Genomic DNA, 57671 nt, shown 5'->3' on the forward strand with positions numbered 1-57671 from the left:
GCCGGCGCTGCGCTTGGCCGGTTCGGCCACCGTCAGCGTCGTCAGGCGCGGCGTCACATCGACGCCCAGCGCGTCCGGCGTGACGGTTTCCAGCGGCTTCTTCTTCGCCTTCATGATGTTGGGAAGGCTGGCGTAGCGCGGCTCGTTCAGGCGCAAATCGGCGGTGACGATGGCGGGCAAGGCCAGCTCCACCGTTTCCAGACCGCCGTCGATCTCGCGCGTCACCGCGACGGTGCCAGCGCCCGGAACCACCTTCGACGCGAAGGTCCCCTGGCCCCAGCCCAGCAGCGCGGCCAGCATCTGGCCGGTCTGGTTGCAATCGTCGTCGATCGCCTGCTTGCCCAGGATGACCAGCGACGGGCCTTCCTTCTCCACCAGCGCCTTCAGCACCTTGGCCACGCCCAGCGGCTGGGTTTCCGCGTCCGTCTGCACCAGGATGGCGCGGTCCGCCCCCATCGCCAGCGCCGTCCGCAGCGTCTCCTGTGCGGCCGTCGGCCCCACCGACACGGCGATGATCTCCGCCGCCGTGCCCGCTTCCTTCAACCGAACGGCCTCTTCAACGGCGATCTCGTCGAAGGGGTTCATGCTCATCTTCACGTTCGCGGTCTCAACGCCGCTGCCATCCGCCTTCACGCGGATCTTCACGTTGTAATCGACCACTCGTTTGACGGGGACGAGAACTTTCATAACCCACCCTGACCGGTTGTGCGCGCGCCTTTGGGGGCGAACACCGCGAAAAATTGCTGTGGTTGCGAACGGACCATAGGATTTGCCGTTTCCACTGTCAATGTCGCCCAAGCTGTGGGCGGTTGTGGCCTCATCGGTTGGCCCCCGGGACCCACAGCACGTCTTGCGCCCCGTTGCCGTTGACCACGCGGCTCAGCACGAACAGATGGTCGGACAGGCGGTTGATGTATTTCAGCGCGGCGGCTGTGACCGGTTCGCGCTGGGCCAGATCGGTCATCAGCCGTTCGGCCCGGCGGGTGACGGTGCGGGCGAGGTGGAGGTGGGCCGCCGCCGGGGTCCCGCCCGGCAGGATGAAGGATTTCAGCGGAGCCAGATCGGCGTTCATCGCGTCGATCTCCGCCTCCAACCGGTCCACCTGCGACGGAAGGACGCGCAACGGCGGGTGTTTCGGGTTCGGCTCCTCCGGGGTGCAGAGGTCGGCCCCCAGGTCGAACAGGTCGTTTTGGATGCGGCCCAGCATGGCGTCGATGGCGGGCTGGTCGGCGGTGTGCAGCCGGGCCAGCCCGATGGCGGCGTTCGCCTCGTCCACCGTGCCATAGGCGGCGACGCGCAGGTTGTGCTTTGGCACGCGCGCGCCGTCGCCGAGCGAGGTTTCCCCGGCGTCGCCGCCGCGCGTGTAGATGCGGGTCAGACTCACCATGGCCGGGTCATCCTTGGGTCAGCAGGGCAATGACGAAGAGCAGAAGCGCCAGCCCCTGCAGGATCACGCGCAGCCGCATGATCTTGTTGGAGCGCTGGGGATCGCCCCCGCCACCGCGCGCCATGAAGAAGAGACCGACGAAGAGCGAGCCGACCACCGCCAGCATCGCCACGATCATGAGAATGGGGAAAAGTCCGTTCATGGCGGCGACTATAGCGCAGCCGACGCACGCCGCCTATGGCAAGCGCGCGCCTGCGGTGACAGCGATCCCAGGGGTGCCGCAACCCAATTTTGGCGCACCGACGATCCTGACCGTTGCCAAAGCCGTTGCGCGGCTTACAGTGCGTGCACGTACAGGCGCGCGGGGGGCTGCGCGCCGGGCTTGAGGCGGAGTGACGGTGTGATGCGGCGGCGGACCTTCCTGAAAGCGGCGGCGGCAACGGCGACCCTGGCGTCGATGGGGGGCGGCGTGCAGGCTCTGGCCGCGCCCAAAGGATCGCTGCGCGGCTTTCCCGATGGGTTCCTGTGGGGTTGCTCCACCTCGGCCTATCAGATCGAAGGGGCGGTGGCGGAGGACGGGCGCGGCCCCAGCGTGTGGGACCGGTTCAGCCACGCTTACGGCCGTGTTGCCAACGGCGACACCGGCGACATGGCCTGCGACCACTACCACCGCTATCAGGAGGATGTGGATCTGATGGCGAAGGCGGGGATGCGGGCCTACCGCTTTTCCGTCGCCTGGCCGCGCGTGCTGCCGGAGGGGACCGGGGCGGTCAACGCCAAGGGGCTGGATTTTTACGACCGTCTGACCGACGCGCTGCTGGCGCGCAACATCGAACCCTGGCCCTGCCTGTTCCATTGGGATTTGCCGCAGGCTTTGCAGGACAAGGGCGGCTGGCTGAATCGCGACATCGCCGGGTGGTTCAGCGATTACGCCCTGACCGTTGCCGCCCGGCTGGGCGACCGCGCCAAAAGCTGGGCCATGCTGAACGAACCGTCGGTGGTCGCCATCTTCGGCTATGGCATGGGGCTGCACGCGCCGGGCGTGACCGGGCGGACCCATTGCCTGAAGGCGATTCACACCCAGAATCTGGCGCAGGGCCGGGCGCTGGCGGCGCTGCGGGCGGCGGGCGGCGGCAAGGGGTGGAAGCTGGGCACGGTGCTGTCGCTGCAACCCTCCTGGCCGGTCGGCGGTCTGGACGCCAATTACCCGGCCTCGCAGATGTGGGACGCGGTGTGGAACCGCGCCTGTCTTGATCCGCTGATCAAGGGCGTGTACCCGGAGGAGCTGGCCGCCGATTTCGCCGCCCTGACCAAGCCGGGCGATCTGGAGACGATCCGCCAGCCCATTGATTTCCTTGGCGTCAATTACTACAGCCGGATGCACCAGCAGCCCGACCCGCAGGGGCTGTTCGGCACCGGTTACGGCTCTCCCCCCGAAGGGACGCGGCGCACCGCGATGGACTGGCCGGTCGAGCCGGACGGGCTGGCGGAAATCCTCGCCGAATTGCAGGAAAGCTACGGCAACCCGCCGGTCTACATCACCGAGAACGGGGCCGATTACGTCGATGAGGTCGGCCCCTCCGGCCGGGTTGAGGACCGCGACCGCATCGCCTATCTGCGCGACCACATGCTCGCCGCCCGCAAGGCGATGGACGACGGGGCGAATGTGCGGGGCTGGCTGGTCTGGACGCTGCTGGACAATTTCGAATGGGCGGAGGGCTACCGCCGCCATTTCGGTCTGGTCCAGGTGGACCGCAAGACCATGGCCCGCACGCCCAAGGCCAGCTACGATTGGTACGCCAAGGTCATCCGGAAGAACGGCGTGCCGACGGTCTGACCGGCCCGTCTGCTTGACCGCCCTGTCTGGTTGATCGACCCGTCGGCGCGGACGGGCGGTTCTACAGCCGCGCCATCAGCGCCGCCACCCGTTCCAGATGGCGGGCGCGGGCGGTGTCGGTGGCCCGGTCCATGTCGTAGAGGGCGCAATAGCGCAGGCGGGCTTGCGGGGCGCAAGCGGTCAGCACCCCTTTGGTCAGGATGCGGCGCGCGGGGTTGCGCATGTAAAGTTCGGTCAACCACCAGGGCGATCCGAAGCTGGTCAGCACGCTGACGCTGCGCAGCCCGGTCAGCAGCGGCAGGATGCGCCCGCCCGCCCGGTCGTGGCGGAAGGCGACGCCCGGCACCCACACCCGATCGAAATAGCCCTTCAAAATCGCCGGTTGGTCGAACCACCAATGGGGGTAGACCAGAACCAGCGCCTCGGCCCAGCGCAGCCGCTCCACCAGCGGGGCGACGGCGGAGGAGTCATACTCGGCGTCGAAATAGCCCGCCCGCTCCGCCGGGGTCAGAGCGGGGGCGAAGCCCTCGGCGTACAGGTCGGCCGTCGCCACCTCGTGGCCGCAGGCGCGCAGCCGGTCGGCGGCGGTGCGGTGGACGGCGGCGGCAAAGCTGTCGGGCAGCGGGTGGGCGAGGATGGTGTGCACGCGCATGGTGCGGCGATCCTACCACGTGGCGCGCGCTGTGCTAGAGTGCCGACGCTTCCGCCCACCCCTCTTGGATGCCCCCGTTCCGATCATGATCGCCGCGCCCCCGTCCCATCCCACGCGCTACGCCATCCAGAAGGCGCGCGGCAAAGGGTGGAAGACCCTGGAGGTGGGGGAGGAACTGCCCCACGCCAAGGCGCGGTTCGAGACGATGATCGGCGTCAACCCGCGCGCCTATTTCCGGCTGATCCAGTTGGAGTACAACGCCGAGGCCGATTACGAGGGCATGGAGTTCAACTGGACGCTGATCGAGCTGTATGACCCGACGCAACCGGGAAACCGCCGTCCGCCGCCGCGCGCGGGGACGGCCAACGCCGCTGCGGCGCGCGGGGCCAAATCCCCCAAAGCGCCCGGCGGCAGGGAGCGGGTGCCGTTGCCGCTGCGCTTTTATCTGTCGGTGATCCTGATCGGCCTGCTGGTTGGCGGGCTGGCCTATCTGCGCTACGCCGCGCCCGGCCGGTGAGATGGCGGGCGGGGCAGGGAACGAGCGGTCACTCCGCCTTGTAGCCCTTGCGCCGCATGCATTGGCCGAAGATTTCCTTGCGGTACTGGTATTGCGGGGTTTCCGGCAAGGGGCGGTTGGGATAGCCGCGCAGCCGCATGGTGACGTCCACCTCCTCCGTGCACTCGTCGAAGGCGACGGCGGGAACCTCCTTGCTGGCGGTCCATTCCCGATAGGTCGGGGCGCTGCCGCATCCCGCCAGCAGCACCGTTCCGGCCAACAGGCCCGCCCATGTCGCAACGCTCATGATTCCGACCTCTGTTCAGCGCCCCCGGTGGGAAGGCTAACACGCCCTGGCCGACTCATCCATTTTCCGGACGCAGTTTTATAGACTGCCCGGAGGATCGTCCGGTCGCGCTGTTTTGGCAACGCCCCGCCACGGACAGGGCCGGGATCCAAAATTCGCAACCGAAAAACCGTCGCAATCTGCTAACACAGTAGACCTGTATCGAACGTGGCCGGGCGGGCCACGGCTGGAAAGGGAGTGTCATGTCTGGGGATCGGTGGCGGACGCTGCGCGGTGTGGCCGCAGCGGCGGCGGTGGCCAGCTTGGCCGGGGTGACGGAACTGCGGGCGCAACAGCCCGCGACCGCCGACATCCAATGGGCGCAGAGCATTTTGAAGGAAAAGGGCTTCGACATCGGCGGCCGGGCCAACGGCCAGATGACGGCGCAGACCCACGCCGCGCTCAGCGCCTATCAGAAGTCGGTCGGCCTTCCCGCCACCGGGCAGCTCGATTCCGCGACCGTGGCCAAGATGATGGGCGACCGCGAGAAAAAGGCGTCCTCCACCATGGGCAGCCTGTCGAAAAGCCAGATCGGCCAGACCCCGCGCGAGAAAGAGGTGGTCCCGCGCGCCGCCCCGACCCAACGGGTGGACAGCGGCAACGAAACCGTCGGCGGCATGGCCCAATTCGGATCGGCACCGCCCTCCTCGTCCAGCAGCGGGGGCAGCGGTCCGGCGCGCTCTGCCCAACCGCAAACAACCAGCGCCGAAGCCCCGCTGAACCGCAGCGCGGCGGACGGACCGGTTCCGACCGCCGCCCCCCGCGCGGCGGTGACGGCGACGTCGGAGGCCGGGCAGCCGGTTCCGCTGGTTGAACCGCCCGCCGGTGCGAACGGACTGCCCGCATGGATGACCAGCGGCCTGCGCTATGGCGTCATGGGCGTGTTGGCGGCCACGGTGGGCGGCATCGGCTTTGCGTGGTGGCGCAGCGGCCGCGCGCCCGCTCCGGTCGCGCCGCTGGGCGGTGGCTCTGGCGACGGCGCGCCGCGCGACACCCGAGTCGAACCCAGCTTCGGCACCCGCCGCCGGGAGGAGTTGACCCCCGGCCCCCGCCTGACCGCCGAGGCGCGGCGGCGCTGACGCGCGCGGGTTTGCGCGGTCCTCCAGGAATCGAGCGTTGCGCAGGGGCGGCCCAACCCGACGCGAGAGAGGGTGCCCTTTGGCAATTCACCCTCTGCGGTCGAAAAAGGCGTGGAAACACCCGCGAATTTGATTGTACCCTTCAATCGTCAGACAAACGAAACGGTGCCGTCACAATTCACGCGTAGGGTTTTCTCTCCTTCGGACGCTTGCCAGCGGGAGTGTCATGCGCCTCACCATCGAAGTTCTGGATCAGAAGACGCTCAATTGGAACGTGCTCGCCTGCCATGACGGGGTCGGGATCGACGCCGCGCCGGGAATTGTGGCGGTTCTGCGCGATGGGCTGCCCGATATGACAAGCCTGCGTTGGAATTGGTCGCGTTTGCAGCCACACTCATCGGCAAGCGCACCCAGCCCGACACCGGTCGGACGCAACCACCGCAAACGGGGCGTCCGTCGCTGACCTTCCTTTGGACCGTGTGACGGTCCGTTCCGGTGGTCGCCGACGGCTTTGGTGCTGTGCGCATCGGGCCTGACGGCCACCGGGAGGGATCGGGATGCTGACCATCTTCGACCGCAGTCTGTTGGCGCGCGCCGTGGCGTTGATCTGCGCCCCGCTTTTGCTGGTGGTTGCGGTCGCCGTGGTGGTGGCGATTGACTATTCCGACCAGGACGCCCGGCGCGCCCTGAGCGAACGCGCGCACCAGACGGTGGCCCTGTTGGCCGGTGGGGCGGGCGATGCCCTGTGGAACATGGACCGCAAGGCGGCCGAGGCGGTGCTGCAGCCGATCCTGTCCGATCCCGATTTCTCCGGCATGCGGGTCTTGGATCAGGACGGATCGCCCTTTGTCGCGGTTGGAGATTTTTCCGCACCGGAGCGCGGGCTGATCGTGGTGCAGCAAACGCTGTCCCACATGGTCGGATCGTCGACGCAGCGAATCGGTGGATTGGAACTGCGGCTGGCGACGGCGCGGGCCGAAACCGAAATTCTGCGACGCGCCCGCAGCATCGCGTTGAGCGGTGTCGCGCTGCTGGTCGCCATTTGCGCGTTGCTGGCCTTGATCCTGCGGGGCGTCACCGCGCCGATTCGGTCCATGACCCGGTGCGTGACGGCGCTGGCCGCCGGGGTGGTCGATGCGCCGATTCCCGTGGTCCGGCGGATGGACGAGGTGGGGCGGATGACCATGGCGCTCGGCGTCTTGAAGGAGCATGAGGTCGAGCGGCTGCGCTTCATCGAACGTCAGGCCCACCAGATGGAAGAGATCGAGCGCACCGTCGCCGAACGGACGCGGGAACTGCGCGAGGCGTTGGAGACTTTGCAGCGCGCCCAATCCGAACTGGTGCGGGCGGAAAACATGGCGGCGTTGGGGGGGATGGTCGCGGCGATGGCGCACGAGATCAACACCCCCTTGGGCAATGGCCTGACCGTAGCCACCACGCTGGGGGACAAGATCACCGAGTTCAGCGCCTTGCTGGAGGGCAAGGAACTGCGCCGCTCGGTGCTGCGCGAGTATTCGGACAGCTTCAACACCGCCAACCGGCTGTTGGTGGGCAACCTGACGCGGGCGGCGGAACTGATCGGCCGTTTCAAACGGGTGGCCGTCGACCAGACCAGCGAATTGCGCCGCAGTTTCGAACTGGATGTCGTGTGCGGCGAGGTTGTTGCCATGCTTGCCCCCAGCCACAAGCACGCTCCGGTGGCGTTTGTGATGGATCTGCCGCCCGGCATCGTCATGGACAGCTACCCCGGCGCGCTGGGGCAAATTCTGACCAATCTGGTTGCCAACGCCGTGCTGCACGGCTTTTCCGAAGCAAGCAAGCCCGGAACCATCCGCGTGACCGCCGAACGGCTGGAGGACACGGGACTTGGCGACCATGTGCGTCTGTGTGTCCATGACGATGGGTGTGGCATTCCCCCGGCCATCCTGCCGCGCATCTTCGATCCGTTTTTCACCACGAAATTCGGGGCGGGCGGCAGTGGTCTGGGGCTGCACATCGTCTACGCCATCGTCACCCGTGTCATGGGGGGATCGGTGGCGGTGGACAGCGAGGTCGGCGTGGGGACGCGCTTCGTCATGGTTCTGCCGCTGGTGGCGCCACTCCACGCGCCGGAGGAAAGCGGGGGCCGTCCGCGCCGTCTAGCCATCCCGTGATCGGTCGGCGATCATGCGCCCGCGCAGCCAAACCTCCAGCGCCTCCGGCGGCAGGGGCTTGGCGTAGAGGTAGCCCTGACCGGAATCGCAGGACAGGTCGCGCAGCACCTTTTCCTGCTGGGGGTTTTCCACCCCTTCGGCCAGCACGCTCATGCCCAGTTCGTGCCCGACCTTGACGATCATCGCGGCGATGGAGCGGTTTTCCGGTCGGCTGTCGATGTCCATGACAAAGGCCCGGTCGATCTTCAGGACCGAGGCGGGCAGCCTCTGCAACCGCGAGAGCGACGAATAGCCGGTGCCGAAATCATCGATCGCGATGCTGAAGCCTTGCTTGCGCAGAATTTGCACCACCGACAGGATGTGATCGTCCTCCATGGCGTTGCTTTCGGTGATCTCCAGCTCGACGTCGGTCGGAGCGACTCCATGGTCCTGCAACACCCGCTCGGCCATCGGCAGGAAGTTGTCGTCGCGCAGTTGGCGAACGGACACGTTGACCGCCATGCGCAACCCCTTGAATCCTTGTGCGTGCCAGCGGGCCAGGGCGCGGCAGGCCTCGCGCAGCACCCATTCGCCCAGCCACACGATGTGACCGGCGTCCTCGGCCACGGGGATGAAGGTGTCGGGGCGCACCCAACTGCCATCGGGGCGGCGCCAGCGCAGCAACGCCTCCACCCCGATCACCGCGCCATCGGACAGGCGCAGTTGCGGTTGGTACATCAGAGAGAATTGGTTGGTCGATTGCGCCTCGGCGATCCGGCTGACCAGGGACAGGCGTCGGTGCAACTCCTCTTCCATCGCCGCGTCGAAATGCAGGATGTGGTCGCGCCCGTCGCGCTTGGCCCGCTTCAGCGCGATTCCAGCCCGGCGGATTTGGCGATGCACATCCATTTCCGAGGAGTCGGCCAGCGCATAGCCGCCCGACACGCGCACGGTGATCGGATGCCCGCCGATCACGAAGGGGTCGAGAAAGCAGCGCTGCACGGTGCGCAGCAGGGGAGCGACGTCCCCAACATGGGACAACCGCGCCTGCACGCCGAACAGATCGCCCGCCAGACGGCTGACCGCGCCCGCGTCGGCGAAGCTGTCCTGCAGGCGTTGGGCGACCGCCTGCAGCAGCGCGTCGCCGGTGCGGTACCCGAGGCCGTCGTTGACGGTTTGAAAATTATCGAGATCGATCAGAAGGATGACAAGCTTTCCGGCCCCGTCAGACCGCATCCGGGTCAAGGACGCGGCGACCTCGTCCTGGAACAGGGTTCGGTTGGGCAGGCGGGTGAGCGGATCGAAATAGGCGAGCGCGCGGACATGGTCCAACAGCGACGCGTTGTCGAATCCCAGCGCGACGTTCGATGAGAACACCTCCAACAACTGCCGACCGACCGGCCCGATTGGGCGGCTGGTGGCCAGATAGATCGCCAGATCGTCGCCGGATCGTCCCCGGATGTGCAGGACGGTGGCGTTGTCCTGAAAGATGCTGGTCCGTTGTTCCAGCGTGTTTTGCAGCAGGAGCCGCAGCGGCGTGTCGGCCAGACTGCTGAGGGGGGAGCCTGACAGGTGGCGGAAGGGACCGGCCGCCGCCAGGATCACCGGCTCTTCCCCGCCCAACCCGTGGCGCAGGCCGCTCAGCGCCGGTTTGGTGCGGGCCAGGACGATGCCGCTGGCCTCGATGTCCAGCAGGCCACCCAGTTGGATGAGGATCCCCTCGCAAAAGGCGGTCAACGAGTTGCGGCGGAACAGCTCCGCCGAGGCCCCGATGATCTGCTCCAATCCCCGGCGGCTGGTTTCCAACGCCTGGATGTGGTTGTAGGCGCGCAGGGCGGCGTAGAGCGAGGTCAGCAGGCGGGTGCGCGTCAATTCCGATTTGGTGCGGTAATCGTTGATGTCGTAATCGCGGATCACCGCCAGTTCCGGGGCGTAGCCGGGTTGGCCGGTGCGCAGGATGATGCGCGGGCTTACCAGCCCCAGATCCTCGCGAATCAGATGGACCAGCCGCAGCCCGGCGTCCGGGGTTTCCATCACCACGTCGAGCAGGATCACCGCGAAATCGGGGTCGCGGCGCAGAATGTCCACCGCCTCCGCCCCGGACCGCGCGTGCGACAGCTCCAGCCGTCGGCCCAGGATTTCCACCCCTTGCAGGGAATAGGCGGTGGTGAGATGCACCTCGTCATCGTCGTCGACCAGCAGCATCCGCCACACACGATCAGACGGTGCGGTGCCGGACGGCGGCTCGCCGTCTTCGATGATGGCGAAAAGGTCGTCTTCGTCGGCTGCGCTCATCAAACAATACCCCGCCCGGCGGTTGCCCCCGTGACTGTGTGATGTGATGCGGACGACCGGAGGTTCCTGACCCTCTTCACACCCCTCACACCAGAAGGGTGACGCAGGAACCGGAGGCTGTCGATAGGGGATAACCGGGATGGCCGCCGCTGCCGCGCACCCGTCCACGGGTGGTCGCGGATGTGCACAGGCTGTGAGCAGGGCTGTGCTCATCAGGGCTGCGGTGAATTTCCGCTTGGATAGCCCGAAGGTTGCCATACTCTGTGGCGCGGTGTGCCGTTGGTGGTCCAACCGCCCGAGGGCAATGACCAGAGGGGCAACGCGTGGGAGCGCAAGGAATGTCAGGATTGGCTGAGGAGGTCGTGGGCGCGCGGGCCACCCCGCCGACTCCCGCCCTGCGCCTGCTCATCGCCGGGCGCGTCTGGACCGTTCCGTGCGCCAGCGTCGTTGCGGTGACGGAGGTGGAGACGCCGACCCCTCTGCCCCTGCCATTGCCCGGTCTGGTGGGGCTTGTCGCCGTCAACGGGGAACCGGTTGTGTGCGTGGACCCCACGGGACCGCCGTCATGTGGCGGTGGTGGGCTTGTGGTTGTGGTGGCCACCGCCGTCGGGCCATTGGCCTTGCGGGTGGACGACGCCCGTTGGGGTCGGGACGCGGAGCTGGACGCCGACGCGCTGGATTCGGCCCTGCGGCTGCCGTGGTGCGGCGGTCTGCGCCGGGCGATTCCGCGCGCCGTCAGGACGCGCGCCACCCGGTCGCCCGGTTGGCCGCTGTTGCGGGTGATGCACGATGGTGGCCTGTTGGCCTTGCGCGCCGAACGGCTTGAGCGGATCGAACGGGCGGAGCCGTTGGCTCCGTTGCCGGACTCGGTGGGCTGGTTGGTGGCGGTGGCGGGTGCGGTGTTGCCAGCCCGTCGTTTGTCCGGTCCGACCATTCGGTCCGGCGACCATGGCGGGTTGCACGCGGTGGTGTTGCGGGGGGATGCGCCGGGGGAACGGGTGGCGCTGCTGGTGGAGCGCGCCGTCAGCGTGGAACATGGCCCGCCGGAATCCCTGCTTTCCGTTCGCCATCCCGATGGCGGGCAATCGCTGTGGTGGCGGGTGACGGAGGGTGTCCCTTTGCGTGTCGTCGATCCGGCCCCGCTGTTCGGCTGGCCTCCGACCGCCGCACCGCTGGCGGAGACGGCTTCCGTCCCGCCGTCGAGCGGGGACCGGAGGCTGGATCCGGCGCGCTGTCTGTTGGTGGAGCGCGCGGGCGCGGTCGTTGCGATTCCGCTCGGGCTGGTGGCCGGTGTGGCCGAGTCCGGTTGGGAGGGGAGTGCGGATCGCCTGCGTCTGGCCGGGCCGGGGCGTTGGCGGCGGCATCCCCTGCGGGTGGATCGGATCCACGCCTTGCCGGACGCGTCGGGACCGGACGCATCGGGGCTGGGATCACCAGGGAATGCTGTTGGCGACCATGCGGCAGAGCCGTGGCGGGCCATCGGCGGCTTGCCCATGCCGTGGGCGGCCCTGTTCGATGCGGCGCGGTGCGATCCGACGACCGGGCGATGGATTCTGCGGGTGCGGACCGCACCAGACGTTGGCACCGCGCCCTTGCCCTGGTCACAGCGCCGGTGTCTTGTGGCGTTCTGGCGGGATTGGATCGCGCCGCCACCGCCCAGCGCTGACGCGCAAGCAGCCCTTCGACCCCTTGCCTCTCCGCCACCCTTGCCCTGAAACCGCCGGTGATCGCTGCATCATGACCATCAAGACCAAGCTTCGACTGGCTTTTCTGCTGGTGATCATTCTGTTCGCCGCCTTTGGGGCCGTGGCCATGCACGCGGTTCGCCTGCTGTCCCACGATGTGACCCGCATCACCGACCAGATCCTGCCCGCGATGGCGGCCATCAACGCGGTCAACACGGCGACCAGTGACCATCGGGCGGCGGAGTTGCGCCACATCCTGTCCACCGACCCGGACGATATGCGCGCCTTGGACGCCGAGATCATCCGACTGCGCGGCCAGATCGAGACGTGGCGCAAACGCTACGAGCCGTTGATCGAGACGGCGGTGGAGCGGGAGCGCTACAACAGCTTCGTTCGCGATTACGCCACCTATCTGGCTGGAAGCGACAAGATTCTGGGGCTGTCGCGCAAAAACGAGAACGCCGACGCCCACGCGATGGTCGCCCAGGCGACCAACCTGTTCCTGAATTTCAGCGACGATCTGACCGAACTGGTGAAACAGTCCCAGTTGGCCGCCGATGAAACCAGCCGCCAGGCCGATCTGGTTTCAACCCGGGCGCGGGTGGTCATCCTCGCCGGTTTGGCGCTGGCGATCATCCTGTCGCTCTTGGGCATGTGGATGGTGGAACGGATGATCTCCCGCCCGGTGGCGCTGCTGACCGAAGGGTTGGGCAAGGTCGGCGTCGGGGATTTGGACGTCAGCGTCGGCATGACCGAGCGGACCGACGACATCGGCGCGATGGCGCGGGCCACCGACGCGACCGTCCAGTCGATCAAGGCGCTGACTCATGATCTGGGGGCGCTTGTGGACGCCGCACAGGCTGGGGCGCTGGCCGCCCGCGCCGAACCGGGGGCGCATCAGGGTGACTACGCCCTGTTGGTCGGCGGCCTGAACACCCTGATCGAAACGCTGACCAAGCCGCTGTTCGAGGTGGTGGCGGTGATGCAGCTTCTGGCCGCCGGGGATTTGAAGGGCCGGATGAGCGGCCATTACGAGGGTGACTTGCGGGCGTTGAAGGCCAACATGAACCGCAGTTTGGATGCGCTGGTCAGCCTGCTGGGCGAGGTTGGGACGCTGGCCGGTCGGATGGCCGACGGCGATCTGTCCGGCACGGTTTCCGGTTCCTATCAGGGTGATTTCGCTGTGCTGAAGGGCAACGTCAATCGGGGATTGGAACGGTTGCGCGACCTGATCGGCAGCGTGGCCGGGGACACCGAACAGATCGCCGTCGCCGCGACGGAGACCTCCGCCGCCGCCCGGCAGGTGGCCGAGGAGTCCGACCGCCAGTTGCGAAGCCTGACCGCCGTGGCGGGTGCGGTGACGGAAACCGCCCAGTCGGTGGAAAGCATCGCCGTCAACGCCGGCCGGGGCCGTGATCTGGCCACCGCCACCGCCACGCTGGCCGACGACGGGCGCGTCAAGTTGGCCCAACTGTCCGACGCGGTGAGCCGCATCGCCGATGCCCATGACCGGATCGAGCGCATCGCCGCGACCATCACCCGCATCGCCGACAAGACGCACATCCTGTCCCTGAACGCCGGGATCGAGGCGGCGCGGGCGGGTGAGCAGGGCATGGGATTCGGCATCGTCGCCCAACAGATCGGGCGTCTGGCGGAGGACGCCGCCCTGGCGGTGCGCGACATCGAAGGCATCGTCGCCGAATCGGCGCGCACGGTGCGCGAGGGCGTGGCGACGGCGGGCGAGGCGCGCGGCTCCATCGACCGCATCGCCGAGGCGGCGCGCGACAGCGGCGAGGCGGTGCAGGCGATTTCGGCGGCCATGGCCCAGCAGACCGCCGCCGTCCAGGAGCTTGCCCACCGCCTGAGCGATCTGCGCGTCAGCAGCGAGGGCAACGCCGCCGCCGCCGAGGAAATCAGCGCAACGATGGAGGAGCTGGCCCGCATGGTCCATCGGGCGCGCGAACAGGTGGGCCGGTTCCGTCTGGCCTGATCCGTCCTCTGACCGCCCTTTGGGAGCCTGATCGCAAGATGGCTGTTCCGATCATCCTGTCCCGGTTGAACAAGCTGCTGCTGCCGTTGGCCGGGTGCCTGCTGTTGGGCGGCGCGCTCTATCTGGAAGGCAGCGCCTATCAGGCGACCGGTGCGGAGGCGTTGGAAAGCGGCTGGCGTGTGCTGGGCTATGCCCTGAGCGTTGGCCTGATCCTGTCGCTGGGCGTGCTGCTGCAACGGGTGGTGCAGTATGTGCTGCTCGACGGGTTGGTCGCGGCGGCGTTGGGGGCACCGGTCCCGCGTCTTCTCAGCCAGATTTCCGGTCTGCTGATCTTCCTGCTGGCCTTTGGGGCCATCGCCGGGTTTGTGTTCAAGCAGGACCTGACGGTGTTGTGGGCGGCGTCGGGCGTGGCGGGCGTCGTGCTGGGCATGGCGCTGCGCGAACTGCTGCTCGACATCTTCACCGGTCTGGCGCTGAACCTCGACCGGCCGGTGAAGATCGGCGACCATGTGGTGCTGCACAAGGCGGGCGACAGCGTGCTGGAAGGGCGGATCGCCGAAATCAGTTGGCGCAGCACCCGGTTGCTGGACGACGCGGGCAATCTGGTGATCGTGCCCAACAGCCGGATCGCCGGGTCCACCATCACCAACCATTCCCAACCCAACCCCTGGTTCGAGACCTTGGTCACTGTGACGCTGGACGCCAGCGTGCCGACGGACCGCGCCCTGCGGATCTTGGAGGCCGCCGCCATCGAGGCCATCCTGCCCTACAGCGTGCCGGGAGTCTCGCCGCCCTACAGCCGGGTGCGGGCGATCACCGGGCAGGGGGTGGAATACGCCGTGTTTTTCAGCCCGCCGCTCGAGCGCCGCTATCGGGTGCGCAGCCTGATGCTGGAGCACATCCTGCGGCATCTGGACCGCGCCGGTTTGCGCCCGGCCTGGCCAAAGGCCGAGCAGGCGGCGGGCGACCCGGCGGCTCCGACCGGGCGGGCGATGGACGCCGACGGACTGGCCCGGCTGCTGGCGACCACCGCCCCGACCGACGCGCTCAACGACGCCGACCGCCGGGTGCTCGCCCAAACCATCCGCCGCCGCCGCCTGCCCGCCGGGTTGACCCTGACCCAGGCCGGAGAGACGGCGACGGCCTTCTATCTGGTCATCGAAGGGTTGATGACCGCCGAGGCCCCGCGCGGGCGCGCCACCCAACCACCGCCGGAACCCTTGGGGCCGGGTCGACTGATCGGGTTGGATGCGCTGCTGTTGGGCACGACCTATGGCGAAACCGTGCGCTGCCGGACGGAGGTTCTGGTCGGGGAAATCACCCTGGACACGCTGGCCACGCTGCTGGCCCACAACCCTGGTGCTGCCGACGCGCTGACCGCCGCCGCCGCCACCCTGCTGGCCCAGGCCAACCCCGGCGATGCCCGCAGCAGCTTCGCCGGAGAAGCCGATCTGGCCGCCGAAATGCGCGCCACGCTGCGGCGGTCGGCCGGTGGTCTCCGTCCGCTGGCAGCGGATTGAGCGGTTCCAGCGTCCGCATTGACAGTCCGCGAGCGCTCCCGGAGTATGATGCAACCAGGGGCGTGAAAGGGGGATTGCATCCCTGTTTCCAGTCCCGTTATGGGTTCATTCGGGTGGGGGCACGCGATGTCTGGCCGTGTCATTCAAGGGCGTTTCCTGTCCTCCGGGCCGCGTTTGGCAGGCGGGGCGCGGCAGACGTCGCCACGGCCCGGCACGGCGCAGCCGATGGCGCAGGGCAACGCCCGACCCTTGCCCGATGGGATTCTGCGCGGTGGAGCGGGCGGTCGCCCGTTGCCCGAGTCGGTGCGTCGGAAGATGGAATCCTTCTTCCAGACCGATTTTTCCGACGTTCGTGTCCATGTGGGCGCGGAAGCGCCGTCGATTGGCGCGCTGGCCTTCACGTTGGGATCGAACCTGTATTTCGCGCCGGGGCAGTACAACCCGGACTCCCCGCAGGGCCAGCAATTGCTGGGGCATGAGCTGACCCACGTGGTGCAGCAGCGCTCGGGCCGGGTGCGCAACCCGTTCGGCAGTGGCATTGCCGTGGTGCAGGACCACGCGCTGGAGGCCGAGGCCGACCGCCTGGGCCAGCGCGCCGCTTCCCATGTTGCCGCGCCGTCGGTTCAGGCGAAGATGGTCTCGAACCGGACCGCTGCGCCTGCTCAACCTCATCACGCCCATCCCCATCACGTTGACCCGGCCGGGCAGGCCAAACCGGCTGGCCCGGCTGGATCGGGCTATCGCCTGATCGTTGGGGCCTATCTCCACACCGATGCGGGCATGCCCGACGCGATGGCCGGGCATGGCTTCGTCGCGGTGGAGCGGCCCGGCGGCAAACGCGAGGCCTGGGGCTTTTCCCCGGCGGGCTTCTCCGGCATGGATCCCAAGCGCGATCTGGGCCGTCTGACCGCTGGCGTGCCGGGGCGGGTCCATCGCGACGAGGCCGCCTTTTCCAAGCCGGGTGTCCGCACTCGCAGCATTCCGATTTCGGCGGAGCAGGCCGACAAGGCGATGGCGAAGATTGCGGAATATCGGGGCGTCAACGTGCAATTCAGCCTCGCCCGCCGTCAATGCACCGCGTTTGCCGGGGATGTCGTCAAGGCCGCCGGGGTGGCGGACGCCTTGGGTGCCGCGCCCAGCCGGGGGCCGCGCGATTTTTACCGGAAGGTGTGACGGGCATGAAACGGAATCCGCCTCCGCCCCGGCCTGCAACAGTGTCGAGACCGGTTGGAACACCGATCCCGCCGACACGCTTCTCATCCGTGGTGCAGCCTGCCGCCGTTGCGCCGCCTCCGGTGCACAAGCCGCCCCCGACCCGCTATGGTACGGTTGTCACGCCAGCGGTTGTGACACAGGCCAAGAGTGTGTGTCGGCCGAGTTCCACGCCCCAAGCGCCGCCCCAACCGCGTGCGTTGGGGAAGCCGGTTGTGTTCATCAATCCGCCCATGCCGCTGCAAGCGACCCCTGTGAATCGCCCCTCGCCGCCGCCGCGCGGCAGCAGGGGAACCGTTCAAGCGATGGACTCGCTGAAGGTGATGGAGGAGTACAAACCCTGGCTCCTTGACAAGGACGACCGCCTGCATGAGCCGTCGGACTTTGGAAGTGACATCGGTGAGTCGGAAGAGGAAGACATCATTGATGTGCGCAAAGAGATGGTTGGATTTTCTGAAAATACCAAGAAAATAAAAAAGCTCAAGCCTCAGCCTCGCGAGACGGTAAAGGGAATGTATGGCGAGAGGGCAGCTTCTCGATATTTCATGAAGAACAATATTGGTTTTTTTGACGCCAATTCTGTTCTTCAAAAAAATGTGGCTGGTATCGACCATATCATCGACATGGGTGGATTTTGTTTTTCTCAATCAAAAGTTTTCATAAGCGGGGAAAGTCCAAAAGACTGTGCTCTTGAATATGAGCGTGCGATTGACTCACGTCTTCAGATGGCATTGAATTTTGTAAATTTTATTTACTCTCAGGCATTTTGTTTTTCTTTTACAAAGAAATATGATCCTTCAGAAAATGAAAAAATCAGCAAATTGAAGAAATGCTCTATAAAGTTAAAAAACAAGAAACTCAACTCGATCGTGATTATGATGATGGATATTAAAAATCCAGAAACGGAATCGTTTGACACGAACCATAATCTTGTGAAGACGGTTGGCGAGTCGATTGTGTTCCCAGTTCCTTCGGATATCTATATTTATTTGTCTAAGAATCACATGAAATTCGCATTTCCACTTCATCGCGAAGCAAAATCATTTCATAAATTGCTCCATAGAAGTTATTTCCAAGAAGACATTCGCCGAATACCGAAAGAAAAAAGGAAAGAAATTGAAGATCCCGAATTTCTCCTAAAAAAGAAAGTGAAAAAATGATCCAATGATTGAGTGATTGCATTTCAATGTCCCCTTTGAAGACGCTTGTCAGTAAGTTAAACCCCACGACCAAGCGCGGTTTGGAAACGGCGGCTCAGCTTTGCCTGACGCAGACCCATTTCGCGGTGGAGGTGCAGCATTTGTTGCACACGCTGTTGGCGCAGGCGGACAGCGATCTGGTGCGGCTGCTGCGTCATTACGGGGTGGATGGCGGCGGGGTGGCCGCCGATCTGGCGCGGTCGATGGAGCGGCTGCCGCGTGGCAATCGGCAAACCCCGGCCTTTTCCGAACTGCTGCTGCGCCTGCTGGAGCGCGCCTGGGTGGTGGCGTCGCTGCGGCTGGGGGGCGGGGCGATCCGCTCCGGCGCGATCCTGGCCGCCTTGCTGGACGATGACGCCCTGCGCGGTCTGGCGCTGGAGGCGGCCCCGACCCTGGCCCGCGTTCCGCGCAGCGGCTTGCTGGAGGAGTTGCCCAACCTGCTGCGCGGCGGGGTGGAGGACCAGGGCGGCCCGGTTGGCGGGTCCGCCGGTGGTGGTTCCATTGCCGCCGCAACCCCATCGGTCGCCCCATCAGCCGCGCCGTCGAACAGCCCGGCGCTGGACGCCTACACCATCGACCTGACCGCGCAGGCGCGTGCGGGCAAGATCGACCCGATCATCGGGCGTGACAACGAAATCCGGCAGGTCATCGACATCCTGATGCGCCGTCGGCAGAACAACCCGATCCTCACCGGCGACCCCGGCGTCGGCAAGACGGCGGTGGTGGAGGGATTCGCCCAGCAGGTGGCGGCGGGCGCGGTTCCGCCGTCGCTGCGCGGGGTGTCGGTGCGGATCCTCGATCTCGGCCTGCTTCAGGCCGGGGCCGGGGTGCGGGGGGAGTTCGAGGACCGCTTGAAACGGGTGATCGCCGAGGTCGCCGCCGCTGCCAACCCGGTCATCCTGTTCATCGACGAGGCGCACACGCTGGTCGGGGCCGGGGGAGCCGCCGGGCAGGGCGACGCCGCCAATCTGCTGAAACCGGCGCTGGCGCGGGGGGAACTGCGCACCATCGCCGCCACCACCTGGGCCGAGTACAAGCGCTATTTCGAAAAGGACCCGGCGCTGACCCGGCGGTTCCAACTGGTCAAGGTGGCCGAGCCGGACGAGGACACCGCCATCGCCATGCTGCGCGGCCTGATCCCGACGCTGGAGGCCCACCACGGCGTGCGCGTGCTGGACGAGGCGGTGGAACAGGCCGTCCGCCTGTCGCACCGCTACATCAGCGACCGGCAATTGCCCGACAAGGCCGTCGGCGTGCTCGACACCGCGTGCGCCCGCGTGGCCCTGGCCCAGACCGCCCCGCCCCCGGCCTTGCAGGACGCGCAGCGCCGCGCCATGGCGCACGCCGCCGAACTGGCCCTGTTGAAGCGGGAAAGCGTGTCGGGCCATGACCATGACGAGCGGATCGACCGGCTGGAAAGCGCCCACAGCGCGGCGGAGGAGGAGGGCCACCGGCTGAACGCCCGTTGGCAGCAGGAATCCGAAATCGCCCGCCGGATCGGCGCGCTGGAGGCCGAATTGCCGACCCTGACCGGCGACGCCTATCTGCGGGCGCGGGCCAAGCGGGACGGTCTGCGGCTGGAACTGGACATGATGCAGGAGGGCGGCGATCCGATGGTCCCGCTGGCGGTGGACCGCCGCGCCGTCGCCTCGGTCGTGGCGGGCTGGACCGGCATCCCGGTCGGGCGGATGGTGCAGGACAACCGCGACGCGGCGCAGGGCCTGCGCGAACGGATGGCCGCGCGGGTGGTCGGGCAGGACGCGGCGCTGGACGCGGTGGCCCGGCGCGTCCGCACCTTCTTCGCCGGGTTGGGGGAGCCGGGCAAACCGACCGGCGTCTTCCTGCTGGTCGGCCCGTCCGGGGTGGGCAAGACCGAAACCGCGCTGACCCTGGCCGATCTGCTGTTCGGCGGCGAGCGCAGCCTGATCACCATCAACATGTCGGAGTATCAGGAGGCGCATTCGGTGTCCGGCCTGAAGGGCGCGCCGCCGGGCTATGTCGGCTTCGGCAAGGGCGGGGTGCTGACGGAGGCGGTGCGCCGCGCCCCCTATTCCGTGGTGCTGCTGGACGAGGTGGAAAAGGCCCATCCCGACGTGTTGGAGCTGTTCTATCAGGTGTTCGACAAGGGCACGCTGGAGGACAGCGAAGGGGTGGTGGTCGATTTCAAGAACACGCTGATCCTGCTGACCTCCAACCTGGGGACCGACACCATCGCCCGGCTGGCGGCTGGCGGGGTGACGGCGGCGGACCGGTTGGCCGAGGCGATCCGCCCCGATCTGGTGCGCCATTTCAAACCGGCGCTGCTGGGCCGCATGGTGGTGGTCCCCTATGTGCCGCTGGACGAGCCGCGCATCCACGCCGTGGTCCGGCTGAAGCTGGCGCGCGTCCAGGACCGCTTGCGCGACACCCACGGGGCGGAGTTGACCTATGACGACGCGGTGGTCGGCCACATCGCTGCCCGCTGTGCGGCGACCGACGCGGGCGCGCGGGCCATCGACCATCTGCTGACCAACACGCTGCTGCCGGACCTGTCCACCGAACTGTTGGCCCGGCTGGCGGCGGGCGATGGGCTGGCGGCGGTTCATGTCGATCTCGACGCCTTCGGCGCGCTGCGCTACAGCTTCGATGGTCCCGTCGTCCGCCGGGTTTAGGCGCGCATCCCCTGTGACGGTTTCCTCTGGAAGGTTTCTCCATCGTGAGCGACAAGGCCACCACGCAGGACAACGCCTCGCTGTCGGTCAGCACGCCGTTGGGCAAGGACGCGCTGATCCTGACCGAGTTCAGCGGCACCGAATATGTGTCCGACCTGTTCGACTTCACCCTGGTGATGCAATCGGCCAGCGGCGCGCAGGATCTGGATCTGTCCAAGCTGGTCGGCGCGCATCTGACCGTGACCCTGGTCGATGGGGCCGGGGCCAAGCGGATCATCGACGGGCTGTGCACGCGGGTGGTGCAGACCGCCACCTCCTACGTGGCCGATCTGCGCCCGTGGCTGTGGATGCTGGGCCTGAGCAGCGACAACCGCATCTACCAGTCCATGACCGCCGTGGACATCATCAAGCAGGTGTTTTCGACGCTGGGCTACAGCGACGTGAAGGATTCGACGACCGCCACCTACACCAAACGCGATTACTGCGTGCAGTATGGCGAAAGCTGCCTGAATTTCGTCTCGCGCCTGATGGAGGAGGAAGGCATCTGCTATTTCTTCACCCACGCGGCGGGCGCGCACACGCTGGTGCTGGCCGATGACTCCTCCGCCTTCACGGCGGTGTCGGGGGTGTCGCCGGTTCCCTTCCTGGCGTTGCCACCGGGCAAGGATTGGGTGGACGGTGCGCACGTCACCGCCTGTTCGTTGGAGCAGAGCGTCACCAGCGGGGCCTATCAGGCCGACGATTACAACTTCACCACGCCGTCCACCGAACTGAAGGCCAGCGTCACCGGCAAATCGGGCGCGCCGCAGATCTATGATTACCCCGGCAACTACACCACCAAGGGGCAGGGCGACGGCTTCACCAGCATCCGGCTGGCCGCCTTGCAGGCGGGGGCCAAGCGGTTGACCGGGACCAGCGTGGCGCGCGGTTTCACGGCGGGGCAGAAATTCACCCTGTCGGGCCACCCGCGTTCCGATCTGAACGCCGACTGGGTGCTGCATTCGGTCCAGCACCGCGCGACCTACCGGGAGTATGACAACCGCTTCACCGCGCTGCCGTCGGCCACCACATTCCGCCCGCCGCGCCGGGCGGTGGCCCCGCGCATCGCCGGAACCCAGCCCGCCATCGTCGTCGGCAAATCGGGCAAGGAGATCTACACCGACCAGTATGGCCGGGTGAAGGTTCAGTTCTATTGGGACCAGCAGGGCAAGAACGACGAAAACAGCTCCTGTTGGGTGCGGGTGGCGCAGGGCTGGGCGGGCAAGGGCTGGGGCAGCTTCTTCCTGCCGCGCGTCGGCATGGAGGTGATCGTCAGCTTTCTGGACGGCAACCCCGACCAGCCGATCATCACCGGCTGTGTCTACAACGGGACCAACACCACGCCCTACACGCTGACCGACGACCAGACCAAAAGCACGATCAAGTCCAACAGCTCCGAAGGGGGCAAGGGATTCAACGAAATCCGGTTCGAGGACAAGGCGGATTCGGAGGAGATCTTCGTCCAGGCGCAAAAGGACATGACCGTCCTCATCAACAACAGCCGCACCACCACGGTGGACGCCGCCGACGACACGCTGACGCTGAACAAGGGCAACCGGTCCGTCACCATCACCAAGGGCAACGACACGCTGACCATCAGCGAAGGCAACCGGACCTCGGCGGTGTCCAAGGGCAACGAGACCCATTCGGTCAAGGGCACGCGCGGGGTGACGGTGGAGGGGGCGGAAACCCGCACCAACAAGGACGCCTTCAGCCAGAACGTGACCAAGGATTACACCCTGAAGGTCGATGGCGACATCACCATCGAGGCCAGCGGGGCGGTGACGATCAAGGCGGGCAAGGGGCTGACCATGAGTTCGGGCCAGGCGATGAACATCTCCTCCTCCGCCGCGCTGACCGCCAAGGCGACCAGCGACGCCACCCTTCAGGGCATGAACGCCACGGTCAAGGCCGACACCGGGGCCACCCTGCAAGGCGGGGCGACGGTGACGGTGAAGGGCAGCGCCCAGGCCACCATCGACGGCGGCGGCATGACCACGGTCAAGGGCGGCCTGATCCAATTGAATTGAGGCCCGCGATGACCCCGCCACTCCCCCAGCCATCCGACACACCGCCGCCGGACGACTCGGTCCCGCCCGGAACCACCCGCGTGGAAACCCGCGATCCGCAGGGCCGTTTGCTGTCGGTGGCTCACCTCAACGCCGAGGGGGCGATGCATGGCCCCTTCACCGCTTTTGACGCCCAAGGGCGGGTGCAGATGCGGATGGGCTACCGCGACGGCCAGCCCGACGGTCCGGCGGTGATTTACCGCGACGGTCGCGTGCAAACGACGCTGTCTTATGCCGCCGGTCAGTTGGATGGAGAGTTGCGCGGCTATGATCCGGCCGGGCGTCTGGCCTCCATCGTCCGTTACGCCCAGGGGCGCAAGCATGGGTTGACCGAATGCTTTTCGCCCGATGGCGCACCGCTGGTCAGCATGGCCTATGACAACGACCGTCAGCACGGCCCGACCACCGAGCATCACCCCGACGGCAGCGTGCGCCGCCGCACCCCCTATGTGGATGGTCTGCCCGACGGCGAATCGCTGGAGTTTCACCCCGGCGGCGCGCCCGCCGCGCGCACGCTCTACCGCGCCGGGGTGGTGGTGGACGGCCCGACCCGCTTCGACGACCCGGCTGGACCGGGCAAGACGTCGCTGCTGGGCCGACTGTTTGGCAAATGAATCCACGAAACGCAGGAGGCGCACGATGGGCATGCAGGTGGTGATGGGGGCGTTGGTCCAATGCAGCTTCGGCGTGGCACCGGGCAGCCTGATGGTTCTGCCCGCCAATTGCGTGATGGCCGGGGGCGTGCCCGCCGCCAACATCATGGATTACAAGCCGATGGTGAACATCCTGCCCTTTGGCATGTGCAACAGCATGGCCAACCCGATGGTCGCGGCGGCGACGGCGGCGGCGCTGGGGGTGTTGACACCGATGCCCTGCATCCCGATGACCGCCGCCCCCTGGATGCCCGGCATCCCCACTGTGATGATCGGCAAGATGCCAACCCTGGACGACGGCAGCAAATGCCTGTGCAGTTGGGGCGGCTCCATCAGCATCAGCATGGCCGGGCAGTTTCAGACGCAGGTGTGAGGCCTGTGCCGAGTCAAACCTTGCCCCGTCACAGTTGCAGGGGCAGGTGGTTCCGCTATAGTGAGGCGAGGTTCCGTTCGCAGGATCGTCGATGTCCAAACCGCCGAAATCCGTTGCGCCGCCGCCCTGCCATTGGCCGAACCGTCCCACCGCTGGGGCGACAGGGGGCGGGTCGGTGGTTGGGCAGGCCAAGGCGGTGCGGTGGACGGCCCCACACCCGGCCACGCATCCGGCTCGTTCGCGCGCGGATTCGGTGCAGCCGATGACCACCTTCGCCGCTCGGCGCGTGGGCAAGAGCGAGCGGGCGAGCGCGGGGGATGAGCTGGTGCGCAGCCAGGGCGATGAGTTCCTGTTGAACAGCGCGGAGCGCAACGTCCGCACCCGGCCCAACGGGACCTACAATTTCGTCCGCGTCCAGGGCGACACCCGCAACGATCAGCGGACTTATGTGTCGGCCCGCAGCGGTCACGCGGGTCTGGCCGCCGGGCGTCCGGTTCTCTACGCCGGAACCATCCGTTTTGACAGCGGCAAGCTGGACTGGTGGAGCAACTATTCCGGCACCTACCAGCCGATGGCGGATTTCCGCCAGCAAGCACAACTTCCCGACAACCGCTTCGTTCCCTGGCAAACCTTGCAAATGGGGGGCATCGGTTTGCAGCGCGGCATGTTCCAGGATCGGCGCGACGCGACGGCACCACGAAAACCGGACACGCCAACCCGTGCCGCCAACGCACCGACCGTTGGGTCCCCGACTCCCGCCTGTCCGCCATCGGGCGCGGCAACCGCCGCCGCCCCACGTCCAATCGCTCCGGTCGGGAGCGGCGCGTCTTCCGCCGGACACGGGGCGGCGACCGCGCTGCCTGCATCCGTTCCGACCCAGCGACCCGCTGCGGCAAGTGTGTCGCCGCCCATGCCGCGCGCCGTCGCAAAGGCCTCGTGAATGCCGCCGCGCACCCCCTTGCCGCTGCTGATCGGGGCGGTGTTGCTGTTTGGTGTGCTGACCTTTCTGCTTGGCATGGTCGTCGGAGCCAATCTGGTGGCTGGACCAGAGCCGGTTCCGGCGGTGAAACCGGCCTTGGTCCCGCCGTCTCCGGTGACGCCGCCCGCCGTGCCGCCCCCCGCCCCCCCGCCCCCCACCCCCACGCCGCCCGCATCGGTGCCGCCCGCATCGACGCCATCGCCCGCCGCCGCACCGCTTCCGCCCGCCGCGCCTCCGGCGGCGGCGCAGGCATCCGCCGATGCGTCGCCCGCGCTCAAGCCGATGAAGGTCAAGGGTTTTGGCTTTGGCGACCCCCCGTCAGCCCCGCCCACCTCATCCTTGCGCGGTGCCTTGCTGGAGCAAGCCGCCAACGCGCCGCCGCCCGCTCTCCACCCGGTTCCCGCCGATCCCGGCCAAGCCGCCGCCGCGTCCACCGCCGCGCCTCCGGTCGTTCCGGTCGGGAAAGATGCCACGCCGCCGATGGTGTATTCCGTGGCGGTTGGGCGTTTTCTGACGGAGGCCCGGGCCGGAACCATGTCCAGTGCGGCGGCGGCCAAGGGCTTCAGCCCGCTGGTGGTGGTCGCCGATCCGCCCGACCCCACCGGCTGGCTGACGGTGACGCTGGGGCCGCAAGAGGATGCCGCACAGGCCAAACGTCTTGCCAAGGAGGCGCAGGCCCAGGGATTTGACACCTGGATGGTCAGTTGGCTGCCGCCGTGACCGCGCCGGTTTTTCCCGCAGGCTTTCCCTCTGGGGAGATGCTTCGCATTTTATTAAGATTTCCAGTGTTTTAGATTCGCTGCGCCGTCTCATCACTCTCCGCACCGAAAGGGCAAGCAATGCCTCGGGCCGATCAGCTCAAGATCATTTGCGTGGACGACCAGGAAAGCATGCTGCGCCTGCATCGTTACGCTTTTGCGCAGTTGGGGGTGCGCAACGTCACCGAATGCACGTCGGCGGTGTCGGCGATTGATGCGGTGTTGTCTTCGGAATTCGATCTGATGACGCTGGATTGGAACATGCCCGGCACCGACGGGCTGACCCTGTTCAAGATGCTGCGCGGCAACCCGAAAACCGCGAAGCTGCCGATCATCATGGTGACGGGGAATGCGGAGGAAAGCTCGGTCAAGACGGCGATTGCCGCCGGGGTCCGGCTGTTCCTGCGCAAGCCGGTGGCGGTGAAGGATCTGAAGGTGCGGGTTGAAGCGGCCCTTGGCAAGTTGACGTGAGATTGACCTGAAATCCTGGAGTCTGGGGGATGGCGATGAAAACGGCCCTGTCCGTGCCGCTGATTGGCAAGGTTCTGCTGATCCTGACCGTGCTGGCGGGGGTCGTGTTCGTCGGAATCGACCGGATCAACACGATCCAGCGCGAAAGCGAAAGCGAACTGATCGGGTTGATCGATCGCGACGCGGTGGGCATCGTCTGGATGGCGCGGTCGCGCGGAACGGCGATGAACGCCGTGCGGCTGACCTTCGAAACCTTGAGCGAATCGAGCGGCCTGCGCGCCCGCCAGACCTCCGGACGGTTGAAGGAGGAGGCCATCGCCTTCATCACCCAGATGGCGGAGGCCGAACGCAATCTGCCGACCCTCTCCCGCGATCTGAAGGTGGCGCGTGAGGCCTTTGATCGGCTGACGCAACGGATTGACACGCTGATTGCGGCCAAACTGGCGCTGCCGCAGGGCGCGCCGTCGGATTCCCTGCGCGATCCGATCCGCGCCGTCACCGCATCGGTCGAAGAGTTTGACGGTCTGATGACCCAATTGATCGAGCAGGCGCAGGAGCGGGCGCGCAACCAGGCCCGCATCACGTCGGCCCACGCCAACGACGCCAGCACCATGGTGGTGCGCATCGTTGGCCTGGCGCTCGCTGGGGCCTTCCTGTTCGCCTTTCTGCTGTTGCGTCTGACGGTGGTCCGCCCGCTGAACACCTTGATCGGCACGGCCAAGGCGCTGTTGGCGGGGCATTTGGACCGGCGGGTGCGCGGCCTGGACCGTCGGGACGAGATCGGCGACATCGCGCGCGCGGTTCAGCTTCTCAAGGACACCTTGCGCGGGGCCGATGAACTGGCCCACCGCACCCAATCCACCGCCGAACAGGTCGCCGCCGCAACCAGCCAGGCGGCGGCGGCGGTCGATCAGGTGTCGGGCGGGTCGCAACGGCAGATGCAGTCGGTGGAGACGATCACCCATTCGGTGTCGCGCACCACGGCGATCATCGGGACCATCGCGTCCGTCAGCCTGTCGGCCAAGCATTGCTCCCGTCAGGCGGCGACCCAGCTTGCCGGCGGGCTGACGCAGATCACGGCGATGACCGGCGCGGTGCAGGAAATCGCCGTGACCAGCGCGCGCATCAACGCCATCACCCAGAGCATCAGCGAACTCGCCACCCGCTCGAACATCCTGTCGCTCAACGCCGCCATCGAAGCGGCCCGCGCGGGCGAGCATGGGCGCGGTTTTTCCGTGGTGGCGGAGGAGGTCGGCAATCTGGCCCAGCAGACCGCCGATCTGGCCCAGGAAATCGCCCTGCTGGCCGCCGACAGCGGCGAGCGGATCCAGAACGGCGTCAGCATCGCCACGGATGTGAGCGGGGTGATGAACAGCGTCGCCGCCTCGATCAACGAGACGGACAGCCTGTCCGAGGACATCGCCAAATCGATGGAGGAGCAGGGGGCGGTTCTTCAGCAGATCGAGGCGAGCCTGCAGCGCCTGACCGAAACCGCCAACGCCAACGCCACCGCTTGCGAGGAGATCGCGGCGACGATGGTGGAACTGACCCGGCTTGCCGACAGCACGCGGCGGATGGCCGAATCGGGACGTCGGCGCAAGGCGGTCGAGGCTGTGCCGGATCCAGGGCCTGAATCGGCCGGTGCGGCGGCGGGTGACGCCACCGACGGCGATTCGGGCAAGGCCGCCGGATGACCGGGGGCATCGCGCCCTGTGTGCTGATCGTCGATGATTCGTCGATGATGCGCAGCCTGCTGTCCCGGCTGCTGGACAGCGACCGCGACGCCGACGGTGGCGCGCGTTGGCAGATCGTCGGCACGGCGCCGGACGGTCGGGCGGCGGTGGCGCAGGCCCGCGACCTTCGTCCGGACCTGTGCCTGCTGGATCTGGAAATGCCGGTCATGGGCGGGCTGGAGGCGTTGCCCGCCATCCGCGCGGTCAGCGACGCGGCGGTGGTGGTGGTGTCGTCCATTGCCGGCCCGGGGTCGGCGGAACGCCGCGCCTGCCTGATGGCCGGGGCGTCGGCGGTGGTTGCCAAACCGTCCGGTGCGGTCAGCGCCGATCTGGCCGAAGTCAGCGGGCGCGCCATTCTGGCGGCCATGCGGGCGGCGCTCGCCGTGCCCGGGGAGGGGTGATGGCCGGTCTGCCCCCACAGGATCCCCTTTCCTTTCCCGCGATGGGCGCGACCCACGCCGCTGGCGCGTCGGCGTTGGCGCTCGACACCTGCCGTTTGATCGGGGCGAATCCCAGCGGTCCGGTGGGCGCGCGCCTGATCGAAGCGTGCGATCATCTTCCGCCGGGGGCTGCGCTGGCCAGCGGGGCGGAGCGCGACGCGTTGGTCGCCCGTCTGATTGACGGGGCGACCAACCGCGAAACCTATTTCTTCCGCGACCGCCGCCAGTTGGGGCTGATGGCGTCCCTGCTGGGCGATTGGGCAACCGCCCATCCCGGCACCACGCTGGCCCTGTGGTCGGCAGGGTGCGCCACCGGGGAGGAGGCCTATTCGCTGGCCATCACCCTGCGCCGCCAGGGCCGGAACGTCAGCGTTCTGGGCACCGACATTTCCCGTTCGGCGCTGGCGGTGGCGCGGGAGGCGGTCTATCGCACCGGCCCAATGTCGCCCTGTCGGCAGGTGGGGATGGAGGATGACGCGGATCTGCCGCTGACCGGGGACGGTCGCCGTTGCGTTGCCGACCCGATCCGCGCGGTGGTGCGCTTTGCCGAACACAACATTTTGAAGACTCCGCCCGCACCGTTGTTCTTCGACGCGGTGGTGTGCCGCAACGTGCTGATCTACATGGACGACACAGCACGCCGGATGGCCTTCACCGCACTGGCGGCGGCGGTCCGTCCGGGTGGGCTGCTGCTGCTTGGGCCGGGCGACAGCGCTCCGCCCACCGACCCGCAGAGCTTTGGTTTTGCCCCTCTGTTCCGTGACGGAACCGGGCTGTTCGTCAAGGGGAGCGTCGATGACCGTCCGACCGGCCGCTGACCGGACCACCTCCCCGAACAACACCGCCGCCGCGCCGCCGGTCCTGGTGTTCGAACGGCGCGGGCAGACCTATTGTTGCCCAACCTCCGATGTGTTGGAGATCGTCGAGGATCCGGTGCTCGACCCGCCCGGCTACCCGACGCCGCTGGTCGTGGCGGTCTTGCTGCACAATGGCGGCTTCATTCCGGCGGTTGATCCGGCCAACCTGTTCGACCATCCCCCCGAACGGCGCGGCGATGTGGTGCTGCTGCATGGCCCGGCGGGCACGGTCGGGCTGTTGGCCGACCGTGTCCTGGGCTTTCGCCAGCCATCCGCGTTTGGCCCCGCCCCCTGGATCCCGTCCGGGCGGATGTGCCGGTCGGCGGCGGTGATCGACGGCATCGGGCGGGCCTTTGTGCTGGCCGCCGATGGTGTGGCCGATGTGCCGTCGGCCGCCACCGTGGTGGCGTCGGCCACCGTCGCCGTTCTGGGCGGGCGTCCTGGAAGCGGGGAGTCGGAGCGGGCGGAGGCCGACGACGGGCCGATGCACCTGATTTTCAGCGTGGGCGGGCGCGCTTATGCCGCCGGATACGCCGACGTCCACCGCATCCTGTACCGCCACCGTCTGTTTCGGGTGCCGGGTGCCTGGGGGCGCGTCCGTTGCGCGGTCGAGGTGATCGGCGCGGTCGTTCCGGTGCTGGATTTGGCCGAGCCGGATCCCTTGCCCGAACGGGCTGATTTCGTTGTGCTGTCCTCCTCGGTCGGCTTGTTGGCCTTGCGGGTGGACGCGATCCTGCGCCCGTTGCCCTTGCGCCGCGACCCGACGGAGCCGGAATGGTTCCCCGCCCCCGGCATCGCCGGGATCGGACGGCAGAGGGAACAGGCCTATTCCATCATCACCGGCGAGGCGCTGTTGCGGGATCTGGTCGGCGCGGACGCCAGGACGGGGGCGACTGCCTGATGCCAACACCGTCCGCCCCCTTGCGTGTCCTCATCATCGACGATTCCGCCTTCATGCGGGCATCGCTGCGCCACATCGTTGGCCACACACCCGGTTTTGTCGTGGTTGGGGAAGCCAACGACGGGCTGAGCGGGGTTGAGGCCATCCGCAACCTGCGTCCCGATGTCGTGACGCTTGATCTCGACATGCCCGGTCTGGATGGCATCGGCGTGTTGAAGCGGGTGCGCCCGTCGCCAGGGGCCGTGCCGGTGGTCATCATGGTCAGCGCCTTCACCACGCAGGGGGCCGCACTGACCTTGTCGGCGTTGAGCGCCGGTGCCATCGATTTCGTTCCCAAGGCGTCGGAGCATTTCAAAACCGATCTGGCCCAGGTCGGCGAACTGCTGCGCAGCAAGCTGGCGGTGGCCGCCGCCATCCTGACCGGGCGCGACCGCCCGCCCGCCCGCCCCCGTCCGGACGCCGAGGCTCCTTCTCCGCTGCCGCACACTCCTCCGGTGGTGGAGCCGACCCACACGGACGCGCCTGCTCCACTTTCCACAGCCGCCCCCGCCGCCGCTGCGCCCGCTGCACTCCCGCGCGTGGCGGCGCAGCATCACCGTGTGTCAACGCCGCCGCTGCGCGCCGTGACGATGACGGGAGCGCCCGATCTGGTGACGGTCGCGTCCTCCACCGGTGGGCCGCAAACCCTGCCGGAGTTCCTGCGCCCGCTCTGCCCCTGTCCCGCCCCCATTGTGATCGCCCAGCACATCCCGGCGGTGTTCAGCCGCAGTCTGGCGGATTCACTGGCCGCCACCCTGGGCGTGACGGTGGTGGAGGCGGAAGATGGCAAGGAGTTGGCCGCCCACACCGTCTATCTGCTGCCCGGTGGCCGCAACGCCGAGGTGTTCCGTCTGCGCCCCGGCGTTCTTGCCTTGCGGCTGCTCGACGGTGGCAACGCGGTGTACCGTCCCAACGCCGACATCCTGTTCCGCTCCGCCGCCTTGACCGCAAGGCGCCCGGTCGGGGTGATCCTCACCGGCATGGGCAGCGACGGTTGCGAGGGTGCCCGCGCGCTGGCCCAGCGCGGCGCGCCGGTTCTGGTGCAGGATCCGGCCAGCGCGGTGATCTGGGGGATGCCGCGTTCGGCCATCGACGCCGGGTTGGCGAGCGAGGTGGGCGAACCGGCGGCTCTGGGGCGGCGTCTGGCGCTGTTGGCGGGGAGGGAGGGATGAGCGGGCCGGATGATCCCATCGAGGAATTCTGGTCGCTGTTCGGGGCCGAACTCGACGAATACCTCGCCGCCATTGAAGGGATTCTGGCGGCCAGCCCGGTCGATCCGGCGCGGGTGGACGAGCTGTTCCGCGCCTTCCATTCGGTCAAGGGCGGGTCGGCGGCGCTGGCCCTGCGCTGCATCGAAACCGTCGCCCACGCGGCCGAAGACGTGCTGCATCTGGTGCGGGCCGGAAAGCGCGCGCTCGACACCGATCTGGTCAGCGCCCTGTTGGAGGCGGTGGACGAGATGCGCCGCCTGCAGGACACGGCGATGGCGACCCGCACCGACCAGCCGGTGAACGCCGCCATTGTCGCCCGGCTGAAAGACCATTTGACCGGCGGTGCGCCCGCTGCGTCTCCCGTTGCCCCGGCTGTGCCCGCCGCGCTGCCGATGGTGGAGCCGGTTGCCGTCCCGGCGGCGGAGCGTCCGTCGGCCCTGATCGTCGACCCGCCGGTGCTGGAGCGGATGCAGGACGCGGTTCTGGGCCTGATCGGGGCCATCGACGCCGAGGATCCGGGCGAAGCCGCTTTGGCGCTGGTCGAGGCCGCCGAACCCGCCGACCTGCACGGGGTGGTCGGGGCGGCATTCCGGCTGGCCGGTGGCGGGGCGGGCCGTTGGGGCTGGCTTGATCTGGTCCTGCGCCTGCGCGCGGTGGAAAGCGCCAGCGGGGAGAGCGTGGGGGCTTTTGCCCTGTCGGCGGCGCTGGAAACACTGTTCGCCGATCTGCTGTTGGAGCAGGCCGGTTCTCTGAAATCCACGCCGGAGGATCCCGCCGTCTGGCTGCACGCCGCCCGTCTGTTTGTCGGGCTGGAGGTGGACGCCGGGGCGGAACTGGCCGACCTGATCGCCGCCCGCCTGCTGCGTGGGGAACAGACGCCGGACGTCGATGAACTGGCCGACCTTTGTGCCCTGACCGGCATTGCCGCCAGCTCCGGCATGGAGATACCGCGCGACGAGATCACCGCCCTGCGCGACCGCTGGCTCGGGGCCGAAGGCGTGGTGGCGGAAGAGGCCCCGGTGGTTCCGTCCACCGAACACGCCCACGCCTGGCCCGCCGACACGCGGATGCGGATGGCGGTGGCCGAGGCCGACGGCAGCGCCCTGTTGCTGGTGCTGCTGGATCTGGAGCGTGACCCGGCGGTGGCCGAATCCGTCACCGAGGCGCTGCGGGCCGAACGCAGCCTGTACAACCGCTCGCGCCTCGACCTGCGCGGCGGGATGTTCGAGTATGTGGTCGCCGTGCGCGGCGACGCGGCGGTCTTCGCCCGGTCCCTGACCGATCTGGATCCGGGCCGCGCCTGCGTCCGCTCCATCCGCCGCACCGACGCCAACGCTGCGCCGGGTGCGGAGTTGGCCGACACAACCGCGCAACCCTTGCCCACACAGTCCCCGCCTGCGCAACCCTCTTCCACCCCCGCGCGGGAGGCTCAGGCGGCGGCGTCCGTCGCGCCGCCCGCCCCGTTGCCGCCCACCCTGTCGCCGCCCACCCTGTCGCCCGTTGCCGCCCCCGCAGGGGCGGGTGGCGGTGCGCCCCGCCCCGTCGACGCGATGGTGCGGGTGCCGAGTGCCGCCATCGACGGATTCATGGATTTGATCGGCGAACTCCGCCTTGGCCTGACCGCCCTGTCCCTGACGCTGGGGGAGGAGGGGACCCGCCCGACCAACCCGAAGGCGCGGGCCACCCACGACGGGATGCGGCGGCTCGACCGCGCGGTGCGGCAATTGTACGAAGGGGCGCTGGGCCTGCGCGTGGTTCCCATCGGCACGCTGTTTTCCCGGCTGCTGCGCCCGATCCGCGACACCGCCGTCCTGGTCGGCAAGGAGGTCGGCCTGACCACGGCGGGCGAGGATGTGCAGGTGGACAAGGCGATGATCGAAATGCTGGTCGATCCGCTGACCCACATCGTCCGCAACAGCGTCGATCACGGCATCGAATCGCCGGAGAGGCGGGCGGCGGCGGGCAAACCGGCGCAAGGCTCCATCCGCATCCGCGCCCGCCAGACCGCCAGCCTCGCCATCGTCGAGGTGGAGGACGACGGCGGCGGCATCGACGTTGCCCGCGTGCGCGACAAGGCGGTGTCGAAGGGGTTGATCGGCGCGGCCGATGCGGCGGCGCTGCCGGACGCGGAGGCGCTGAATCTCATCCTGCTGCCCGGCTTTTCCACCCGCGACGAGGTGACGGCGACCTCCGGGCGCGGGGTGGGCATGGACATCGTGCTGACCGCCATCAAGAAGCTGGGCGGCACGCTGGCCATCGACAGCCACCCCGGTCAAGGCACGCGGATGACCATCGAGTTTCCGGTCTCCGCCGCCATGCAACGGGTGCTGACCGCCGAGGTGGCCGGGCAGCTGGTGGCGATTCACGAACGGTCGGTGCGCGAGGTGGTGGACGTCACACCCGACCGGCTGCGCCGCATCGGGCGGCGGTTGAGCCTGTCGTTGCGCGGGCGTTTCCTGCCGGTGGTCGATCTCGGCGCGTTGCTGGGTCTGCGCCCGCCGTCACCGGACGATCCGACCACCCGGCGGACCGTGGTGGTGGTTGACGATGGCGACGCGCAGATCGGTTTGATGATCGACCGCATGGCGGTGCGGCGCGAGGTGTTCTTCAAGCGCCTGCACCCCTTGATCGAAGACAACACGCTGATCGCCGGGGCGGCGGTGATCGGGGCGGGCAGCGTGATGTTCGCGCTGGACACCCCGACCCTGTTCGCCCGCGCGGTGACTTGGCTGGACCCGAATCCCCACAGCAACCCCGACGGTCGCAGCGGCGACAAGGAGGACCCATGCTCCGCCGATTGAGCATCGCAACCCGCCTTGGTCTGGCCGCCTGCCTGTTCCTGATCCCCATCGGGTACGGCCTGTGGACGCAGAACGAAGCCAAGAGCGTCCAGATCGCCCAATCGCGCTGGGAGGTGGACGGGGCCAGCTATCTGCGCGGGATCGACGCGGTGCACGCCGCCATCGCCCGCGCCTTGGTTTTGCGTCAGCCGATGGACAGCGGCGGTTTGGCCCAAACGCTGGCGGAGTTGCGCGAGCGCTATGGTGGGCTGTTCGGAACCGATGACCTGTCGCTGGAATTGGAAGCGCTGGTGCGGGCCAAGGACCGCAGTCCGACCAAAATCGAAGCGCGACGGACGTTGCGCAAACTGACCCAGCAGGTGGCCAACCGGTCGGGCATTCCGCTGGATCCGGAAATGGCGTCCTTTTATCTCGGCGACATTTTCGTGCTGCGCCTGGCGGATCTGCGCGAGCTGTTGGTCGAGTTGCGTGGCGGCGACAGCCCCGGCGACGTCGGAAACAGCACCGGCGCGGCTCTGTTCAACGGGCGCATCGAAAGCCTGCTGCAGGAGATCGAGGAGGCGGTCAATTCGGCGACCGGTCCGCAGGGCTATCCGGCGATGACCGAGACGCTGAACGAGACCTTCCAGCCTTTTGGTCTGATGATGGGCCACACCATGACGATGCTGGACAATGGCGCGACCAACCCGGGGCTGCTGGCGGGGACCTTCGACGCCATCGACCATTTCGCCCGCGCCGCCAACGGCCAGTTCGTCGATCTTGTGGAGGCGCGGATCAACCGGCTGAACCGCGAGCGCCTGCGCAGCGCCACCATCGCCGGGGCCTTGTCGTTGCTGGCCTTCGCCGTGGTGGTGGCGATTGTCCGCATGGGGGTGATCGGGCCGCTGCGGCGGATGACCGACGCGCTGGGCCGACTGGCCGACGGCGATGTGACGGTGTCGGTTCCCGAGACGCGCTTTGACGACGAGGTGGCCGATCTGGGGCAGGCGATGCAGCGCTTCAAAAAGGCGCTGGAGGACACGCGGTCGCTGTCCGACACGGTGGTGCAGGCGACCTTGCAGGTGTCCGTCGCCACCGGGCAGGCCGCCGTCGCCATCGCCCAGGTGTCGGACGGTGCGCATGGGCAAATGGCGTCGGTGGAGCGGCTGCGCCGCTCCTTCCTGGAAACGCGGGAGGCGATGACGGCGGTGGCCGCCGTGTCGCGCACCGGACAGGAGCGCTCGCGTGATTCCGCCGACCGTTTGGCGGCGGGGCTGGCCGACGTCGGCGCGATGGCCGAGGCCGTGCGCGAGATCGCCGAGATGAGCAACGAGATCAACCGGGTGACGGTGGCGATCAGCAAGCTCGCCGCCCATTCGAACATCCTGTCGCTCAACGCGTCGATCGAGGCGTCGCGGGCGGGCGAGCATGGGCGCGGCTTTTCCGTGGTGGCCGGGGCGGTGGGCACGTTGGCGCAGCAGACCTTGGGGCTGGCGCAGGAGATCGCCGCCCTGGCCCGCCGCAGCCATGAACGGATCGCGCGCGGGCTGGAGGTGGCGGCGTCGGTTGGCGACCGGATGCAGGAGGTGTCGGCGACCATGGCCGAAACCGACCGCCTGTCGCAGACCATCGTGGACGAGGTGGAGCGCCAGCGCCAAAGCGTGGACGCCATTGAAGAGGCGCTGATGGAGCTGTCCCACATCTCCCACGCCAACGCGTCGGCCAGCGAGCAGATTGCGGCGACCATGCGCGGGTTGGCCGCCCTGACCGACGACACCCGCCGCCGTGCCGAGCAGGTGGTGCGCACCGAGGGGTGACGCGGTCGCCCCTTGCGAGCGCTCCGGTCATGGCGTTCGAGCGTGTCCCGCTCCAGACGGCCGGTGCGCCAGTCCTCAAGGGGGCTGGCTCATCGCTTGGCCGGTGACGGCAGCGGCAATCTCGTGGCGGAGCGGCTGATGGCGGAACGGCGCACGCGCCTGCTGGCTCAGAAGGACCGCCTCGATGTCTGGGCGCTGTTGGGCGATGTCCGCCGCAACGGCGGCGCGCAGGTTGGGATGCAGGAACCAGTGGCAGGCGTGGACCAGCTTGGGCAGGAAGCCGCGCGCCAGCTTGTGAGGCCCGCCATAACCGCCCTCGATCGCTGACAGGCCGCGCTGGATCGCCTGCTCCACCGTTCGATGGTAGCAGATCTCGAAATGGAGAAAGCGCGCCTCCCTCCGGCATCCCCAATTGCGCAGACTCATCCGCCCGTCGCCCGTCACCGACAGCAGCGCACCGACCGTCACGCCCTCCCGATCGGCGAAGGTCAGCGTCGCCAGATCGCCCAATCCGGCGCACAGCCGCAGCAGGTAGTCGGCGGTCAAGGGTTGTGGTGTTGCCCGCCGCCGGTGCAGATCGTTCAGCAGATCAAGGAAAAGCGCCACATCGGTTTCTTTCACCCGATCGCCGGGCACGTCGCGGACCGTCACCCCGCTGTCGCGCACGGCGCGGCGCTCACGCCGCAACGTGATGCGTCTGCGGCTGGACAGGCAACCGAGGAACTCATCGAAATCGCGATAACCGGTGTTGCGCCACTCGTATTGAATTGTCTGCCGGGTCAACCATCCGGCGGCTTCGAAGCGGGCGCGGTCATCGTTGTCGGGAAAGGCTGCGTGAATGGAGGACAGGCCATAGCGTCGGGCCAGCGTCTCCATCCCGCGCACCAAAACCTGCGCCGTGCCGGGCGGCGCGTCGGGGTGAAGCAGGAGGCGCCGCCCCGTCACCGGCGCAAAGGGAACGGTGGTCAGCAGCTTGGGATAATACCGCCCGCCCGCCGCCTGATAACCAGCGGCCCAATTCTGATCCGCCCAATGGTCGTGGTCTGAATTGTGGCGCAGATAGAGGGGAACCGCCCCCACCAACCGCCCGTTTGGATCCCGCGCGGTCAGATGCGTCGCCTGCCAGCCGTTGGCCGGTCCCGCCAGTCCGCTCTCCTCCGCCGCGCGCAAAGCGGCGTGCCGGAGGAGCGGCCCCTGACCCGCCGCGCAGGCGTTCCATGCCTCCGCATCCAGCGCGCCGATGTCGGGCACGACGGCGAGGGACAGGGGGAGAGGCGGAGGTGGCCCGGCTGGATTGGTGTCAGGCATGCTGCGTTCCGCAAAAAAGAGCAGGGCCTTGCGTTACAGCTTTGCCGTGCGTTTCAACTGGGCCTTGCGATTCAAGGGGCATCGCCAAGCCGTTGCGGGTCCGGGTGGGCAGACTTCCCAGCAAGGTCGATCCGTGGCGCAGTTTACCCCACCCATCCGCTTTGCGGGGAGCCAACTGCGCATGATCGGGGACCGGGGTTTTGGTTGCGGAACGTCCACTTCGCCCCCTGCGGTGTCCGCGCTGCCTTGGCGGCGTCGGGAATGCTCGCAAACCGAGATGGGAAATCAGAAATGTTGATCTTTGTGTATCAAAGCGCGCATGGCTATATTTTTATTGACGATGATAAAGTGCGTTACGCATCGTATTGGTTGATGAATGCGGGCGATAAGGCGGAAAGCCCGGAATCGCGAGAATCGCTTGATTGAGCGTGTCTGGGCCGGTGGTCCCAACCATAACCCTGTTCCATGCACCCGTGCGGAGGCGATATGCCCTGGAGTCTGGAAATTTGTCACATTGGCCTGCTCGGAACGGGTGACGCAACGCTGATTGTGGCCACCTTTCAGGATGGTGATGAAGAGGTGCTGAAGCGGAGCAGCGTGCTGATTGATGGCGGGCGCTCCGAGGCCACCGGAATGGTGGAAGAGGTCTTGGCGGTGTATGGGATCAATGATGACGCTCCGTTGGGGGCCGTCGCGGTCACGCATTATGACGCGGATCATTTCAACGGCGTGAGGGATCTGATCAGACCGCCCCAAAAGAGACGGCGCACAGACATGTACCGTGATGTGCGTGTCTATGATCGGGGACGAACTCAGAACGTCACTGTGCCGGCGCAGGGGACTACATCAAGGAGTGCATCAATAATTGCGAATTTTAGAAATCCTGCGACAAAAAACGAATCAATAATTCACCCATACTCTTATATGATAAAAGACAATTGCGAACGTAATCTTGTTACAAGAGATGTTCTATCAAGTGTGAATCAGCTGCGAATAACCACCAATGCGCGTTTCCCGTTCGATGATCCAAGAGTGACAAACGCCGGAATCCGCCCTCCATACTGGCTGATTGGACAGGAAATTCTGTGGAATGGTGAGAATTTGGCGGATTTCCATCCAGACCATGCCCCGCGTTTAACATGCGTTTCTGCGAATACATATTATCGAACGGTGAATGGTGGGGTTGATGTTGTCCGTTCCGGGGGGCTGTCACGTGAGCGCAACGAAAACATCAACAGTCTGGGCTTTTTGCTGACCTTCGGAAATTTCCGTTATTTTGTTGGAGGCGATATGGAAAGCGCGCAAGAGGATGCGCTGCTTCCTTACTTCAGATCTTTGCGGAATGGGAATGGGCCTCTGCTTCACGCGATGAAAGCCAGCCACCATGGGAGCAATTTGTCCTCTTCCCCAAATTTTCTGAAAACCGTCAAACCAAACGTGGTGATTTTCAGTTGTGGGCAAAACAATCAATTCCCTCATCCTGAAGAGCGGGTGATCTCTTCATTGCATCAATACACGCCGGAAACGAAATATTACAACACTGGGGAGAATTGGAGGATCGATTCAGAGTTTGGAATTCCGAACATATCCGGAGTATATCCTCGCAATAAAGACGGATCATTGATCATTGATCATCAAGTAAATTATCATTCTCATGTGAAAATTTTTATTGAACAACCTGACAATGATACGCCGCCACAGGAATTTAGTGTGAATTTTTATTGTCCAGAGGCTGGACCAAATCTCAATCATGACGCAAATCATGATTACGTTCCAGCGAGACTCAGGGCTGATTATTTCACCATTTGATCTTTCCATTGACCCTTGCTCCGGGATCATCCATGACCTCGACTCCCAGCCCCTTCGTGGCCGATCTCACGGCGCTGAAATCCCGTCTCGACCGGGCTGTGACCGGTGATGGTCTGCTTGATCTGACGGCCACGCTTCTTCCGGCCAGCGATCTCGCCACCTTCGTGGCCACAGCGCCCGATCAGCGGATCCGGTTGACAAAACCCACGATCACCCTGAACGGGGCGGGGGCCGACCAGCGGCTTGACATCGATGGGGACATGGTTGGGCGGTGGAGCGTTCCCAATCTCGGCGGCGGGCAGTTGTCGCAGCTGTCGTTCTCCATCCGATACACCCAACCACCGCCGAGCGGTGGCCAGCCGGGGGTGGCGTTTGTCTCCACCGTGGTGGTCAGAAAGGGCCGCCTCGCGCTGGCCGGTGCCAGCTTGCCGCTGACCGGGACTCTGGCGTCCGGTGGGGCCGTGCTGGGGCTGTCGATCGTTGGTGGCGGTGCGGGCGGCGATGCTCCGTCGATGACCGCTCTGATGACCGCGCTTGCCGGTCCCAGGGCGGCCTCCTCCGTGCCTGCCCAGGTGGTTGCGCTCAACGCGCTCGGGATCAGCGCTGGCGAGGTCCGTTTTGGCTTTGCGACCAATGCGGCGACAATCACCAACCTGACCGCGCTCTGTCAGGGTGATTGGACGATCATCGATGGTGGCCTGTTCGCGTTGCGCCAAGTGGGTGTGACCTTGTGGGCCAGCCAGACCCCGGGCAACAGCGGGTCCATCGCCATCAGCAGTTCCAGTTGTTTCACCGCCACAACCGAGCTTTGTGGCCTGGTGGTGACGGCGACGCTGCACCTCACGCCGGGGCGGCAATGGCGGCTCACCCTTGCCACGCCGAAGGGCGTCACCCTGCCCAGCCTCGCGGACATCGCGGGCTTTGTGGGGGGCAGCGGGGTGCGTTCGGCGGTTGAAACCGGTTTGAAGGCGGTGGGGTTGGGCGACATCACCGTCACCTCGACCGACGCTGTTTTTGACATGAAGCGCCGTCGGCTCACCACCATGCAGATCGGTGGCCGGATTGGGTTCGCCGGTGTTGTCCTGAACGCCAGCGTGCAAATGCCGGAATTCCGGTTTCAGGCTCATTTGCCGTATGGCCCCGGTGTTGTTCCACCGGTGATCGCGCTCGACCGGGTGGCGGCGGAATGTCTGGGGGAAACCGCAGATCTGCCAAGCCTGACCATCTCCCGTCTGTCGTTGCTTGCTGCGCCGGGGGATGGTTCCTACAGCGTTTCGGTCACGACCGAGCAGAATTGGGACTGGCGGGTGGGTGGCCCTGGCGGACCGGTGCTGACGCTGGAGCAGGTCGGGGCCACGCTGGCGCGGGAGCCGGGATCGGTCAGCGGAAGCCTGTCGGTTGCCACACGCCTGGGCGGTGTGGACATTGATCTGGCGGCCAGCTATCTGGGCAAGGGGGCCGGTTGGATCTTCTTCGGCTCGGCGAGCACGGGGGCGATCGATCTGGGCACGATGGTCGGGGATCTCGCCCGCCAGCTTGGCGGCGGCTTTCCCGACGCGCTGGTGGCCGCGATTGGCGGGCTGACCATCGATTCCCTGTCGGTGATGGCTGACAGCAAGAGCGGGACCTTCCAGTTCACCAGCGACGTGACGGTGACGGGCACGCTGCCGTTTGGCGATGTTTCCTACGATCTGGCAACCCGCGCCTTCATCACATCCGCCACCGATCCGGCGACGGGACGGCGCGGCTATGCCGGCAACCTGGAAGCGGATCTGGAGATCGGCAACGCCCTGTTCACGCTGACCTATGATTTCGGCCCCAGCCCGTCGATCATCGCCGGGCGCTGGCGCGCCGGGGCGGGGGAGAGCATCGGCGTTCAGGACCTGCTGGACGCGTTCGGGATCGACGCCATCCTGACGGTCCCGGACGGCCTTGATCTTGGCCTGACATCGGTCAGCTTCGATTACCACACCGCCGACAAGCGCTTTACGATTTCGGCGGAATCCCGCCTGTTCGGCGATGCCTTCATCACCATTGGCAAGGACGTCCGGGGCAAATGGGGTGTTGTGTTCGGTGTGGACATTCCGGCCCGGGCCAGGCTGTCGGCCATCCCCGGCATCGGATCGGCCTTTGCCGCCGCCGACAGGCTGACCTTCTCCCGGATGGCGGTGATGCTGTCCTCCGCCACCTTGCCCAATTACACACCACCGGCCCTGCCCGGGCTGCCTGCGCCCACGCCGTCCAGTGCGTTTCCGGCCCGTCTGCAGGCGGGGCGTTCGCCCACGCCGACGGCCAGCGGCGTCACCCTGCAACTTCCCCCCGGCCTGTCCTTGGCCGCCGCGCTGGATTTCGTGACCTCCGGGGCGAACGACCCGTCGCTGCGCAACATGCAGGGGCTGGTGGGCGTGTCGGAACTGGTGATGCAAGCGACCGCCAACGCCTCCGGTGTGTCCCTGTTCATCGGGTTGGACGGCAAGATCGGGATTCCCACCGGCACGGGCAGCCGTCTGACCTTGGGCAACGCGTCGCTCGCCTTCACGATGAGTCTGGTCCCGGTGTATCAGATGTCCGGCGCGCTGGGCTTCCGCGTGTTCGGCACACCGGTGGAGGCGACCGCCCGCTTGATGGTGGCCCCCACCCAGGCGCAGGTGTCGCTGTCAGTGTCCAGCAGCGCAGGATCCCTGCCGTCCCCTCCGGGGATGAAGGGTCTGCACATGCGCCAGTTCGGCGTGATGATGGGCGTGTTCTTCGAGCCGCCCGGCCTGGATCTCGGCCTTCAGGGGCGTTTCCAGATCGGGAACGAGACGGCGTTGCGCGACGACGAATTCGCCATCGTGCTTCAGGTCATAGAGGAGGTGCCCAACATCCTCTATCTGTCCTTCTACGTCGATGAGATGAGCCTGGGGCGGCTTGTCACCCTGTTCACGGACCGATCCGCCCCCGACCTGATCGCGGCGATGGACATCGTCAAGGCCAGCCAACTGTCCTTTTACTGGTGCGAGGCACCGGTGGCGCTGCCCGACGGGTCGGTTGGCCTGCCCGGTTTCGGCGTCAGCGCCGGGATTCGGCTGTTCTCCCTGGGCGGGCATATGGAGCTGTCCATCAACACCAGCCAGGGCATCAGCGGCACGGCGGAACTGGCCCCGATCACCATCGGGAATGCGCTGTCGATCGCGGGCGATGGCAAGGGACGGACACGCACCTATCAGCAGCGTGATGGCGTGTGGGCCGAGGTGGCCAACAACGCGGTTGTCCGCAACACCCCAGCCCTGCCGACACGGCGCGAGGTGCTGGTGGCACCGGGCGGTCCGGTGGTGGCGTTCAATTGTCTGAGCAGCCCGTTCCTGCGCGCGAGTTGGCGGATTTCGCTGTTTGACATCGTCAAGCAGATGGTTGAGGTCACGATCGGCACCTCCACCATCAGCTTCGCGCTCACCTATCAGGTGGCGGGCATTGAAAAATTCGATCTTGCCTGCGCGTTGGCCGACGGCTTGAATTTTTCGGCCTCGGGGCAGTGCCGGATCGGCATCAACGCGGCGATCGGCCCCATCCATGTCGGCGGAGTGGATTGTGGGCGGCTGCGTTTGCAGACCCTGGTGGTCGCCGGGTTGAGCGTGGCGCTGACTCCCGCCCGCTTCAGCCTGGAGATGGTCGGCAGCTTTGCGTTCATGGGCCTCAGCTACGCCATGCCAAAGCTGGCTTTGGCGGTGGCTCCGGCCTCTCTGGCCGAATTGCCTCCCAAGCTGGTGCAGATCATCGCCGACAACGCCGATGCGCTGTTCCGGGACCTGTTCCGCGACGCCGCAGCCTGGGCGCGCATGGTGGCCGACGGTGTGGTGACGGAGGTTGCGAACATTGGTTCCGTCCTGAAGAACGCCTATGGGCTGAGCGCGGAGGTTGCCGCCGGTCTGCTGAAGTCCACCGGCTTTGCCGTTGCCACGGTTGCCGGTGCCCTCAAGGATGGGTATGGGCAGACGGCGGCGGCGGCGGCCACCGCCCTGAAGGCGGCCGGATACACCGCCGCTGAAACGACGGGCGCGCTGAAACAGACCTACTCCCTGTATGCCGACGCTGCGGCGGCGGCGCTCAAGGCGGCGGGCTATGCCGTCAACGACGTCACAAACGCTCTGAAAACGGGCTATGGCCTCACCTCTGATGCGGCGGCGGCGGTGTTGCGGGGGATGGGTTACGCCGCAACCGACACGGCGAACGCGCTGAATGCGGCTTACGGCCTGTCGTCCGACGCGGCGGCGGCGGCGTTGAAGGCGGTGGGGTATGCGTCCAACGACATCGCCAACGCCCTGAAGCAGAGGTATGGGATGACCGCTGAGGCCACCGCCACCGCCCTGAAAAAGCTGGGCTTTTCCGTGGATGAGACGGGGGCTGCGATCAAAACGGCCTACGCCGCCTCGTCCGACGCCGTCGCCAAGGCGCTCAACACTGCAGGCTACACGGCGGAGCAAACGGGCAATTATCTGAAGACGGCGTTCAACATGAGTTCCGACGCTTTGAACAAGGCGTTGTCGAGCGCTGGTTTTTCCAGCAAGGACGTCGGCGGTTATTTGAACAAGGCGGGCGGTGAATTGAAGAAGGTTGGCAAGAAGCTTGACCCCAGGAGATGGTGATTGGACGGTGGTCGTTGCGAGGGGGCAAGGCTGGGGTGCGCGGCGGTTGTCGCGGCTCTTGCGGTTGACGGCGATGTGTCCGTGTTCAGGAAACCGACGCTCGGATGGCCATGTGGTGTTTCGGGAAATGGAGGGCGCGGCTTTTCAGATGTTCTGGAAAAATCAAAGCCATAAGTCGGGCGCGACTGTGTCGGAAAATACGGCAAATTGATCCTTGAACCCCCTTCCGCCGCTCTCTAGGATTCGCGATGGCTGAAGCGGTTTCAACAGCATGGATGATTTTTTCACTGTGCCGATCAACATGTCGTCCCCATCGCATCCTGTCCCGCTTGACCGTTTGAAGACACCGCTGGTGGTTTTTCAGCCGAAACTTCCGGTGGCCGACCGGTTGCTCCCCTATCTTCGCCTGATCGACGCGAACCGCTGGTACAGCAACCGTGGCCCTTTGCTGGCCCGTTTCGAACAGGCGCTGGCGGATCATTTTGCGGTGGCGTCCGACCGCGTGATCGGGGTGGCGAACGCCACCGCCGGTCTCACCGCCAGCCTGCTGGCCGCCGGTGTGGACGATGCCGGGCGGGATGGCAGTCCCCTTTGCATCCTGCCATCCTGGACTCATGAAGCAACGGCGGTGGCGGCGTTGCGCGCCGGGTTGACACCCTGGTTTCACGAGGTGGAGGAGGCCGACTGGTCCCTGTCGCCGGAGAGGGTGGCCGACAGCCTGCGCGCCAATCCAACCTTGGCCGCCCGCGTGTCCCATGTGATCGTGACCGCCCCCTTTGGCGCGGTGGTGGCGGCGGAGCCGTGGCGCGCCTTGTCCGACCATTTCGGTCTGGCCGTGACCATCGATGCGGCCAGCGGTTTCGATCAACTGCGCGGCGGGCCGGTGGATGCGGTGGTGAGTTTGCACGCCACCAAGGTGCTGGGCGTTGGCGAGGGCGGTGTGGTGATCGCCCAGGACGCGCAGCGCGCGGCGCGCCTCCGCGATCTGGTGCAGTTGGGCCTGTCGGACGAACGCGTCATCCAGCGGGCGGGGTTGAACGCGAAGCTCAGCGAATACGGGGCCGCCATCGGTCTTGCCGCACTGGACATCTGGCCGGAGCGGCGCGCCACGCTGGTGCGTCTGCGCGCCCATTACGCCGCGCGGCTGGGCGGCGTTCCCGGTCTGTCGCTCTGGGCACCGGAGGGCGTGTCGTCCACCCTGATGCTGCGGTTGCCTGGACCCGTGGCGGTGGAAACCGGGCGGCGGCTGGCTGCGCGCGGAATCGCGACGCGCCGGTGGTGGCACGCGGGGTGCCATCGTCAACCGGCCTTCGCCGCCTGTCCCCGCCACCCCCTCCCCATCACGGAGGCTTTGGCCGATTCGGTGCTGGGCTTGCCTTTTCACGAGGACCTGACGCTCTGCGACATCGACACCGTGGTCGACACGCTGCGTGATGTCCTGGCGGATTGACGGGCGCGTCAGTCAATTTCCGGTTCCGCCATTGGGCGCAACAGACGCACCTCCGCGTCGCGGTCGCCGTCGGAGGCGGGTGGCAGGCCGTTCAAGCGTCCGCTGGCCGAGAAGGGAAGCCAGCGCCCGCCCTCGTCCCATGATCCGGTCAACCGCAGCGGCCCACGATGGCCGAGCGGCGCCAGCGACGCCCCCCAGCGGCCCAGCGCGTCCACCATCGCCGCGCGGTCCGGCGTGTCGCCCAGCGCCCGCGCGGCGACAGGCACGCCGCCCCGCTGCGCGCACAGAGCGCAGCGGATGGCCGTGACCGAACCGTCAGCGGCGACCGCCCCTTCAACCGCCCCGACCCGGTCGTCCACCGTCCAGATCCAGGGCAGGGCGGGCAGCGCCGTCCAGCGCGCGCGCGGTTCGGCCAAAGCCGCCGCGTCCAGCGCCGGTTGAGCCACCCGATCCCCGCCCGCAAGCGCCGCCATTGCGTCGGACGGCGCGAGCAGGTGGACCGGACCCTCGCCCCGCCGTGGCTTCACCACCAGACGCGACGGTGACAGGCAGGCCAGCGTCTCCCCCTCATCCGGAGACGCGATGGTGGGAACGAAGGGCAGGCCATGGCGCGCGGCGTGCGCCGCCAACGCCCAGACGTCGGGGACCGCACCGCCCAACCGTTCCGGCAGGGGAGCAGACCGCGCCTCATCGTCGTCAGCGTCCAGCCAGAGGTCGGGCCATCCTGGGGCCGCGCGGCGGTCGACCGGGGCGGTCCATTCCCCGGTTTCGTCGAAGGCGCGACGCCAGGACAGGGGGGGCGACAACCGCGACACCCCCAACCCCTTCATCCGCAGCGGTCGGCGCGTCTCCTCCGGCCCCGATGGCCAGCCCAGCCAGGACGACACCAGGTCGCGCACCAGATTCCGGCCCAGCAACGCCCGTGCGACCGTGGTGCCGCCAAACCGCCCGCCCACCTCGTAGGGCATGAACCGTCCGTCGGCCAGACGCTTGCCCTGAATGTTGACAGGGCCGCGATGCCCGGCCGCCGCCAGGGCCGCCGCCCAGCCCAGCCCGACCGCCGCAAGGGCGTCGTCCTCGACCAACCGCACCGCCCGACGCAACGGTGGGGCGGTGACGCCGTGGTCGCCGCAGAGCGCCACCACCCGCCCGTCCGGGCCGATCACCAGTTCGACGGTGGTTTCCAGATCGGTCAAGCCGTGACGCCAGGGCATGGCGTCCGGTTGCAACGCGGCCTTCCAGTCGCCGCCGATGCCTTGCGGATCCAAAAAGGCCTGCACGATCAACCCGGTGTCATCGGCCACCCGTTCCAGTTCCGCCCGGTTGCGCACCAGCAGAACGCCTTGGCTGCCCGCTCCGCCGCGCGGTTTGGCGATCAGGGGAAAGCCGTGCGCGTGGGCCAGCGCGCGGGCGGCGTCCCCACCCAGCGCCGTCGGCGCAAAGGCCAACCCATGGCGAACCGCGAAACCATGAGCCTGCGCCTTGTCCGCAAAAAGGGGGGCGAGGGCAGGGGGCGGCAACGGAAAAGCAGGGTGTGGGAACGCCGCGTGGTCAACAGCGGCGGCCAGCGCCGGAATGTCCTCGTCCCGACCGGCGAGAACGAGGTCGGGCTTCTCCCGCTCCAGCACCGCGCGCAGCGCCGTTTCATACGCGGCCCGGTTGGCGGTGGGCGGCACCCGGTGCAGCCGGTCGCAGCCAAAGGCGATCGCCGACGCAACACTGTTCACACCGACGATGGTCAGGCGCGGGCGAAGCGGGCGCAGGCAGCGCAGAATGGCGTCGGCCACCAGGCTGCCCGCGCTGGTGATGAGCAGACAGGCCATCAGGCCGCCGGTGCGCTGGCGGGCAACGCGCCAACGCCGGACATCAGGTCGCGCATCATCGCCTCGGGCGTGAAGCGCTCCACCACCTCGGCTTGCGCCGTGGCCAGGATGCGGCGGCGGATTCCCGGATCGGTGGCGCGCGCCAGGCCATCGGCCAAATCGCCGAAATCACCGGCAACCGTGGCGAACACCCGGTCGCGCCCGAGCAGACGGTCGCTCAGGATCGTGGGTGGTGCCACCACCACCGCCCCGGCGGCCATTGGGTGGGTCAACCGTTCGGAAACTCCGCCGACATAGGGCGGGCAGGCCACCACCACGCGGGCGCGCCGGTACAGCGCCATCAACCCGCTGTGCGGCACCGGTGGCAACACCCGGCTGTCGGGGTGCAGCGGCACATCGTCCGCATGGCCGACCAGAGTGATCGGGTGGTGGGCCAGACGCGCGATCATCCGCCGCCGCCGCTCGTTGCGGATGTGATGGTCGGCAAGGCAGAGAAGAAAGCGATGGCCCGGTGTTTCCAGATTCAGCCGGATGCCCAGGGCGGCAAAGGCCGTGTCGCACACCGCGCTGAAGGGGGCCAGCGTTTCGGCCAGACCGGTGTCGACGATGATGCTGTACAGGGCGTGAACCAGGGGTTCCGGACACCGTTCTTCAAGATGGCGGCGGAACTGGTCGGAGGGCCGCAGGGTCGCCACGGTCAGCACCGGGATGTCCCGCTCCGCCTCCGGCGGAGGGGGAGGCATCGGTGGGCAGGCGGGCACATAGACCCGGTGGGATCCCCGCTGCGGCACCCAGCGCCGCCACAGGGTGGCGAAATCGGCGTCAAGAAAGGCGGTGGTCTGGCGGGGATCGTCCCGCCCCATAATCAGCGGCATCCAGTCGCTGCACGGGTTGTCGTTGATCAGGGCAACCACCGGCACGCCGAGCCGTTCCGGCAGCGGTTTCTCCCCGTCGCGGTCCTCGATCATCACGCTGTTCACCCAACCGCCATCGCTGAACAGGGCCTGCAACCGGGTGTCGCGCAGCGCCCGCAACTCCGCCGGGCCGAAGCGTTCGAGATCCACGATCACCGTTCGAAAGCCGATGGCCTCAAGCGCGGCACGGTAGACGCCGGAGGACAGCCGCAAGCTGCCATGCGGATCCGCTTCCACCGGGGGAAGCACAACACCAACCGCTCCATTCTTCCCATCACCACGTCCGGCGGCTGTCGATGCGTTGGAACCGGAGGGCGTTGGATTGGGCGTGAGCATGGGACGTTATACCCTTTCCGCCGGAGAGCGTCCACGATCCGGCGGGCGCTTACCCAGACACCCGGCGCGCACGGACACGGATCAGGCCGCTGCCTTCCGGGTCGGCCCGGTCCGGCTTCAGCATGGCCTCCAGCAGCTTTTCATCGCTGGTCCAATAGGGCACGTACCAACTGCGGTCGGGATCCATCACCAGCACCCGGCGGGTGACGGCGTCATAAGCCCCCAGCGGGGCGATGTGGCCGCCGCCGTCGTCGCCGGTCAGGGTTCCCTGGTCGAAGGCCACCAGGATGATGTCCTCGTCGCCCTGCTCGTTGTCCGCCAGAATCCGGCGCAGCGTCGCCAGCGTGCGGGGGGAGGAATCCTGCGGGCGAAACACCTCGACCTCGGCGTCCAACCCATAGGCCTCCAGGCTGCGACGGACGTAATGCTCCAGGTCGGTGAAGGAGATGCCCTCGCCGTCGTCGGCCACCGCCTCGCGCCAGCGGTCATCGCCCACACGGTCGATCACCTGCTTTTGCGTGATGAGCCGCTCCGCTGCGCTGTCGGGCAGGCCACGCAGCGCGTTCAGCATCATGGCGACGCTGGCGACCGAACAGGCGCTGCCGGTGGTCTGCGGCACGTAATAAGGGCTGAGCGCCCAGAAATCCGGGGCCGGGGTGGTGCGGACGAAGCTGGCCGCGCGGGTGATCGGTTCGGCTTGCGGGCCGAATTTCGGTTTGGGCATGTCTTGGGCCGAAACCGGCATCGCCGCCGCCAACCACAGGGCAACGCCCGTCAACACCGCACCACGCTTCATCGCTCCTGGTCCTCCGTCACGCCGCACCGTCCCTCCATGGTTTCGGGCGAGCATGGGATATGGTGCATCGCACCCGGATCGCCAAGGGTGGTGATCGCCAGGGAAGTGAGCAAGGATTTGTCGGCTCGATGCGCATGCATCCGCTGATGCGCTTGTGCGAGAGGGAGGGAAGACCCATCACGCCGCAAGAAATGACGATCCAGCGCCGTTGTCAGACCAAATCCATGATCAGGCCAAATCCATGTTTCGACCGGTCATCAGCCTGTTTGGTTGCACCGATGACCGCGCCAACCGGAACAATGGGTGCATTCCGCCGGTGTGAATGCCACGCCGGCGGATGGTCGGGCGTCAGTTGCCGATCCGGTAGTCTTCGCGGTGGATGGCGGTCAGCAGGGGGGCGTCGGCTGTGGCGATGCCCCGGTACATGCCCGCGCAGTTGAAGGGCAGCGTCACCCGGCCCGCGCTGTCCACGGCGACCAGACCGCCCGATCCGCCGATGGGGCCGAGTTGGTCGAGCACCACCGCGTCGGCGGCCTCGGCCAGCGATTGCCCGCCCCAGCGCATCCGCGCCGCGATTTCGTGGGCGACGACGTGGCGGATGAAATGCTCGCCATGGCCGGTGGCGGAAATCGCGCAGGTGGCGTTGTCGGCGAAGGTCCCGGCCCCGATCACCGGGCTGTCGCCGACGCGGCCCACCGCCTTGGCCGTCATGCCGCCGGTGGAGGTGGCGGCGGCGACGTTGCCGTGCCGGTCGCGGGCCACCGCGCCAACGGTGCCGTGACGGCGCTGTTCGTTGCCGTCGTCGGGCGCGCCGGACGCGCGGAAGGCCAGTTCCGCTTGCAGGGCGTCCCAGCGGGCTTGCGTGAAGAAATAGGGGGCCTCCTCCATCGCCAGCCCGGCCCGCCGGGCCAGCGCCAGGGCGCTGTCGCCGATCAGCATCACATGGTCGGTGCGCTCCATCACCGCGCGGGCGGCGAGGATCGGGTTGCGCGGGCCGAACAGACCGGCCACCGCCCCCGCCGCGCGGGTGCGCCCGTCCATGATGGCGGCGTCCATCTCCTGCGTGCCGTCGGCGGTGAAGACCGCGCCGCGCCCGGCGTTGAACAGCGGCTCGTCCTCCAGCGCGATCACGGCGGCGGTGACGGCGTCGAGCGCGCTGCCGCCCGCCGCCAGCACCTCCCGCCCGGCCAGCAGCGCGGTGCGCAGTCCGGCGTGGTAGGCGTCCTCCAGCTCCGGCGTCAGCAGGGACGCGTCGATGGTTCCGGCACCGCCATGGATGGCGAGGGCGAAGGGCTGCGGGCTTTGGTCGAGGGTCATGATGGTGCGCTCTGGAAAATCCGCGATCAGCGGAGGGAGGCCGACATGGCCGACAGGCTGTTGATCCAGCCCAGGACACCGGCCATGCGGTCGGCGGTCAAGCGGATGGTGACGGGGTCGAGGCGGACGGCCACCGGAATCAGCGCGGCCAGATCGGCCAGCGCCGGGCTGTTCATCTCGATCTCCAGCCGGTAGGGGACGGGGCCGTCCTCCGCCGGGATGCGGAAAGGGGTGACGCTGGCTGCCCGTTCCACCGCGCGCTGCGCGGCGGCGCGCAGCCGGTCGCGGGCGACGGAGGGGGCGACCGCGCGGGCGGCGCGCTGGCCCAGCGCGTGTTTGACCACCACCCGGTCGGCTTCGGGGAACAGCGGGGCGACTTCCTCGGCGAAGGCGTCGTCGCCCGACAGCAGGATCACCGGCACGCCCAATTCCCCGGCGTAAGCGCCATAGCAGCCGGCCTCGCCCAGCTCCCACCCGTTCACCCGCACCCGGCCAAAGGCAAAGCTGTTGGTGGTGTGGGCCAGGATGCCCGACCGGCGGGCCGAACCGTGGAAGCCCAGGCACATCACCCCGTCATGCTCGGCGGTCAACCCGGCGAACATGCCGTTGGGCTTGGGGCGACCCAGGATCAGCTCGGCGGCGGGGTGCAGCTCGTCGGGCAGCAGGTTCAGCATCGGGCCGTGGCTGTCGTTGACCAGAATCGCGGTGGCCCCACCCGCCAGCGCCCCGTCGATGGCGGCGTTGACCTCGGCGGTCATCAGGCGGCGGGCGCGCTCATACTCCGGGTTGCCCGGCGTCACCTGGTTGGGGGCGACCACCCCGGCCACGCCCTCGATGTCGGCGGAGATGTAGAGTTTCACGGCAGGGATTCCCGGTTGGTCAGGGGGCAGGGGATCAAGGGATGGCGGACAGAAGGGTGGACAGGCAGGGGCGGGTGGCCCCTTCGTGCCCCACCACCGGGGTGGCGGCGGCCAGCGCGTCGAGAACGGCTTCCTGCGTGGCGTCGGCCATCGCTTCGAACAGGGCGTCGATCCGCTTTTCGTTCAGGACGCGGAGCGGCAGGATGTCGGCGCGGGCGTCGTGGTCCAGCCGGTTGGCGGTGGTGAAGCCCAGCGCGATGTCGCCGCTGCCATGCCCCCAGAAGGAGCCGACGCGGGCCAGCCCCACCCCGGCGCGGCGGATCACCCGGCGCAGTTGGCGGTGGTCGAGCGGAACGTCGGTGGCGGCGATCACAATGACCGAGCCTTTTTCCGGCTCCGCGTCCTGCGGCGGCGGGCCGACGCGCCGACCGTCGGGCAGCCGCAGATCCCCGGCCCGGCCGAAATTCGCCAGCACCAGCACGCCCAGATGAAAACGGGTTCCGTCGAGCTTGAGACGGCGCGACGCGCTGCCGATGCCGCCCTTGAAGCCGAAGCCGGACATGCCACGCCCGGCTCCAACCGATCCGACAGCAATCGGCGCGCCATCGGGGGCGGCCAGCGCGTGGGCCAGCGCGGCGGCGGCATGCCCCTCCGTCACCGCCAGGGCCTGGATGTCGTTCAGCGGCCCGTCGTTGCACTCCATCACCACCGGGTTGACGGTGGCGGTGGTCCGGCCGATGTCGGGATTGGCGGCGATGGCGTGGCGGACCAGCGCGGTGGCGGCGGTCCCGACCGACAGGGTGTTGGTCAGCAGGATCGGGGTTTCCAGCGCGCCCAGCTCCTCCACCTGCATCAGCCCGACGCTCTTGCCGAAGCCGTTCAGCACCTCGGCGGCGGCGACCGGCTTGTCGCGGTAGAGGTTGCCCGCGTGCGGCAGGATGGCGGTGACGCCGGTCTGGATCGCCCCGTCGTCCAGCGTCGCATGACCGACGCGCACGCCCGGAACGTCGGTGATGGCGTTGCGCGGCCCCGGCTTCAACCGCCCGCAGGCCAGCCCGAGATCGCGGGCGCGCGGACCGGACTCAGCGCAGCTTGGGGTCGAGGGCATCGCGCAATCCGTCGCCGAGCAGGTTGAAGGCCAGCACCGTGATGAAGATCGCCAGACCCGGATAGAAGGTGACGTGGCTGGCGACGCCGATGTAGCTGCGCCCGTCGGCCAGCATCGCCCCCCATTCCGGGCTGGGCGGCTGCGCGCCAAGCCCGATGAAGCTCAGGCTCGCCGCCGTCAGGATCGAGGTGCCGATGCGCATGGAGACATAGACGATCACGCTGGGCAGCGTGCCAGGCAGGATGTGGCGCAGCATCAGCATGCGGTCGCGCACGCCGATGGCGCGGGCGGCGTCGACATAGACCGCCTGTTTCAGCGACAGCGTGCTGCCGCGCACCAGGCGGGCGAACACCGGGATGGAGAAGATGGCGACGGCGTAGATGACGTTCTCGATCCCCGGCCCCAGGATGGCGACGATGCCGATGGCCAGCAGAATGCCGGGGAAGGCCAGCAGCACGTCGCACAGCCGCATGATGAGGGAGTCGATGAACCCGCCGCGAAAGCCGCTGACCAGCCCCAGCGCGATGCCGACGATCCCGCCCAGCATCACCGACAGCAGACCGACCGACAGCGAGATGCGCGCCCCCCACAGGATGCGGCTGAAGATGTCGCGGCCATAGGAATCGGTCCCGGCCCAATGCGCCCAGGACGGCCCTTCGAGCACGCGGTCGTAATCGAACCCCGCCGGGTCATAGGGGGCGATCCAGGGCGCGGCGGCGGCGGCCAGCGCCAGCAGCAGCAGGCACAGCCCGGCGACCACGGCGGAGCGCCGCCGGAGAAACTTGCGCCAGAACTCGGCCAGCGGGGAACGGATGGTGTCGGTGGCCGTGACGGCCGGCGCGGTCGTGCTCATGAGTAGCGAATCTCGGGGTTGGCCAGCGCGTACAACACATCGACCAGCAGGTTGATGAGGATGAATTCCAGCGAGAACAACAGGATTTCCGCCTGAATCACCGTGTAGTCACGGTAGGACACGCTGTCCACCAACAGCCGCCCCAGACCCGGCCAGGAAAACACCGTCTCGACGACGATGGAACCGCCCAGCAGAAAGCCGAATTGCAGACCGACCATGGTGATGATCGGGATCATGGCGTTGCGCAGCGTGTGTTTCCACACCACCAGCCGCGACGGCACGCCCTTGGCCCGCGCGGTGCGCACATAATCCTCGCGCGCGATGTCGATGAAGGCCGACCGGGTGAAGCGCGCCATCACCGCCGCCACCCCCAGACCCAGCGTCAGCGAAGGCATGACGAAATGCTGCCAGGTGCCGTAGCCGCTGGTCGGCAGCCAGCGCAGTTGCACCGAAAACAGGTCGATCATCAACAGGCCGAGCCAGAAGGAGGGAAAGGCGATGCCCGACACCGCGACGAACATGCCGACATGGTCCGGCCAGCGCCCGCGTTTGGTCGCCGACGCCACGCCGATCAGCAGCCCGGCCAGCGTCGCCCACGCCATCGCCGCCCCGGTCAGATACAAGGTGGGCAGGAAGCGGCTGCCGATCTCCTCGGACACCTTCCGTTTGGTCTTCATCGACCGCCCGAATTCGCCCTGCACCGCGTTGCCCAGAAAGCGGCCATACTGGACCCACAGCGGTTGATCCAGGCCGAGATCCTGGCGCACCAGCGCGATGTCGCTGGGGCTGGCGTCGCTGCCCGCCACCAGCCGCGCCGGATCGCCGGGCAGCAGATGGACGAAGCCGAAGACGAAGACGGAAATCACCAGAAGCACCGGAATGATTCCGGCGATGCGTCCGACAAGATATTTCAGCATGGGGCAATCGTCCCGGAAGAGAAGGCGCGGCGCGCGCCCGACCCGGAGGCCGGACGCGCGCCGCCGGTGCTCACTGGATGTCGGCTTCTTCGATCTGCAGGCCGCCATCGGCGACGTAGTTCAGGCCGGAGAGGTTCTTCACCTGTGCGGCCAGCAGATTTTCAACGCCAAGGAACAGCCACGGCGCGTCCTTCCAGATCTGTTCCTGGGCGACGCGGTAGGCTTCGGCGCGCTTGGCGGTGTCGGCGGTGGCGATGCCGGTTTCGATGGCGGCGTCGACCGTCTCGTTCTTGTAATAGGCGACGTTGAAGAATTTGGGCGGGAAGCCCTTGCCCCACAGCAGCGGGCGCAGACCCCAATCGGCGTCGCCGGTCGAGGCCGACCAGCCGCCATACTGCATCTGCACGGTGGCGTCCTCCGGCTTCTCCACGCCCCAGACGCGGGCGGTTTCAACACCGGCCTCCAGCGGCGTGACGGTGATCTTCACGCCGATCTGCGACAGCTGCTGTTGAACGAACTGCATCCCACGGATGAAGTTGGTGTTGTTGCGGCCGAACATCTCGGCCTCGAAGCCGTTGGGGTAGCCCGCTTCGGCCAGCAGCGCCTTGGCCTTGGCGAGATCGACCGTGTATTGCTCGGCCTGGGGAACGTGGAAGCCCAGCTTCGGCGGCAGCGGCGAGGGCAGCGGCCCGGCAAAGCCGCGATAGACGATCTTGGCCCAGGCGTTCTTGTCGACGGCGTAGTTCAGGGCCTGACGCACGCGCACGTCGTTGAACGGCTTCTTCATCGTGTTCATCGCCACATAACGCGCGATGATCGACGGGGCGTTGATGATGGTCAGGGACGGGTTCTTTTCCACCGTCGGGACCATTTCCGACGGCAGCGGGTAGACGAACTGCGCCTCGTTGGTTTGCAGCATGGCGATGCGGCTGCCGTTTTCCGGCACGCTGCGGAAGGTCACGCTGTCCACCTTGGGCAGGCCGGGCTTCCAATAATTCGTGTTCTTGGTGGCGACCATGGTGTCGGCCTGCCAGCTCACGAACTTGAAAGGACCGGTGCCGACCGGATGGCGGCCAACCTCCTTGCCATAGGTTTCCAGCGCCTTCGGGCTGTGGATCATGGCGCCGGGGTGGGCGAGGTTGTTGTTCAGCGCGCCGAAGGGCTGGGCCAGCTTCAGCGTGATGGTGTTCTCATCCACCACGACGGTTTCGGCCAGCATCGCCAGCAGGCTTTGGCGCTTCAGCTTGTTGGCCGGGTTCGACAGACGGTCGAAGTTGACCTTCACGGCCTGCGCGTTGAACGGCGTGCCGTCGTGGAAGGTCACGCCCTTGCGCAGTTTGTAGGTGTATTCGGTGGCCGTGTCGTTGACGGTGAAGCTTTCCGCCAATTGCGGGATGAGCTTCATCTCCTTGTCAAAGGCGAACAGGCCCTGGAGCATGGTGCGGGTGGCCGATTGCGACAGCGTGTCGTTCACGTCGGCGGGGTCGAGCGTGGTCAGGTTGTCGGGCACGCCGACGACCAGATCCTTGGCGGCAAAGGCGGCGTTGGTCAGCGCGGTGCAGCAGAGCAGACCGGCGACCAGGGGAAGGGCAAAGCGCGTCACGTCAAGTCTCCCGTTTTTTTGATTCAGAAATCGCCGCCCACGGCGTGGCGGGCGACAAAATGATCGTTCCCCACCGCGACCAGCGGCTGGACCTGCGGCTCGTCGCCCAGGTTGCGGATCGGGCTGGGGATTTCGCCGGTCAACAGCGTCAGCTCTCCCGTGCGTCGGCTGGGATCGGCGACCGGCACCGCCGCCATCAGGCGGCGGGTGTAGGGGTGCTGGGGGTTTTCGAACACCGCCCGGCGCGGGCCGATCTCGACGATCTGGCCCAGATACATCACGGCCACCCGGTGGCTGATGCGCTCCACCACCGCCATGTCGTGCGAGATGAAGAGATAGGACAGCCCGCGTTTGGCCTGGAGATCCATCAGCAGATTGACGATCTGCGCCTGGATCGACACGTCGAGTGCCGCCACCGCCTCGTCGGCGATGATGAGCTTGGGGTCGCAGGCCAGCGCGCGGGCGATGCAGATGCGCTGCCGCTGGCCGCCGGAAAACTCGTGCGGATACCGGCGGGCGTGCTCCGGCTTCAACCCGACCTGGGCCAGCAGATCGGCGACCCGCTCCTCGATCGCCCGGCGGCGCGACAGGCCGGGGCGGCCGTTGGGGACGTAGTCATGGACCAGCATCGGTTCGGCGACGCTGAATCCCACGGTCATGCGCGGGTTCAGCGAGGCGAAGGGATCCTGGAAGATGTACTGGATCTTTTCCTTCAGCTTGGCCTGTCCGTTGGAATCGAGCGCCACCGTGTCGGTGCCGTCGAAGCGGATCGCCCCGGCGGTGGAGCGTTGCAGCCCCATGATGGTGCGGCCGGTGGTGGATTTGCCGCAGCCCGATTCCCCGACCAGCGCCAGCGTTTCGCCGGGGCGCACGGCGAAGCTGACCTGCTCCACCGCGTGGACGCGGGCCTTCAGCGTGCCGAACAGCCCCTTGCGCACGTCGAACCGGGTGACGAGCTTGGACACCTCCAGCAGCGGCGGCGCGTCGTGCCGGACGGTGTCCTGTTGGTGGATGGCGGCGGGGGTGTCGCGGTTTGCCCCATCGCTTTTGCCAGCGTCGTCCACCACCAGCAGGGGGAAGCGGGCGGGCAGGTCCTGGCCGCGCAGCGCCCCCAGCTTCGGCACCGCCGACAGCAGCGCCTTGGTGTAGGGGTGTTGGGGGGCGGCGAAGATCTGTTCGACCGTGCCTTCCTCCACCTTCTTGCCGCGCCACATCACGACGACGCGGTCGGCCACCTCGGCCACCACGCCCATGTCGTGGGTGATGAAGATCACGCCCATGCCCATGTCGCGCTGCAACAGGCGGATCAGGCGCAGGATCTGGGCCTGGATGGTGACGTCCAGCGCCGTCGTCGGCTCGTCGGCGATCAGCAGCGACGGCCGGCAGGACAGCGCCATGGCGATCATCACGCGCTGGCGCATCCCGCCCGACAGCTGGTGCGGGTGACGGTCGAGCAGGCGGGCCGGTTCGGGGATGCGCACCCGTTCCAGCATGCGCAGTGCCTCGGCCCGCGCGGCCTTGCGGTCGACGCCCTGGTGCAGCATCACCGCCTCGGCGATCTGGTCGCCGATGGTGAAGACCGGGTTCAGGGACGTCATCGGTTCCTGAAAGATCATGGCGATGTCGTTGCCGCGCATGGCGGTCAGCGATTCCGCCGGGGGCGTGGCCAGATCGCGTTCCTGCCCGTCGCGGCCCCGGAAGCGGATGGCCCCCTTGGTGATCCGCCCACCGGCGTAATCGACCAGCCGCATCAGCGACAGCGAGGTGACGGACTTGCCCGACCCGGATTCGCCGACGATGGCCACCGTTTCGCCCGGAGCCACCGAAAAGCTGACGTCATCGACCACGGTGATCGGGCCATGCTCGCCCTGGAAGGCGACCGACAGACCGTCAACGGACAGCAGGCGGTTGTTGGTCGGCCCGCTCATCGGCCTTGGCTTTCGGCGAAGAGGGCGGCGATGCGGCCCCACACCGGGCCGGGCGTGCCGGTCCCGACCGGGCGGCCGTCGATTGTGGTGACGGGGGTGATTTCCTTGGTCGTGCTGGCGATCCACACCTCGTCCGCCGAGGCGAGTTCGATGGCGCGGACGTCGCGTTCGACGAAGGGAACCCCCGCCGTGGCGGCCAAGCGCTGAATCACTTGGCGTGTGATGCCGACCAGGATGCGATGATCGGCCACCGGCGTGGCGATGGTCCCATCCTTGACGACGAACACGTTGGTCGCCGCCCCTTCGGTGACGAAGCCGTCGCGGATCTGGATGGCGTCCACCACCCCGGCGTCGGTGGCGGCCTGTTGCGCCAGCACGCTGCCCAGCAGGGCGATGGTCTTCAGGTCGCAGCGGCCCCAGCGG

45 protein-coding genes (1 of these 45 running past the window's edge) are annotated in these 57671 nt (G+C 67.4%); 27 read left to right on the forward strand and 18 right to left on the reverse strand.

The annotated features are described in order from the left end of the window. From EJ903_RS20935 to EJ903_RS20945, 3 genes are all read right to left on the reverse strand, one after another. On the reverse strand, positions 1-687 hold a 687-nt coding region (locus EJ903_RS20935), incomplete at its 3' end, for an electron transfer flavoprotein subunit beta/FixA family protein (protein WP_148105292.1). A 130-nt stretch (positions 688-817) separates the two neighbouring features. Then, the gene (locus EJ903_RS20940) at positions 818-1387 is read right to left on the reverse strand and encodes a cob(I)yrinic acid a,c-diamide adenosyltransferase (protein ID WP_126619103.1); all 570 of its coding nucleotides are present in this window, start codon (positions 1385-1387) and stop codon (positions 818-820) included. A gap of 7 nt (positions 1388-1394) precedes the next feature. Further along, on the reverse strand, positions 1395-1589 hold the full coding sequence (locus EJ903_RS20945; protein ID WP_126619105.1) for a twin transmembrane helix small protein: 195 nt from the start codon (positions 1587-1589) through the stop codon (positions 1395-1397). A gap of 201 nt (positions 1590-1790) precedes the next feature. Between EJ903_RS20945 and EJ903_RS20950 the strand changes: the two genes are divergently transcribed. Further along, positions 1791-3224: a GH1 family beta-glucosidase gene (locus tag EJ903_RS20950; protein ID WP_174237341.1), complete on the forward strand. Its 1434-nt coding sequence runs from the start codon at positions 1791-1793 to the stop codon at positions 3222-3224. A gap of 61 nt (positions 3225-3285) precedes the next feature. Here EJ903_RS20950 and EJ903_RS20955 read toward each other — a convergent pair whose 3' ends face one another. Continuing rightward, a complete protein-coding gene (locus tag EJ903_RS20955) occupies positions 3286-3876 on the reverse strand; it encodes an NAD(P)H-dependent oxidoreductase (RefSeq protein ID WP_126619109.1) in 591 nt (196 codons plus the stop codon). Positions 3877-3961: 85 nt separating this feature from the next. Here EJ903_RS20955 and EJ903_RS20960 point away from each other — a divergent pair, with 85 nt between their 5' ends. Next, positions 3962-4393: a hypothetical protein gene (locus EJ903_RS20960; protein WP_126619111.1), complete on the forward strand. Its 432-nt coding sequence runs from the start codon at positions 3962-3964 to the stop codon at positions 4391-4393. 28 nt (positions 4394-4421) lie between these two features. Here EJ903_RS20960 and EJ903_RS20965 read toward each other — a convergent pair whose 3' ends face one another. Further along, positions 4422-4679, reverse strand: coding sequence for a hypothetical protein (locus EJ903_RS20965; protein WP_126619113.1), 258 nt, complete (start codon positions 4677-4679; stop codon positions 4422-4424). 242 nt (positions 4680-4921) lie between these two features. Between EJ903_RS20965 and EJ903_RS20970 the strand changes: the two genes are divergently transcribed. From EJ903_RS20970 to EJ903_RS20980, 3 genes are all read left to right on the forward strand, one after another. Continuing rightward, a complete protein-coding gene (locus tag EJ903_RS20970; RefSeq protein ID WP_126619115.1) occupies positions 4922-5797 on the forward strand; it encodes a peptidoglycan-binding domain-containing protein in 876 nt (291 codons plus the stop codon). 226 nt (positions 5798-6023) lie between these two features. Next, positions 6024-6260: a hypothetical protein gene (locus EJ903_RS20975; protein ID WP_126619117.1), complete on the forward strand. Its 237-nt coding sequence runs from the start codon at positions 6024-6026 to the stop codon at positions 6258-6260. 94 nt (positions 6261-6354) lie between these two features. Then, positions 6355-7950: a sensor histidine kinase gene (locus tag EJ903_RS20980; protein ID WP_126619119.1), complete on the forward strand. Its 1596-nt coding sequence runs from the start codon at positions 6355-6357 to the stop codon at positions 7948-7950. On the opposite strand, the gene EJ903_RS20985 is transcribed toward EJ903_RS20980, so the two are convergent. After that, a complete protein-coding gene (locus EJ903_RS20985) occupies positions 7936-10224 on the reverse strand; it encodes a GGDEF/EAL domain-containing response regulator (RefSeq protein ID WP_126619121.1) in 2289 nt (762 codons plus the stop codon). The genes EJ903_RS20980 and EJ903_RS20985 overlap by 15 nt on opposite strands. Before the next feature lie 347 nt (positions 10225-10571). On the opposite strand from EJ903_RS20985, the gene EJ903_RS27025 reads away from it, so the two are divergent. The 19 genes from EJ903_RS27025 to EJ903_RS21075 all read left to right on the forward strand — a co-directional run bounded on the left by EJ903_RS27025 (position 10572) and on the right by EJ903_RS21075 (position 35601). After that, positions 10572-11939, forward strand: coding sequence for a hypothetical protein (locus tag EJ903_RS27025; protein ID WP_158627962.1), 1368 nt, complete (start codon positions 10572-10574; stop codon positions 11937-11939). A 22-nt stretch (positions 11940-11961) separates the two neighbouring features. Next, the gene (locus tag EJ903_RS20990; RefSeq protein ID WP_158627963.1) at positions 11962-13899 is read left to right on the forward strand and encodes a HAMP domain-containing methyl-accepting chemotaxis protein; all 1938 of its coding nucleotides are present in this window, start codon (positions 11962-11964) and stop codon (positions 13897-13899) included. Between the two features lie 38 nt (positions 13900-13937). Beyond that, a complete protein-coding gene (locus EJ903_RS20995; RefSeq protein ID WP_126619125.1) occupies positions 13938-15419 on the forward strand; it encodes a mechanosensitive ion channel family protein in 1482 nt (493 codons plus the stop codon). A gap of 126 nt (positions 15420-15545) precedes the next feature. Beyond that, a complete protein-coding gene (locus EJ903_RS21000; protein WP_158627964.1) occupies positions 15546-16592 on the forward strand; it encodes an eCIS core domain-containing protein in 1047 nt (348 codons plus the stop codon). Positions 16593-16597: 5 nt separating this feature from the next. Continuing rightward, complete coding sequence (locus EJ903_RS21005; protein ID WP_126619129.1) at positions 16598-17791, forward strand: hypothetical protein; 1194 nt, start codon at positions 16598-16600, stop codon at positions 17789-17791. A 26-nt stretch (positions 17792-17817) separates the two neighbouring features. Beyond that, the gene (tssH, locus tag EJ903_RS21010; protein ID WP_126619131.1) at positions 17818-20481 is read left to right on the forward strand and encodes a type VI secretion system ATPase TssH; all 2664 of its coding nucleotides are present in this window, start codon (positions 17818-17820) and stop codon (positions 20479-20481) included. A 44-nt stretch (positions 20482-20525) separates the two neighbouring features. Then, the gene (locus tag EJ903_RS21015; protein WP_158627965.1) at positions 20526-22550 is read left to right on the forward strand and encodes a type VI secretion system Vgr family protein; all 2025 of its coding nucleotides are present in this window, start codon (positions 20526-20528) and stop codon (positions 22548-22550) included. A gap of 8 nt (positions 22551-22558) precedes the next feature. Next, positions 22559-23203 carry a toxin-antitoxin system YwqK family antitoxin gene (locus EJ903_RS21020; protein WP_126619135.1) on the forward strand — a complete coding sequence of 215 codons (645 nt, stop codon included), beginning with the start codon at positions 22559-22561 and terminating at the stop codon, positions 23201-23203. 25 nt (positions 23204-23228) lie between these two features. Further along, complete coding sequence (locus EJ903_RS21025) at positions 23229-23615, forward strand: DUF4280 domain-containing protein (RefSeq protein ID WP_126619137.1); 387 nt, start codon at positions 23229-23231, stop codon at positions 23613-23615. Positions 23616-23706: 91 nt separating this feature from the next. After that, complete coding sequence (locus tag EJ903_RS21030; protein ID WP_126619139.1) at positions 23707-24555, forward strand: hypothetical protein; 849 nt, start codon at positions 23707-23709, stop codon at positions 24553-24555. Next, a complete protein-coding gene (locus tag EJ903_RS21035) occupies positions 24556-25314 on the forward strand; it encodes an SPOR domain-containing protein (RefSeq protein ID WP_126619141.1) in 759 nt (252 codons plus the stop codon). A 119-nt stretch (positions 25315-25433) separates the two neighbouring features. Further along, complete coding sequence (locus EJ903_RS21040) at positions 25434-25823, forward strand: response regulator (protein ID WP_126619143.1); 390 nt, start codon at positions 25434-25436, stop codon at positions 25821-25823. Positions 25824-25852: 29 nt separating this feature from the next. Beyond that, the gene (locus EJ903_RS21045) at positions 25853-27517 is read left to right on the forward strand and encodes a methyl-accepting chemotaxis protein (protein ID WP_126619145.1); all 1665 of its coding nucleotides are present in this window, start codon (positions 25853-25855) and stop codon (positions 27515-27517) included. Further along, positions 27514-27957: a response regulator gene (locus EJ903_RS21050; RefSeq protein WP_126619147.1), complete on the forward strand. Its 444-nt coding sequence runs from the start codon at positions 27514-27516 to the stop codon at positions 27955-27957. Before EJ903_RS21045 ends, EJ903_RS21050 begins: the two co-directional genes overlap by 4 nt. After that, on the forward strand, positions 27957-28814 hold the full coding sequence (locus EJ903_RS21055) for a CheR family methyltransferase (protein WP_126619149.1): 858 nt from the start codon (positions 27957-27959) through the stop codon (positions 28812-28814). Before EJ903_RS21050 ends, EJ903_RS21055 begins: the two co-directional genes overlap by 1 nt. Then, complete coding sequence (locus EJ903_RS21060) at positions 28792-29754, forward strand: chemotaxis protein CheW (RefSeq protein ID WP_126619150.1); 963 nt, start codon at positions 28792-28794, stop codon at positions 29752-29754. Before EJ903_RS21055 ends, EJ903_RS21060 begins: the two co-directional genes overlap by 23 nt. Beyond that, complete coding sequence (gene cheB / locus EJ903_RS21065) at positions 29754-30965, forward strand: chemotaxis-specific protein-glutamate methyltransferase CheB (RefSeq protein ID WP_158627966.1); 1212 nt, start codon at positions 29754-29756, stop codon at positions 30963-30965. Before EJ903_RS21060 ends, cheB begins: the two co-directional genes overlap by 1 nt. After that, positions 30962-33805 (forward strand): chemotaxis protein CheA, encoded by a 2844-nt coding sequence (locus EJ903_RS21070; protein WP_126619154.1) that lies wholly within the window; start codon positions 30962-30964, stop codon positions 33803-33805. Before cheB ends, EJ903_RS21070 begins: the two co-directional genes overlap by 4 nt. Further along, positions 33790-35601, forward strand: coding sequence for a methyl-accepting chemotaxis protein (locus EJ903_RS21075; RefSeq protein WP_126619156.1), 1812 nt, complete (start codon positions 33790-33792; stop codon positions 35599-35601). Before EJ903_RS21070 ends, EJ903_RS21075 begins: the two co-directional genes overlap by 16 nt. A 75-nt stretch (positions 35602-35676) precedes the next feature. Here EJ903_RS21075 and EJ903_RS21080 read toward each other — a convergent pair whose 3' ends face one another. Beyond that, entirely contained in the window at positions 35677-36909 is a 1233-nt protein-coding gene (locus tag EJ903_RS21080) for a GNAT family N-acetyltransferase (RefSeq protein ID WP_126619158.1), read from the reverse strand. Positions 36910-37395: 486 nt separating this feature from the next. Between EJ903_RS21080 and EJ903_RS21085 the strand changes: the two genes are divergently transcribed. From EJ903_RS21085 to EJ903_RS21095, 3 genes are all read left to right on the forward strand, one after another. Next, positions 37396-38718, forward strand: a complete 1323-nt coding sequence (locus EJ903_RS21085; protein WP_126619160.1) for a ComEC/Rec2 family competence protein — start codon at positions 37396-37398, stop codon at positions 38716-38718. 32 nt (positions 38719-38750) lie between these two features. Beyond that, positions 38751-43343, forward strand: a complete 4593-nt coding sequence (locus tag EJ903_RS21090; protein WP_126619162.1) for a hypothetical protein — start codon at positions 38751-38753, stop codon at positions 43341-43343. A gap of 352 nt (positions 43344-43695) precedes the next feature. Beyond that, positions 43696-44793 (forward strand): DegT/DnrJ/EryC1/StrS family aminotransferase, encoded by a 1098-nt coding sequence (locus EJ903_RS21095; RefSeq protein ID WP_210211500.1) that lies wholly within the window; start codon positions 43696-43698, stop codon positions 44791-44793. A gap of 8 nt (positions 44794-44801) precedes the next feature. On the opposite strand, the gene EJ903_RS21100 is transcribed toward EJ903_RS21095, so the two are convergent. From EJ903_RS21100 to EJ903_RS21150, 11 genes are all read right to left on the reverse strand, one after another. Next, the gene (locus EJ903_RS21100; protein WP_126619166.1) at positions 44802-46616 is read right to left on the reverse strand and encodes an ATP-grasp domain-containing protein; all 1815 of its coding nucleotides are present in this window, start codon (positions 46614-46616) and stop codon (positions 44802-44804) included. Beyond that, positions 46616-47779 carry a glycosyltransferase gene (locus tag EJ903_RS21105; protein WP_126619168.1) on the reverse strand — a complete coding sequence of 388 codons (1164 nt, stop codon included), beginning with the start codon at positions 47777-47779 and terminating at the stop codon, positions 46616-46618. Before EJ903_RS21105 ends, EJ903_RS21100 begins: the two co-directional genes overlap by 1 nt. A 136-nt stretch (positions 47780-47915) precedes the next feature. Then, a complete protein-coding gene (locus EJ903_RS21110) occupies positions 47916-48662 on the reverse strand; it encodes a phytochelatin synthase family protein (RefSeq protein ID WP_126619170.1) in 747 nt (248 codons plus the stop codon). Positions 48663-49010: 348 nt separating this feature from the next. Further along, on the reverse strand, positions 49011-49979 hold the full coding sequence (locus tag EJ903_RS21115) for an isoaspartyl peptidase/L-asparaginase family protein (protein WP_126619172.1): 969 nt from the start codon (positions 49977-49979) through the stop codon (positions 49011-49013). A gap of 26 nt (positions 49980-50005) precedes the next feature. Then, positions 50006-50839, reverse strand: coding sequence for a M55 family metallopeptidase (locus EJ903_RS21120; protein ID WP_126619174.1), 834 nt, complete (start codon positions 50837-50839; stop codon positions 50006-50008). Positions 50840-50873: 34 nt separating this feature from the next. Next, positions 50874-51947, reverse strand: a complete 1074-nt coding sequence (locus tag EJ903_RS21125; protein WP_126619176.1) for a DmpA family aminopeptidase — start codon at positions 51945-51947, stop codon at positions 50874-50876. Further along, positions 51922-52800 (reverse strand): ABC transporter permease subunit, encoded by an 879-nt coding sequence (locus EJ903_RS21130; protein ID WP_126619178.1) that lies wholly within the window; start codon positions 52798-52800, stop codon positions 51922-51924. Before EJ903_RS21130 ends, EJ903_RS21125 begins: the two co-directional genes overlap by 26 nt. Continuing rightward, complete coding sequence (gsiC, locus tag EJ903_RS21135) at positions 52797-53717, reverse strand: glutathione ABC transporter permease GsiC (RefSeq protein WP_126619180.1); 921 nt, start codon at positions 53715-53717, stop codon at positions 52797-52799. The genes EJ903_RS21130 and gsiC overlap by 4 nt, the downstream gene beginning before the upstream one ends. Before the next feature lie 70 nt (positions 53718-53787). Then, positions 53788-55320: a glutathione ABC transporter substrate-binding protein gene (locus EJ903_RS21140; RefSeq protein WP_126619182.1), complete on the reverse strand. Its 1533-nt coding sequence runs from the start codon at positions 55318-55320 to the stop codon at positions 53788-53790. 23 nt (positions 55321-55343) lie between these two features. Beyond that, positions 55344-57248 carry an ABC transporter ATP-binding protein gene (locus tag EJ903_RS21145; protein ID WP_126619184.1) on the reverse strand — a complete coding sequence of 635 codons (1905 nt, stop codon included), beginning with the start codon at positions 57246-57248 and terminating at the stop codon, positions 55344-55346. Next, positions 57245-57671 carry the 3' portion of a D-amino acid aminotransferase gene (locus tag EJ903_RS21150; protein WP_126619186.1) on the reverse strand. It continues 419 nt past the right edge of the window, so only the last 427 of its 846 coding nucleotides appear in the window; its start codon lies beyond the right edge, outside the window; it ends in the stop codon at positions 57245-57247. The genes EJ903_RS21145 and EJ903_RS21150 overlap by 4 nt, the downstream gene beginning before the upstream one ends.

The organism is Azospirillum griseum, assembly GCF_003966125.1.
GTDB lineage: Bacteria > Pseudomonadota > Alphaproteobacteria > Azospirillales > Azospirillaceae > Azospirillum > Azospirillum griseum.

What these genes read in the sequence shown, in the direction of transcription:
- EJ903_RS20940 (WP_126619103.1), bottom strand. Translation starts at nt 1,387, where the DNA reads ATGGTGAGTCTGACCCGCATCTACACGCGCGGCGGCGACGCCGGGGAA.
- EJ903_RS20945 (WP_126619105.1), bottom strand. Translation starts at nt 1,589, where the DNA reads ATGAACGGACTTTTCCCCATTCTCATGATCGTGGCGATGCTGGCGGTG.
- EJ903_RS20950 (WP_174237341.1), top strand. Translation starts at nt 1,791, where the DNA reads ATGCGGCGGCGGACCTTCCTGAAAGCGGCGGCGGCAACGGCGACCCTG.
- EJ903_RS20955 (WP_126619109.1), bottom strand. Translation starts at nt 3,876, where the DNA reads ATGCGCGTGCACACCATCCTCGCCCACCCGCTGCCCGACAGCTTTGCC.
- EJ903_RS20960 (WP_126619111.1), top strand. Translation starts at nt 3,962, where the DNA reads ATGATCGCCGCGCCCCCGTCCCATCCCACGCGCTACGCCATCCAGAAG.
- EJ903_RS20965 (WP_126619113.1), bottom strand. Translation starts at nt 4,679, where the DNA reads ATGAGCGTTGCGACATGGGCGGGCCTGTTGGCCGGAACGGTGCTGCTG.
- EJ903_RS20970 (WP_126619115.1), top strand. Translation starts at nt 4,922, where the DNA reads ATGTCTGGGGATCGGTGGCGGACGCTGCGCGGTGTGGCCGCAGCGGCG.
- EJ903_RS20975 (WP_126619117.1), top strand. Translation starts at nt 6,024, where the DNA reads ATGCGCCTCACCATCGAAGTTCTGGATCAGAAGACGCTCAATTGGAAC.
- EJ903_RS20980 (WP_126619119.1), top strand. Translation starts at nt 6,355, where the DNA reads ATGCTGACCATCTTCGACCGCAGTCTGTTGGCGCGCGCCGTGGCGTTG.
- EJ903_RS20985 (WP_126619121.1), bottom strand. Translation starts at nt 10,224, where the DNA reads ATGAGCGCAGCCGACGAAGACGACCTTTTCGCCATCATCGAAGACGGC.
- EJ903_RS20990 (WP_158627963.1), top strand. Translation starts at nt 11,962, where the DNA reads ATGACCATCAAGACCAAGCTTCGACTGGCTTTTCTGCTGGTGATCATT.
- EJ903_RS20995 (WP_126619125.1), top strand. Translation starts at nt 13,938, where the DNA reads ATGGCTGTTCCGATCATCCTGTCCCGGTTGAACAAGCTGCTGCTGCCG.
- EJ903_RS21000 (WP_158627964.1), top strand. Translation starts at nt 15,546, where the DNA reads ATGTCTGGCCGTGTCATTCAAGGGCGTTTCCTGTCCTCCGGGCCGCGT.
- EJ903_RS21005 (WP_126619129.1), top strand. Translation starts at nt 16,598, where the DNA reads ATGAAACGGAATCCGCCTCCGCCCCGGCCTGCAACAGTGTCGAGACCG.
- tssH (WP_126619131.1), top strand. Translation starts at nt 17,818, where the DNA reads ATGTCCCCTTTGAAGACGCTTGTCAGTAAGTTAAACCCCACGACCAAG.
- EJ903_RS21020 (WP_126619135.1), top strand. Translation starts at nt 22,559, where the DNA reads ATGACCCCGCCACTCCCCCAGCCATCCGACACACCGCCGCCGGACGAC.
- EJ903_RS21025 (WP_126619137.1), top strand. Translation starts at nt 23,229, where the DNA reads ATGGGCATGCAGGTGGTGATGGGGGCGTTGGTCCAATGCAGCTTCGGC.
- EJ903_RS21030 (WP_126619139.1), top strand. Translation starts at nt 23,707, where the DNA reads ATGTCCAAACCGCCGAAATCCGTTGCGCCGCCGCCCTGCCATTGGCCG.
- EJ903_RS21035 (WP_126619141.1), top strand. Translation starts at nt 24,556, where the DNA reads ATGCCGCCGCGCACCCCCTTGCCGCTGCTGATCGGGGCGGTGTTGCTG.
- EJ903_RS21040 (WP_126619143.1), top strand. Translation starts at nt 25,434, where the DNA reads ATGCCTCGGGCCGATCAGCTCAAGATCATTTGCGTGGACGACCAGGAA.
- EJ903_RS21045 (WP_126619145.1), top strand. Translation starts at nt 25,853, where the DNA reads ATGGCGATGAAAACGGCCCTGTCCGTGCCGCTGATTGGCAAGGTTCTG.
- EJ903_RS21050 (WP_126619147.1), top strand. Translation starts at nt 27,514, where the DNA reads ATGACCGGGGGCATCGCGCCCTGTGTGCTGATCGTCGATGATTCGTCG.
- EJ903_RS21055 (WP_126619149.1), top strand. Translation starts at nt 27,957, where the DNA reads ATGGCCGGTCTGCCCCCACAGGATCCCCTTTCCTTTCCCGCGATGGGC.
- EJ903_RS21060 (WP_126619150.1), top strand. Translation starts at nt 28,792, where the DNA reads ATGACCGTCCGACCGGCCGCTGACCGGACCACCTCCCCGAACAACACC.
- cheB (WP_158627966.1), top strand. Translation starts at nt 29,754, where the DNA reads ATGCCAACACCGTCCGCCCCCTTGCGTGTCCTCATCATCGACGATTCC.
- EJ903_RS21070 (WP_126619154.1), top strand. Translation starts at nt 30,962, where the DNA reads ATGAGCGGGCCGGATGATCCCATCGAGGAATTCTGGTCGCTGTTCGGG.
- EJ903_RS21075 (WP_126619156.1), top strand. Translation starts at nt 33,790, where the DNA reads ATGCTCCGCCGATTGAGCATCGCAACCCGCCTTGGTCTGGCCGCCTGC.
- EJ903_RS21080 (WP_126619158.1), bottom strand. Translation starts at nt 36,909, where the DNA reads ATGCCTGACACCAATCCAGCCGGGCCACCTCCGCCTCTCCCCCTGTCC.
- EJ903_RS21085 (WP_126619160.1), top strand. Translation starts at nt 37,396, where the DNA reads ATGCCCTGGAGTCTGGAAATTTGTCACATTGGCCTGCTCGGAACGGGT.
- EJ903_RS21090 (WP_126619162.1), top strand. Translation starts at nt 38,751, where the DNA reads ATGACCTCGACTCCCAGCCCCTTCGTGGCCGATCTCACGGCGCTGAAA.
- EJ903_RS21100 (WP_126619166.1), bottom strand. Translation starts at nt 46,616, where the DNA reads ATGGCCTGTCTGCTCATCACCAGCGCGGGCAGCCTGGTGGCCGACGCC.
- EJ903_RS21110 (WP_126619170.1), bottom strand. Translation starts at nt 48,662, where the DNA reads ATGAAGCGTGGTGCGGTGTTGACGGGCGTTGCCCTGTGGTTGGCGGCG.
- EJ903_RS21115 (WP_126619172.1), bottom strand. Translation starts at nt 49,979, where the DNA reads ATGACCCTCGACCAAAGCCCGCAGCCCTTCGCCCTCGCCATCCATGGC.
- EJ903_RS21125 (WP_126619176.1), bottom strand. Translation starts at nt 51,947, where the DNA reads ATGCCCTCGACCCCAAGCTGCGCTGAGTCCGGTCCGCGCGCCCGCGAT.
- EJ903_RS21130 (WP_126619178.1), bottom strand. Translation starts at nt 52,800, where the DNA reads ATGAGCACGACCGCGCCGGCCGTCACGGCCACCGACACCATCCGTTCC.
- gsiC (WP_126619180.1), bottom strand. Translation starts at nt 53,717, where the DNA reads ATGCTGAAATATCTTGTCGGACGCATCGCCGGAATCATTCCGGTGCTT.
- EJ903_RS21145 (WP_126619184.1), bottom strand. Translation starts at nt 57,248, where the DNA reads ATGAGCGGGCCGACCAACAACCGCCTGCTGTCCGTTGACGGTCTGTCG.